Below are 57671 nucleotides of genomic sequence, written 5' to 3'. Positions count from 1 at the left end.
ATATTACCTACATGAGCCACAAAGTTTTTGAGGAACAGGTGGTTGTAGTCAGGATCTTTTTTACCGGCACCTCTTGGAGCAGGAGCGGTATTGTTATCGTACCGCAGGTTGATATGTTCCAGATCCGTTTTGGTGGCCAGCACTCTCCATGTATTTGGAGCAGTGCTGTCAGCAGGTGCGGGAGCGGAAGTATCTTTTGCGATATTCATGGTGACCATACCGCCTGCGTTCCTGATGGACAGTTCACTCACCTGTATGAGTGTGGAGTCCATATCGATGCTGGAATTGAGGAGCTGTAGCTTACCTATTTTCCAGCCGGTGCTCAGGCCACTACCCTGGTCAGCGTAGAGGAAGGAGCTATTTTCAATTTCTAATTTCTTGAGAATAAGGTGGAAGGGAGTGCTGGCGGTATCCCTGGCAGGCGGCGGCGCTGTTGCTGCCAGTACCTTGGGCCGGTAGTCCTGTTTGAAGTAACCTTTGAGTCCATCGATCTTCAACCCACGAACAGCATACAATCCCTGGTTCACAAGCAGATCATCAGGATCTACATGCAGCTCCTGGAAGGTGACAACAGCGTCCATACCTCCAGGGGCATCCAGATAGCGAAGCGATACATGTTTCAGGGTAACGTCTTTGATGAGGAACTGAAGCGTGGTTCCTGTGCCGGTGCTTACAGTGTCGGGGATCGAATCTTTGGTAACGAAGGCGTCTACAATGAACTGGTAGTTGAAGGAAGAGTCTCCGGGGTTACGGTATATATTGGCCGTGACGGAATCCCATTCAAGACCATTAATTCGCAGCTCATTGTTGAGAAATGCCAACAGATTGTAGCGGACCTTCAGATTTCCGGAGTAGAACAATTCCTGTTTGGAAGTATCTGCTACGTATACATTACGTAGTTCCAGGTACTGCCACCCGCGTACGCGGAGGTAGCCGATACGAACAGTTGTATGCAATTTTTTCCGGAGATATTGTTCTCCCTGCCGGCGGATGAGGTCCTGTACAGATTCCAGCTGCAATACAAGAACAGCCATTACCGGTATGATGAGCAGGATCACAATTCCCCATAAGAGCCAACGCCACCATGGGCGGCCGTGATGTTTTTCATCGTTAGTTGCGGGTGCTGTCATTTAATTGGATTACATAGAAAATACTGAGTTAAAACGCATTAGGCGGACCCTTGTTTAAACATAGAGTGTTAAACAAAATTTGTACCTACAGAAGGGGTTTAATTAAAAAAGCGCTTTTATCGACGATAAAAGCGCTTTTATGAGTATTTATAGGTGGAATTACCAATTGGGAATATTCCGCTGATTGAATTTCTGGATGTAGTAGACCAGGCGTTCCTTGTTTTTAGGATCCTGGTAAAACTCCCTTGTTAAAGTAGTATCGTGTGGAAGGATGAATTTCTTCATATTATATAGGGTCAGGTCATAGAAGTTGCCGGTGGCGAGGTTGATGACCTTTTTGTTTACAGCTGCGGGCGGGGTATTGCTGAATACCATGCCGCCGGTGGCCGTGTTGGGAGTAGCGGAGGTAATGGCGCGCACCTGGTATAAGCAGTAGTAGCCAACTTCTTCAACTTTTTGAAGGCCGTTGTCTCTCACGTATAGGTTAGTGCCGTCGCAGTACCCCCAGTATTTTTTTACTTTATGTTCTTTGCCGGCGCTGTCGATGGCAACCAGTTCCGTAGGGGCTGACATAAGGTAAACCTGGGCGGCGGCGGTTTTCCCTTTTATTACAACATTACCTGTTTGGGAGGGTTCGTTGTTGCGGAACTCTTCGAAGGATTTATAAATGCCTTTTTTATAGTTGTGAGTGTCGTAGATGGTGTGGCCTATCTGACCGAAGGCGCTATAATTGGCTCCAAGCAGTAGGAGTAATAAAATCTTTTTCATGATAAACAAAATTAATCAAAATGACGGTGCCACAGGCACCGTCATTTTGATTAATTGGTCTCATTTATTTAAAAAGAAAAGGCCGGGTAAAGACCCGGCCCGGCTGAAGGTTACAACAAAATCTAAACCTGCTTATGAGATTCTTTAAAACTAATGTGAGTTTGTATCAATCAGCAGGTTAAAAAAAAGATACGCACATTCACATCAAGATTATGTGTTTACACTGCCAGTGCTGGTAAAGAAGCATCTTTGCTTTCCAGGTGGGAAACTCCCATCAGGAACTCATCTACCTTACGTGCACACTCACGGCCTTCGCTGATCGCCCATACCACCAGTGACTGTCCACGGCGCATATCGCCTGCAGCAAACACCTTAGGTATAGAAGTCTGGAACGCCTTCTCCCCTGCTTTCACATTGCCTCTTTCATCTTTTTCAACACCCAGATCGTCCAGCAATCCGGTATGCTGTGGATGCAGGAAGCCCATTGCCAGGAAAGCCAGTTCGCAAGGAACTTCTCTTTCAGAACCAGGTACTTCTGTAAATCCACCAGGACGACCATCAGCGCCCAGGCTCCATTGTAGATCTACCAGTTTCAGACCTTTCAGGTTACCGTTACCATCACCTACAAATTCTTTGGTACCGATAGCCCAGTGGCGGTTTGCGCCTTCTTCATGAGAAGAGGTTGTTTTCAGCACCATTGGATAAGTAGGCCATGGCATATAAGGAGTACGTTCTCCGGGTGGCTTAGGCATAAGTTCCAGCTGGGTGATGCTTACAGCGCCATGACGGTTGGATGTACCTACACAGTCAGAGCCGGTATCACCACCACCAATCACTACTACGTTCTTGCCGGTAGCCATAATATCTTCACCGCTTACAGCGCGGTTGCTTACGCGTTTGTTCTGCTGTTTCAGGAAGTCCATAGCATAGTGCACACCTTTCAGCTGACGGCCAGGAATATTGAGGTCACGAGGGATGGTGGAACCACCAGCCAGCACGATCGCATTGTATTCACGGAGCAGGTCGTTCACGCTTACGTTCACACCTACGTTGGCATTACATTGGAAAGTGATGCCTTCTTCTTCCATTATTTTCACGCGGCGGTCAATCACCCATTTCTCCAGTTTGAAGTCAGGGATACCGTAGCGGAGCAGACCTCCGGGAACATCGTCTCTTTCGAACACGGTTACCAGGTGACCAGCGTAGTTCAGCTGAGCGGCAGCAGCCAGGCCGGCAGGACCGGAACCAATTACTGCTACTTTCTTGCCGGTACGTATACGAGGTGTTTTAGCCTGTACCAGTCCTTTATCGAAAGCGATTTCGATGATGTGGCGTTCGATTTCTTCGATTGCCACAGGAGGTTGATTGATACCCAATACACATGCACTTTCGCAAGGCGCAGGACAGATACGTCCTGTGAACTCAGGGAAGTTGTTAGTGCTGGTTAAGATTTCATATGCTTCTTTCCAGTCTTTGTGATAGACTGCATCGTTGAATTCAGGAATTACGTTACCCAGCGGGCAACCGCTGTGACAGAAAGGAACACCACAGTTCATGCAGCGCGCAGACTGTTCATTCAGCTTGGTATCTGAAAGTCTTTCTACGAATTCGTTATAGTTCTGGACTCTTTCCCGAGGAGCTTTCTTTCCAGGCAGCTCTCTTGTAAATTCCAGGAATCCTGTTGGTTTGCCCATTTTGGTTGTCGTTAGATTGTTAATGTTACTACTTCTCTACCTTCTCCTTTGCTTTGGAAGCTGTCACCACCGCTTTGTATTCTTTCGGGAATACTTTCACAAAGTGACGCAGCTGGTTTTCCCAATCTTTCAGGATGAACTTAGCCACAGTACTGTTTGTGTAAGCGTGGTGTTTGGTGATCAGGTCGTGCAGTGCGGTAGCGTCATCCTGATCCAGCGGATCGAGGTCGATCATCTCCTTGTTGCAACGGCCGGCGAAATTGCCTTTCACATCGTATACATAAGCAATACCACCACTCATACCAGCGCCGAAGTTACGGCCGGTCTCACCGAGGATGACAGCCTTACCACCGGTCATGTATTCGCAACCGTGGTCACCCACGCCTTCGGATACGATAGTAGCGCCTGAGTTACGTACACAGAAACGTTCACCTGCTTTACCACGGATGTAAGCTTCACCAGAGGTGGCGCCATAGAAGGCTACGTTACCAGCGATGATGTTTTCTTCCGCTTTGAAGCCTGCTTCTGCATTTGGATAAAGAACCAGTTTAGCACCGGACAGACCTTTACCGAAGTAGTCATTTGCCTCACCTTCCAGTTCCAGGGTTACACCTTTGGTGTTGAATGCCCCGAAGCTCTGGCCGGCAGAACCAACGAATTTAAAGTGGATCGTATCTTCTGGTAAACCTGGGCCCTGATAGCGTTTAGAGATCTCATTGCTCAGGATTGTACCTACGGAACGGTCAGTATTTTTAACATTAAACTGCTGGAATACCCTGGTCTTTTTGTCGAGGGCTGGCTGTGCAGCTTTCAGCAGCTGCCAGTCAATCACTTCGCTGATACCGTGATCCTGTTCTTCAGATTTGAACAGCGCTGTTGTTTTATCAGCTGGTTCTTTGTACAGGATCTGGGATACGTCCAGGTTTTTATATTTCCAGTGGGTGATGTTCTCACGTACCTGCAGGCAGTCAGACTGACCCACCATTTCATTTACGGTACGGAAGCCCAGTTCAGCCATGATTTCACGGAACTCTTCTACCAGGAATCTGAACAGGTTCACTACGTTTTCAGGATCGCCGTTAAAGCGTTTGCGCAGTTCAGGATCCTGTGTCGCCACCCCTACAGGGCAGGTGTTCAGGTGACATTTACGCATCATGATACAGCCTTCAGCCACCAGTGCAGCAGTTGCTACACCCCATTCTTCCGCACCCAGCAAGGTTGCGATAGCGATGTCGCGGCCTGTTTTGAGCTGACCATCCGCCTGTACGGTTACACGGCCACGCAGCTTGTTCTTCACCAATGTCTGGTGAGTTTCAGCCAGACCCAGTTCCCATGGCAGACCAGCGTGCTTGATAGAGCTGATCGGAGATGCACCGGTACCGCCGTCGAAACCTGCGATCAGGATCACATCTGCCTTTGCTTTGGCAACACCGGCAGCGATGGTACCAACACCTGCTTTAGACACCAGTTTTACGCTGATGCGGGCAGCACGGTTAGCATTTTTCAGGTCGAAGATCAGCTGAGCCAGATCCTCGATAGAGTAGATATCGTGGTGAGGAGGCGGAGAGATCAGGCCTACACCAGGTGTAGAGTGACGTACTTTCGCGATCCAGTCATCCACTTTATGGCCGGGCAGCTGGCCACCCTCTCCGGGTTTAGCACCCTGTGCCATTTTGATCTGTAATTCATCAGCATTGGTCAGGTAGTTGCTGGTCACACCGAAACGTGCACTGGCTACCTGCTTGATAGCAGAACGCATGCTGTCGCCGTTAGGCAACTTTTCGTAACGCAGTTCATCTTCACCACCTTCACCGGTATTGCTCTTGGCACCGATACGGTTCATAGCGATGGCCAGTGTAGAGTGAGCTTCATGAGAGATAGAGCCAAAGCTCATAGCTCCTGTAGCGAAGCGTTTGAAAATGCTTTCTGCAGATTCCACTTCATCAAGGGTGATAGACGGACGGTTACGTTTGAAGGCGAAAGTGCTACGCAGGGTAGCTGCTTTTTCGCTCTGGTCATTTACCGCTTTAGAATATTTCTTGAAGATGCTGTAGTCGCCCATACGGGTTGATAACTGCAGCAGGTGGATAGTGGTTGGGTTGAAGAGGTGGAACTCACCTTTTCTCTTCCACTGGTAGATACCCCCTACACCCAGGCGGGATACAGGGGTTTCTTTACGGCCGTAACCCATCCAGTGCTTAGCGAGGGTTTCGCGGGCGATCTCGTCGAGGCCCATACCCTGGATACGGGATACCGCACCGGTAAAGTATTTATCTACTACCTGACGGTTGATACCTAATATTTCGAATATCTGGGCACCCTGGTAAGATTGCAGGGTGGAGATACCCATTTTGGAGAAGACTTTGAGCAGACCGTCGCAGACAGCCTTTACATAGTTCTTCTTGAGTTTGTCAACATCGTATTCAGTTTCCAGTTTGCCGGTGAGCTTCAGATCACGGATCGTGCTCAGCGCCAGGTAAGGGTTGATTGCGGTCACCCCAAAACCAAGCAGGCAGGCAAAGTGGTGTACTTCCCACACATCGCCGGCTTCAACGATGATACCTACCTGACCACGGTATCCTTTGCGGATGAGGTGGTGGTGTACGGCAGATGCAGCGAGGATAGACGGGATAGCGGCGTGTTCAGAGTCGATCGCCCTGTCGGAGAGGATGATTACTTCATAACCATCTTCAACAGCATCTACAGCATAGCGACACAGACGTTGCAGACCTTTTTCCATAGAGCCGGCTTTACCGTCGGCACGGAAGTAAGTTTGCAGGGTCTTCGCCTGGAACAGACCGGTATCAATGCTACGGATCTTTTCCAGCTCGTAGTTGCTCAGGATGGGGTGACGCAGGGCCACACCATGACAGTGCAGGGGATTTTCGTCCAGCAGGTTGCCATTGTTACCTACATAGGTAGCCAGTGACATCACCAGTCTTTCGCGGATTGGATCGATAGGTGGGTTGGTCACCTGTGCGAACAGCTGTTTGAAGTAGCTGGTCAGGTGCTGTGGCTGATCGCTCAGCACAGCCAGGGGAGCATCCGTACCCATAGAGCCGATTGGCTCTTTACCATCCAGTGCCATTGGGGCGATGATGGTGTTCAGGTCTTCGGTAGTATAACCGAAGGCTTGCTGGTATTTAAAAATCTGTTCTGGTTCCAGGTGACTGAAAGTAACACGAGGTTCAGGCAGTTCTTCAAGACGGATTTTGTATTTGTTCAGCCATTCGCCGTAAGGTTGCTGAGAGCAGATGTTCTGTTTCAGTTCCTCATCGCCGATGATTCTGCCGGCTTCCATGTCCACGATGAACATTTTACCTGGTTGCAGACGGCCTTTTTCTTTAATATTTTTAGGATCTACGGGCAGTACGCCGGCTTCTGAAGCCATGATTACGCGATCGTCTTTGGTAACAACGAAGCGTGCAGGGCGCAGACCGTTACGGTCCAGGGTACCACCGATGATCTTACCGTCTGTAAAAGAGATACAGGCAGGACCATCCCATGGCTCCATCATAGAAGCGTGGTATTCATAAAATGCTTTTCTTACCGGATCCATATCCTCGTTGCCATCCCATGCTTCAGGAATGAGCATCATCATAACATGAGGGAGGGAGCGGCCGGTGAGCAGCAGCAGTTCTACAACGTTGTCAAGGCTGGCGGAGTCAGACTGACCTTCTTCGACGAAAGGCGACAGCATGTCCATTTCTTCCTGAGAGAAGTATTTGGATACAAAGTCCTTTTCGCCGGCGCGGAGCCAGTTGAGGTTACCTTTCAGGGTATTGATCTCACCATTGTGCGCGATGTAGCGGTAAGGGTGAGCGAGTCTCCAGCTTGGGAAAGTATTGGTAGCGAAACGGGAGTGGATCACTGCGAAAGCAGATACCATCTTCTCGTCGCTCAGGTCAGCGTAATAGTGACGTACCTGGTAGGTGGTCAGCTGGCCTTTATACACAATCGTTTTAGTAGAGAGGGAGGCAAAGTAAAACAGTGCTTTTTCCTTAGGAACGGTATTCCTAACTGTTTTAGACACATAATTACGGAGCACGAAGAGTTTACGTTCAAACTCGTCATTGTCGGCGATATGATGAGGACAGGCAATAAATACCTGTTCGATTTCAGGTTCTACTGAAAGGGCGCTTTCTCCGATGCCATCGGGGCGAACGGGAACTTTACGGTATCCTAGAATATCGAGGCCAAGTTTTTCCGCCGCCCGGGCCAGGATCTCGCGACATTCTTCTCTCCATCGTGGTTCTTTTGGAAAGAAAACCATACCTACACCATATTTACCAAATTCTGGCAGACTAATGCCTATCTTCAGACATTCGTCGTACAAAAACTCGTGCGGGAGCTGGATAAGGATCCCTGCCCCGTCACCGGTATTTTGTTCACAGCCACATGCACCGCGGTGTTCCATATTTTCCAACATGGTAAGCGCATCCCGGATGATCTGATGCGATTTACGGCCCTTAATGTGGACAGTAAAGCCTGTTCCGCATGCATCATGTTCAAAATCCGGGTGGTACAGTCCTTGCAATTGCTTCACTTCTTGCATTCGTTTAGATTTTTTGACCTTGGCACACACTTCACCCTTCTCAGGGCGCGGTGGAGGTACCGTAATTGTTTCGGGAACGGTATAAAGATACTAAAGGATGCCGGTATTTTTTATTAAAACCTTCTTATAACACTAAAAATTTAGAAAAGATTAAAAAAGTATAGGCATTTGTTAGAATATAATAAGAGTGAGTGGTAAAAGTGTACTTATTTTACCCTTAGAGGAGTAGATCGTGTTGGAAATTAGTTTAATGTATGCATGGGAAATCCGCACTGGTTGCTATAGCAACCAATAAAATGGGGTTATATAATTATTAAGTGGGTGATCCGGACTATACGATAGTCACATTGATTCCCATCTCTTCTACGGCTTTTACTATATGTGCTGAGATGCCACTATCGGTGATAATTTCATCGATATCTTCCAGACCACAAATTTTACCAAACCCTCTTCTACCGAATTTGGACGAATCGGCAATGACAATTGTTTTTTGTGCAGCAGCCACCATGCGCTGATTTAGCTGTGCTTCCATTAAATTTGTAGTTGTAAGCCCGAATTCAATGTCTATGCCTTCGAGGCCGAGGAACAGTTTACTGCAGGAGAAATCGGCGAGGATGCGTTCGGCATAGTTACCCGTTACAGAAGATGAACTGTTGCGGACTATGCCTCCCAGTTGCAATACTTCTATTTCCGGATAGCGTAGCAGTTCCTGTGCTACGTTGAGTGCGGGAGTGATGACGGTGAGATGGCCTTTGGGGTGAATATTCCTGGCCAGGGCCAGGGCGGTTGTGCCAGAAGAAATAATTATCGCATCATTATGTGCGATGAGGGTAGCCGCAGCTGCACCGATGAGATTCTTCTCATCCCGGCGCAGTTTTTCTTTTTCATTTACAGGCTTGTCATTGATATAAGGATTATTGACTGTTGCGCCGCCGTGCGAACGGAACAGTAAGGCCTTGTCTTCCAGTAACTTGAGGTCTTTCCGGATAGTTACTCCAGATACATCAAGCTCTTTGCACAGGTCTATTACATTTACATATCCTTTTTCCGCTAACCGGTCTAATATATATTTATGTCGCTCAGCGATATTTATCATTGACATATGCGCAAAAGATTTTGTTGCTTCAATTGGTTACAAAATTACTTTCATGTTGTTGAATTTAACACATGTAAACGGAAAAAAATATTATGAAAAAGTGCGCTTTTTGATGTATAAAAGCAGTTTTGGTGTATAGTATGTTGAAAACTAGTTAACAAAATATTATTTTCAACCACTGAATAGAAAGTCAAAACGAAAGTGGACTACCAGAAAGGGCGAAATAAAAAGAAAGATTTGAAAAGAGAATGTTATTAAATCCAATGAATAAGATGAGATCTTTACAAAAATTGTTGTTGGTAGTAGCCCTGTTGCCCGCTGTGATGGCTGCTGTACCTTTGCCGACGTTTTTAAAGGTAGGACATAGGGGAACAAGGGGAATGATGCCTGAAAATACAATTCCTGCCATGATCCATGCCATTGAAGATGGAGCGAATACCCTGGAGTTTGATGTGCATATTACAAAAGACGGACAAGTAGTGGTGTACCACGATGCCTCTTTTGACCCGGCATATACGACCCGGCCCGATGGTAGCGAGATTCAGCCCAGCGAAAGAGGAAAATATATTTTCTACCAGATGAATTATAGTGAGATCAGGGCTTTCAGAATAGGTGAAAAGCCCTATCCTAAGTTTCCACAACAGCAAAGAATGAGGACATATGCTCCATTGCTGTCTGAAATGATTGATTCTGTCGAAGCGTATAATGAAAAACACCACAAGCCGCCGGTATATTATTTACTGGAAATCAAATCTTCTGAAAAAACGGATGGCAAGGAACAACCAGCCCCGGAAGAATATGTGGAAAAACTGATGCAGGTAAAACAGCTGAAAAAACTAAAACACAGACTGCTGATCCAGTCTTTTGATATGCGTCCTTTGCAGGTGCTGCACAGGTTACATCCAAAAGTGACCCTGGGATTCCTGACCGGCGATAAGAATGTATCTTTTTACCAGCAGCTGGAAGGCTTGGGTTTTCTGCCTACGTTCTATAACCCACATTTTTCTTTGGTGACGAAGGAATTGCTGGATTATTGCCATAGTAAAGGTATGAAGGTAGTGCCCTGGACCGTGGAGGATCTGGAGGATATGAAAAGGTTGAAGGCGATGGGAGTAGATGGAATTATTACGGATTATCCGGATAGGATAAATAAGATATAACCAATTTATGAGGCGGTCTTCATTCGCTTAAATTTAAATGAACAAGGCGATCTTTTAGATCGCCTTGTTCATTTGATGAATGGAGTTTGTTTATCCTAATTAATACACATCTTTGCGGATGACAATCAGGAAATTATCAATATTATGACCAATATGAAAAAAACATTATCCGCCCTGGTGGTGGTACTCGCCAGTACCTTCGGCCAGAAAGATACTGTAATGGCACAGACCCAACCAGCAGTCGCCCGCCCTAAGTTGGTAGTTGGTATCGTCGTAGACCAGATGCGCTGGGACTACCTGTACCGTTATGCTGACCGCTACGGAACCGGTGGTTTCAAAAGACTGTTAGGTGAAGGATTTACATGTGAAAACGCATTCATTACCCACCTGCCCTCCTACACCGCTGTAGGGCACAGCACCATTTTCACCGGGTCCGTACCCGCTATCCATGGTATTACAGGCAATGGCTGGACCGACCAGGCCACCGGCAGAGAATTCTATTGTACCGAAGATTCCACCGTGACACCTGTGGGTACTACTACCGACGCCGGTAAAATGTCTCCACGCAGTCTGCTGGCTTCCACCATCACGGATGAACTGCGACAGGCAACTAACTTCCGCTCTAAAGTAGTAGGCGTATCCCTGAAAGACCGTGCTTCTATACTACCTGCCGGCCATATCGCAAACGGCGCTTTCTGGCTGGATGACAGTAATGCATCTTTTGTGACCAGCAGTTATTACATGAAAGAATTACCGGAATGGGTAAAACAGTTCAATGCTAAAAACGAACCGGCTGCACTGATGGCCAAACCATGGGAGACCCTCTACCCTATCAACACATATGTACAAAGTTCCGAGGACGATGTGACCTGGGAAAATACTTACAAAGGCGAAACCGCACCTAAGTTTCCACACGATCTGCCTGCTATTTATAAATTAAGCAAAGGTAGCCTGCGTTCCACACCAAATGGTAATACCCTCACACTGGATTTTGCAAAAGCCGCTGTGAACGGATATAACATGGGTAGCGGTCCGGTGACAGACTTCCTCACTATCAACTGTGCTTCTACTGATTATGTAGGTCACCAGTTTGGGCCTAACTCTATCGAGGTAGAAGATACTTATCTGCGCCTGGACAAAGATCTGTCAGCGTTCTTTACCTTCCTCGATCAGAAAGTTGGTAAGGGAAATTACCTGGTGTTCCTCACAGCAGATCACGGAGCATCTCACTCTGTAGGTTTCCTGAAAGAACATGATATTCCTTCTGGTCTGGTGAATGACAAAACAATCATCGCTGGTCTGAATACCGATCTGAAAGGAGTGTTTGGTGTAGATAGCCTGGTAGCGAATACCAATAACTACCATGTTGACTTTGATTTAAAAAGGATCAAAGCAGCGAAGCTGGATTATGATGTAGTGAAAAAAGAAGCAGTGTACTTCCTGCAGACAGTGCCGGGTATTCAGTTTGCCGCAGATCTGGACAACATTGGAAACAGCGCATTGCCTGAGCCAATTAAGCAAATGGCGGTGAATGGATATTATCCTAAACGCGATGGTGCGGTGATTATGATTCCTGATCCAGGATGGTATGAAGGTAGTCTGAAAGGTACGACGCATGGTACATGGGCGCCTTATGACACGCATATTCCAATGGTGTTTATGGGTTGGCATGTAAAGCATGGGTATACCAATGAGAAGACGAGTATGACTGATATAGCAGCGACGGTAGCGGCAATGTTGAAGATACAGATGCCGAGTGGTTGTGTGGGAAGAGCTGTGATGGAAGTTTATAAATAAATGGATAAGTAATTGAATCGCAAAAAAAATCCGCTGCCTCTGGCAGCGGATTTTTTTTGCATGGGCAGAAGGTGCCACCACTGGCGGCACCTTCTGCCTTTTATTATGGTTCAGGATCGAAGTAGAACCTCGCCTTCCCTTTTACTATTCTTATATACATTGGATCACTTGCCAGACTCTCATTCTGCAACCTATCCAGGGATGTCAGCACATAAGTATACTCCTTTCCTTTCTCATAAGTACTATCTACATACTGCGGATCTGAGCTCTGTGTTAGTATCGCCAGGATCTTCTCCGGATCATTCAGATTGATCACCCCGCGTCCTTCAAAACGATATAACACATATTGCGTAGTTCGATTGGTCGTATCTCCATCCACCCAATGCAAATGCAATCCATTCGACCTTTCAAAAGCATCTGCAAAATATGGGGACTCCGGTGCTCTGAAATCCAGCCATGGCATAGTAGGTCGTAACGCCGGATAATGATAGAAGTGATTCCGTAAACTATCTTCTATCCCTCTTGGATTACCGTTGAATGATTTGGCGCTATAATAAACATTTCCCTGTACCGTATTGAGGGTTCGGGACTCGGTAATCTGCACCGGTAATTCATTCGGGTTACTCCACGCCGCATTACTATTGATCCGGTACACCCCATGCCCGATATACAAATGACGGCCATAGGCATGCTGTGCCCACCAGTTCAGCAACAGCTCATAGTCTGCCACCCTGAAACCTCTTTCCCAATATAGTTGCGGCGCCACATAGTCTATCCATCCGTTCTTTAACCATTTCAGTACATCCGCATACAAGTCATCATAATTAGTAGTACCACTTGTGTAAGACCCATCCGGATCTTTGCTTTTATTTCTCCAGATGCCGAATGGACTAATCCCAAACTTCACCCATGCTTTCTCCTGCTTGATGGCAATGCTTACCATATGGATGATGGTGTCTACATTGTACCTGCGCCAATCGTCTTTTTCCATTCCCTGTCCATGCTGGCGGTACGAAGCATTGTCTGGAAATTCCTTGCCCGGTACACGGTATGGATAAAAGTAATCGTCAAAATGAATGGCATCTATATCATAACGGCGTACTACGTCGCGGATGATCTGGGTGACATATTCACGCACCTCTGGTATACCCGGGTCAAAGTACTTCTTGTTATCATAAGTGAGGAACCACTGTGGCCGCATCCTGGAAATGTGGTTCGGTGTTACATTGTTACGACTGGCATTGAATACCGCACGATACGGATTGAGCCAGGCATGGAATTCCATGCCCCTTTTATGCGTCTCTTCAATCATAAACTGAAGTGGATCATAATAAGGATTTGGCGCCTGCCCCTGTGTACCAGTCAGGTATTCCGACCAGGGTTCAAAGGGAGATGCATAAAAAGCATCTGCTACCGGGCGGATTTGTACCACCACGGCATTCATGCCATTACGCTGCTGTGTATTGAGAAGGTTGATAAATTCCTGTTTCTGTTGTTCAACAGGTAACCCTCTACGGGAAGGCCAATCAATATTTTCTACTGTTGCTATCCATACGGCTCTTAATTCCCGTTTGGGTGGCAGCTGTGCCTGGACCTGTTTAAAAAAGCCTGTCAGGAGGAAAGCAGCCACGAATAAGTGTTTCACCATTCTACAATACGTTAAGACCTGAAAAATTGCGAAAATAAGGAAACCTGATTACTCTCCAGCAAGGTGAGTGAAAACACCTAACTAGTTAGTAAGGAGTACTTTGCAGCACAAACGGTGCCGATCTTTCTAAGAAAGACAGATTATTAAAAAGATAAGGTCAGATGAGGACGAAATGATAACTAAACTTTTCTACCCAGATATTGTGAATAGTCAGGTAAGCGTACTTCATATTCCTGGTGCATGAGAGGGGATGTAAGCAGGAAGTCTGCAGAGGTACGATTGCTGGCCATAGGGATATTCCATACTACACCAAGGCGGAGCAGGGCTTTGATATCAGGATCATGTGGAAGTGCTTCCATGGGATCCCAGAAAAAGATCACGACATCGATTTTGCCTTCGGCGATCATAGAGCCTATTTGCTGGTCGCCACCTAGTGGGCCGGATAATAATTTTCGGACAGGAACGTCGAGGTTTTCTTCAATGAGCTTGCCTGTGGTGCCGGTAGCGTAAAGTTCATGACGGCAGAGTACGGTTTTGTTGTAGAGGGCCCATTCTATGAGCTCAGCTTTCTTGTGATCGTGTGCGATCAGTGCTATTCTTTTGCGTGCATGCAAGGTTTTGACAGTGGGCATACTCAATGATGGCGTTATTTCCCATAAAGTTAATATATAGAATAATGTGCCATGTATATTTTTAAAAAGATTTCTGGAACGTTGATAATTTGATATTTACCGATATGATTTTGTCTATATCCCTATTGAAAATAGTAATAGTTAAAAGGGCTGAATTCCCTCAGATTCTAGTTGAAAGTAGTTACCTTTGTTCTATCAAAAGTTTAGAATACCATGATTAAAACAGGAAATCCCATCATCAGCATATATACGGAAATGACGCCGAATCCGGAAACCATGAAATTTGTTGCTAACAAGCTCCTGTACCCAGGTAAGCATATCGACTTCCCGGATGAAGCAAGTGCAAAACCATCTCCATTAGCGGCCGAGCTGTTCAGCTTCCCGTTCATCAGAGGTGTGTTTATTATGGCGAACTTCATCACGCTGACAAAAACTCCTGAAACTGATTGGAATGATATTATCCCTACTATAAAAGCTTTTCTGAAAGAGTATCTTGAAGATAACCGCCCTGTTGTAAACGAAGACGAAATCGTTGACAAACCAGCAGCCGGAAACGAAGTAAGTGCAGATGATACTGATGTGGTAAAGCGTATTAAAGAATTGCTTGAAAACTACGTAAAGCCTGCAGTTGAAATGGATGGCGGTGCCATTCAGTTCAAAGACTACGAAGATGGAACGGTGAAACTGATGCTGCAAGGCTCATGTTCAGGTTGCCCTTCTTCCATGATCACACTGAAAGCCGGTATCGAAGGCATGATGAAGCGCATGATCCCGGAAGTGAAGGAAGTGGTAGCTGAAGCGGAATAAGCCATAGTTGAGAGAATGATAGTGTTAAAAATGAGCACAGTCTTTTTGACTGTGCTTTTTTATTTATCCTATTTGCCATTATCTTGCGACTGTTACAAAATCAGGCCTCATACTTATGAAATATCTTTTTATAGCTGCCAGTTTGCTGTTTGCAGCAGAAATTCATGCTCAGAATGCCCTGACAGTTCACTACAAGGTGCGCTATCATGGGGAAGAAATGAAAGACGCCGCCTCCACTTTATTTATTGATGGTAAAAAGACCCATGCGATAAAGGATACAGACGCTGCCGCAAAAGAACAACAATACATCGACTATACAGAGAACATAACCATGCAGGTGTTACGCCTGGAAGGCAGAGCTGTCACCTTCAAAAAGAAAATAGAAGATTACGAAAAGCCGGAGCTGTTGCCCGATACAGCAACCATAGCCGGTTACCTCTGTAAAAAAGCCAAAGTCATCATTCGCTCCAATACAGTGGAAGTATGGTATACTAATGCCCTGAATGTAAAGGGTTCACCGGCTTTAGGTGTTACACCTGGATTAGGACTGGTGCTGAGAACTGTGAGAAACGGAGAAATGGAGGTCGTGGCCACCGAGGTAAAGAAAAGCAAAATCAATCCGAAAGACCTGAACTGGCCAGACGCTACAGCAATGGGTACCCTGGTAGATCAGGCTACCTATTCCCGTGAAGTGATTGATAGTCGCTATACCACCATTCCGGTATTCAGTAAGGAACAGGTTTCCTTTGGATTTGACAAACCTAATCCCCCTGCGGACCAGCGCGATGTGACCTATCATTATGCCGGTGGTACCGTGGTCCTGAAAAAAGTAAAACTGCCTAAATATGAACCCGGTCGCCAGCTGTTTGCAGAACTGGCCCAGTATTCCAACGGGGATGCTTATGACCGTACCGGTTCGGTATTTATGATTCCTGTGGATAAACAGCGTTCTTTCCTGAATGGTCTGCAGAATGGCGTGAAGGACCTGCCAGTTTATAAGGAGAAATACCAGGGTGTAGTTGCTACTGACGATTACCAGCCTACCCTGGAACTGCTGCGCTTCTTTACCCCTTTCGGCATTCATCATTATAATGAAAGAAGCCAGATAGCTGGTTATAACTGGGCTGATTCTGCGGTGTTCCGCCAGGAGATCACAGAGCTGCAGTCAAGGATGGAAGGTGATGTCTGGTTAGGTGTTTTCATCGGTAACTATGACAAAGGCGGCCATATTGTAAGTCTGCGTCTGAAATACTTTAAAGGTGACGATGATGGAGGATTACAGACACCAGATTATTTACAGCCGATTTTCAACACTACTAACCTGATGGAAATGGCAGGACAGGAATATGGTACAATGTTCGACCATGATTCCCTGACAGTAAAAGTAAATATTCCGGAAGGTGTAAAGAACTTACAGCTCCGTTACATTACTACCGGTCATGGCGGCTGGGGCAACGGCGATGAATTCGTGCCTAAGCTGAATGAAATATTTGTAGATGGCAAGCGGGTATATCACTTTGTGCCATGGAGAACAGATTGCGGTACTTACCGGTTGCTGAATCCATCATCCGGCAATTTCTCAAACGGGTTATCATCTTCCGACCTTAGCAGGTCCAACTGGTGTCCGGGTAGCCTGACACCGGCAGTTTATATCCCTCTACCAGATCTGGCGCCGGGCGTACATGAATTTAAAGTAGCAATTCCATTAGGAAAGAGGGAAGGAACTGCTTTCAGCGCCTGGAATGTATCGGGTGTATTGATGGGAGAGAAAAAGTAACATGTAAAAAACGCTTCTTCGATGCTTCTATAAGCTAATACTGATTTTTCTAACAGTTTCACTACCCGATTTTTTTACGGAATAGGTACACTTATCTTTGCGGCATGAATGTGGATGTATTTTACCAGGCGCTGATAGAAGGGTTCAGGGCCATGAGCTGGCTGGAAATTCTGGCAGCGATATTTGGCGCCATTAGCGTGGTATGTAGTAAGCAGAACAGCATTTGGTTGTATCCAACAGGTCTGATCAGCACTGGTATTTATGCATACCTGTTATCCAGGGAGCAGTTTAAGCTCTATGCAGAGGCTACACTGAATGTCTATTATTTCATCATGAGTGTATATGGCTGGTACCATTGGGCCAGGAAGAAAGCTTCTGAACCGGAAGTTCCTATTGCCTGGGCATCCCGAAGGGATTGGGTCGTAACCGTGGCAATCACTTTTATTGGCTGGGCAGTGTTCTACTACCTGTTGAGTCATTTCTCAAACTCAGATGTACCGTTGATAGATGCCTTTGTATCAGCGACCGCCTGTGCTGGTATGTGGTTGCTGGCACAGCGGAAGATTGAAAACTGGATCTTACTGAACATATCTAACCTGGTAGCGGTCCCGTTATTATTTCATAAAAAACTAGTCGCAACAGCGGTATTGACCATCTTCCTGTTTATAGTAGCAGTGATGGGTTATTTTAGCTGGAAGAAGATATGGAAGAGCTATACAAAGTAGTGGTTATTGGTCCGGAGAGCACGGGCAAGAGTACGCTCAGTGAGTTTCTGGCGTCGCATTATGAAACGATGTGGGTGCCTGAGTATGCCCGTCAGTATATAGAAGAATTGCCTCGCCCATATGAGCAGTCTGACTTGCTGACCATTGCAAAGGGGCAGCTGGAACTGGAGGTAGAAAGAGCGAAGCTGGCAAACCGCCTGCTGATATGCGATACCGATCTGCATGTGATCAGAGTATGGAGCGAGCATAAATATGGTGAATGCGATCCATGGATACTTGCAGCTATTGCAGAAAGAAAATATGATCTGTATCTGCTCACCTATATTGATATTCCATGGGAAGATGATCCGCAAAGGGAATATCCGGACCCGGCTATGCGTGAACACTTTTATAATGTCTACAAAGAGATTGTGCAATCTTCTGGCGTACGCTGGGTAGAGATCCGCGGAACATTTGAAGAAAGGCAGGAAACGGCGGTGAAGGTGGTAAATCAGTTACTTGGAACTGATCAGTTCTGATATATCCGGATCGCCTGCGAGTAAACGCATTTGTACTAAAATTTTCTTTTGTCTGTACAGTGTGATCCTTGCCGGCGGTACCACTGTGTATCTGACAGGATTGGGCAGGCAGGCGGCGATCATAGCCGATTGCTCTCTGTTGAGACTTGCTGCTGTTTTATGATAATATTGCCGGGCAGCGGCTTCTACACCAAATACAGCATCGCCGGTCTGAGCTATGTTAAGGTAGACTTCCAGAATGCGTTCCTTGCCCCAGAGTTTTTCTATCATGAAGGTGAAATATACTTCCAACCCTTTTCTGAAATAGCCTCCCCCCTGCCATAAGAATACGTTTTTAGCTACCTGCTGGCTAATAGTGCTGGCTCCATGAATCTTCTTACTCTTCTGGTTATGCTTCATGGCTTTTTCGATTGACTTAAAGTCAAAGCCATTATGGTCAGGGAATAACTGGTCCTCACTGGACAGCACTGCCAGCTTGGTGAATTCAGATATCTCTGAATAGTCTACCCATGTTTTGTGAAACTTTGTATCGCTACCCCATGTGCCAAACCAACTTGAAATCATTGTAATAGTAATGGGGGGATTGACCCATTTTAAGGCAATGAGGTACACGAAATGAGCAATAAATAAGACAAGGATAATCCTCTTCAAGTGTCGCCATGTTCTCGGAACAATTCCTTTCAACTTCATCCACAAAATGATTTTGGAAATTGGGCGGAAAGATAGTAAGATTATTTAATGTCCATGTTAAGTATGGTCAGCTTTTTATACAGCTGGTGTGGTAATTGGTGGTATAATCGTAAATTTACGCTATGCTTTTAACTTTACACCCGGACAACCCGAATCCCCGTCATTTAAAGACGATCGTGGAATGTCTGAAAGATGGAGGCGTGATTATCTATCCGACCGATACGGTTTACGGCATGGGCTGTGACATCTCACAGCACAAAGCTATAGAACGCATTTGCCGCATCAAGCATATTAATCCTGCCAAGGCCCAGTTTTCGTTTATATGTTACGATCTCAGTCATTTGTCTGACTATGCACGAAGTGTAGATACACCCACCTTCAGAATGCTGAAGAAGGCATTGCCGGGACCATACACATTTATTCTGCCCGCCAGCAGGCAGGTGCCCAGAATGCTGAAGCAAAAGAAAGATACGGTTGGTATACGCGTGCCCGATAATAATATCAGCAGAGCAATCGTGAAGGAATTAGGTAATCCTATTCTGAGTACGTCGCTGCCGATTGAAGCTTACGTAGAAGAATATACTGATCCGGAGATCATCCATGAGAAGTTTGAAAACATTGTTGACATTGTTGTGGATGGTGGTCCTGGTGGTATGCAGTTTTCTACAGTGATCGATTGTACGGGGTCTGAACCTGAAATGATCAGGGAAGGGATAGGCAGTTTTGAAGAAATCGTCTAAAACATTTGAGTATGAAAATATGTAGTGTTTTTTTGCTGCTGTTTTTAGGATTTAATGTTGTAAAAGGGCAAAATAAGCTCTCTGTAGCCCCATTATATCCGCTTCAAAAAAAGATGACGCCGTCAATTACTTTTGTAAAACCCACTACAGCTGTGACTTTTACACCGAAAGCGACTCTTCCCCTGACTCCTCATTCCTATTATGATCAGTGCTTCGGATTTTTCTGCAAAAAGGAGTGGAATTTTGAGCAGCGTACAAAGGTGCCGTTGAAATTCAGGTTAGGAACCTACCAGGAAGCGCAACGCATTGAAGGTAAATAAAATGTGTGCTTTCTGCATGACTGAAAATCCTTTTTCATAGCGGGATAAGAGAAATTTTATTGACAAAAGCAAATAATTTACTTGCTTCAGGCAAGTAATAAAAAGGGGCTTTTCCCATTGGAAAAAGCCCCTTTTTATTGAGAAAAAGAACACTATTGTTTGATGCCCAGTTTCTTAGCGATATCTGCAGGCAGTGCTTTTTTGTTCAGCATGATGCAGGTCGTCTTATAAGCGAAGAAATTTTCAGAAGCATAGAAGTAGCCACTACCCGGATTGGTAGTACCCCATGAATTTTTCACGCGGAAGTATACTTTACCATTCTGGTCTTTTGCCATACCTACAATGTGCATACCATGGTCATCCTGCGTTTCGAAATTATCGAAAGCTTTCTGACGCAGTTCAGGAGTGATGGTTTTTTCTTTTACCGGTTCTTCAAATACTTTCTTTTTCTCTTCAGCGGTCATGTCGCTAAAGTCAGTTTCCGGAACTACAGCCAGGCCTTCAATGAAGTTGAAACCTTTTTCTGATACATCAGATGCCCATGCAATGGTGTAACCCGTCTGGATCGCATTTTCTGCGATAGCAGTAAATTCATTCAGGGGTACATTGTACACTCTTTCCCAATTCCAGTTGTCCGGTACTTCCAGTACGAACTGCTGGTAATAAGGATGGTGAGTAAAAGATGAAATCAGTACATAATCATCTGCATTCAAACCCAGTTCTTTTGCAAAGGATTGCGGCGTGTAAGATTTACCCTGGTAATCGAATTTTTCAGGAGCATCGCCCATGTATGCATTCAGTACACCATCAACGGCTTTCTTCCAGTTAGGATTGACAGTACCTTCATTAGCGCCGATGGTTTTGGTCATACCTTCCAGGATAGACACCATTTCAGCGTGGTTATATACTTTATCGCGGTTGCCGTCGTATACTGACTGTGGAACCAGTCCGTATTCGCGCAGGCAGAGCAGATCGTCCGGGAATCCACCACCCTCACCGAAGTTAGCTTTGCCATGCATACGCACGTAGTTTGCCGCCTTAAGAGGATACATTTTTCTTACCACAAACATTTCGCTCAGGTTTACACCTTTGCCTTTGCCATTGCGCAATGCTTCGGCCTGGAAGAAAGACAGACCGGAGAAGGACCAGCAGGTACCAGTACGCCCCTGGTTTTCTACATCACCTGCATCTAAGTTCCTGATTACGGTAAATTGGTATTTGCTGCCTTCTTTGTTAGTGGTTTGCGCCATGGCAGTCGTGGTGGAATAACACACGGCCAGGCCTAAGATCCATTTCTTCATTTTGGTTTGGTGTTTTGATTTGAAAACAAGGTTTCAAATGTAAGCCAATCCAATTATACTCGGAAAGAAAGTTAAGGTAAGCGGTTGTTAGTCCTGGGAGAGTTTGTATTGCTCACGGGATATTTCCCAGCGCCATAATTGCGTATCGGGGTTTTCGCCGGCAAAGGACATTCCTGATTTCTGGAGCACTTTTACAGAAGCGGTATATTCCTCCTCTGTATGGGCGACTACCCGGGTCACATAAGAGTGTCCAAAGGCGAAACGGATCAGGGCCTGTGTCAGCTCTGTACCAAACCCCTGTTCGCGGTAGGCAGTCGTGATTTCGTAGCCAATTTCTACCACGCCGTTAGCATCCGGGCGGCCTTTGAAGCCACCGGTACCAATCAGCCGTTTATCTTCCTGGTGAATCACCAGGTATAGAAACCAGCCAAGCATCGAGGGATCGTTGCGCAATTTGTCGTACGATACCAGTATAATTTCAGGGAACTCTGTCCAGAATAGAGGTATATCAATATCTAACAAATGGCCCAACGTTTCTTTTCCTTGTAATAACGCTTCGAAGTACTGTAATGTACAAGGCAATATTTGCAACCTTGAGGTCAGGATCATGGCCGAAAGCTAGTAAACGAATTTGGAAAACACAAGAGGGGTGTAAGTACTCAGTGCAGTGGCAACGCAGTGTCTTTTCTTATATATTACATGATGAACAAAGGCCGGACAATGATCAATTGTCCGGCCATATTGTAAATATATTTAACACTTTATTAGTAATTAGTGGGCTTCCAGCCAGTTGCGGCCAAGGCCTATTTCAGCTTCTACCGGAACCGCCAGTGGCAGTGCATTGCGCATACCATCCAGGATGATCGGCTGGATGATTTCAATTTCATCTTTATGAACATCAAAGACCAATTCATCATGTACCTGCAGGATCATTTTTGAACGCAGGTTTTGCTCCTTCATTGTTTTATGGATGGAGATCATGGCCAGCTTGATCATGTCGGCAGCAGTACCCTGAATAGGCATGTTGATGGCATTTCGTTCTGCATAACCTCTTACCACCGCGTTGGAGCTGTTGATGTCTTTCAGCCAGCGCTTACGGCCCAGCAGGGTTTCTACATAGCCATTCTGCTGTGCAAACTGTTTCTGTTTATCCATGTAGTGCTGGATCGCCTGGTACTGCGCGAAGTAGTTATCGATCAGCATTTTTGCTTCACTACGTGGAATACCCAGGTTCTCGGAAAGACCGAAGGCGCTCACACCGTAAATAATACCAAAGTTTACGCTCTTGGCATTGCGACGCATTTCAGAGGTTACCTCTTCCAGCGGAATGCCGTATACCTTGGCCGCAGTAGCCGCGTGGATATCTATACCCTGGCGGAAAGCGTCTATCATAGCCTGGTCTTCGCTGATGGCAGCAATGATGCGCAGTTCTATTTGGGAGTAATCCGCAGAGAGGAGGGTAAACTCTTCATTGCGGGGTACAAATGCTTTACGGATTTCCCTGCCCCTGTCAGTTCTGATCGGAATATTCTGCAGGTTCGGGTTGGTGCTGCTCAAACGGCCGGTCACTGCTACTGCCTGGTTATAGGAAGTGTGTATCCTGTTTGTGCGTTTATTAAGCATGGTTGGCAATGCATCTACATAGGTAGATTTCAGCTTACTCAGCTCACGGAATACGAGGATGTCGTCTACAATCTGGTGCTTGCTGGCCAGTTTTGCCAGTACATCCTCACCTGTAGCATATTGACCGGTACGGGTCTTTTTTGCTTTCGGATCAAGGGCCAGTTTTTCGAAGAGCACTTCACCCAGTTGTTTCGGAGAGGCAAGGTTGAAACGCACACCTGCCTGGGTGTATACGCTTTCTTCCGCTCTTCTGATTTCGGTATCCAGCTCGCGGGAGTAATCGATCAATGCCGGGATATCGATGGCGATACCTTCGAACTCCATATCGGTGAGGACTTTCACGAGTGGGTTTTCCACTTCATAAAATACCTTTTCTACGTTTTTAGCAGGTAGCAGTGGGGCGAACTTTTCTTTTAACTGCAGGGTAATGTCGGCATCTTCTGCTGCATAGTCCTTGATCTTATCGATCTCCACATCGCGCATGTTGCCCTGATTCTTACCTTTTTTGCCAATGAGGGTTTCGATAGAAACCGGTTCGTATTGCAGGTACTGGGCGCTGAGCAGGTCCATACTACGTCGGCCTTCCGGCTCTATTAGGTAGTGGGCAAGCATAGTATCAAATACAGGTGCTTTGATCTCTACACCATACCATTTGAGTACCAGCATATCGTATTTCAGGTTCTGGCCAATGAATACGATGTGAGTAGTTTCGAAGAGCGGACGGAATTCGTCTACAATGGCCTGTGCACCTGCTTTGTCAGCAGGCACGGGCACATACCAGGCTTCGCCGGCTGCAAATGAGAAGCTCATTCCTACCAGGTCTACTGCATTTGCATCGGTACCTGTCGTTTCGGTATCGAAGCATACTTCCTGTTTGGAGAGCAGTGTGGCCAGCAGTTCCGCTCTTTTTTCAGGTGTGTCCGCCAGGTGGTAGTTATGTGGTGTATTGTTGATATTCTTTTCAGCAACGAGGATACTTACGATCTGTTCAGGGGTATCTTCAGTGGTAGCTGCCGCAGAGGTAGCGGTAACGTTGCCGAATAGATCCAGTTGAACTTTACCGTTAGTAGTAACTTCACTACTGGAACCAAAGGTATCGCCGAGAATACGTTTGCCCAGGGTTTTGAATTCCAGTTCAATGAAGACTTCAGAGAGAGCTTCTTTGTTATGGTCTTTGATGCAGAAGTCTTCTTCGTGGAAGGTCACAGGCACATCGGTGATGATAGTGGCGAGTTGTTTGGAGAGGATGGCGCTATCCGCACCAGCTTTGATCTTTTCTCCCATTTTACCACCGATCTTGTCTGCATTGGCCAGTACATTTTCGATAGAATCGTACTGGGCTAACAGTTTCATGGCGGTCTTCTCTCCTACCCCCGGAATACCAGGAATATTGTCGACAGCATCACCCATGAGCCCCAGGATATCAATTACCTGGTGCACATCTTTGATCTGCCATTTTTCACACACTTCTTTAGGGCCAAGAATTTCTTCTTTGCTACCCATGTAAGGTGGTTTATAAATGAATACGTTTTCTTTTACGAGCTGGCCATAGTCTTTGTCCGGTGTCACCATGTATACGGTGTAACCCGCTTCAGCAGCCTGCCAGGCCAGGGTGCCGATTACGTCATCGGCTTCATAACCGTCTAATTCAACACAAGGGATATTGAAACCGGTGATAATACGTTTGATATCAGGAATAGCGTCAAGCAGATCTTCAGGTGCGTCTTCACGGTTCGCTTTGTAATCGACAAAGGAGGTATGTCTTTCGGTAGGGGCATGCGTATCGAATGCCACAGCCATGTGTGTAGGTTTTTCTTTATTGATCAGGTCTATCAACGTGGAAGTAAACCCAAACTGGGCATTGGTGTTACGACCAGCACTGGTGAGGCGAGGGTTCCGGATCAGGCCATAGTATGCGCGATATATGAGAGCCATGGCATCCAGTAAAAAAAGTTTCTTTTGCATCTGCCAAAAGTAACTATGAATTATGAAATATATCGCCTGAGTTAGGATCTTTGCTCTCAAAGAAACGCACATGAAAAAAATATACCATCTGTCGACCTGTAATACCTGTAAAAAGATTATAGATGCGGTAAAGGCAAAGGAGAATGGATTTGAGTTGCAGGATATAAAGACGGAGAAAATAACACCAGCGCAGCTGGAAGAAATGCATAAACTGGCGGGAAGCTATGAGGCGTTGTTTAGCAGGAGATCACAGAAATATCGTCCTATGGGATTGCATGAAAAAGAGCTGACGGAGAAAGATTATCATGATCTGATCCTGCAGGAATATTCTTTTTTGAAGAGACCTGTGAGTATCGTGGGGAAAGAGATCTTTATCGGGAATGATAAGAAGAATGTAGAAGGGCTGGAAGCGGCTGCAAAAAAATAATTTTTATAGTTTGTGAAGTGTTGCGACTTCTGGTTGCAACACTTCACAAACCCCTCAAAAATTCGCCTGAATTTTTGATCTTTATAAAGAGGTTACAAAATTTCTTACTACCTGTTTATATTGTTCCATATCTTCCTCATGCTCAAAAGACTTGAACGGGAATGTTTTGATATCCTCCAATGCTTTCTCCAACCTGAATTCAGATTGATTCACATTATAGAAGAACCCTTTTTTCATCAGGAACTTACCCAGATACTCCTGCTCAGACTGGCCGGGCGTAGGTACTAATATCGCTTTCTTATTCAGCTTTACAAGGTCCATGAGGGTGGTATAACCAGAACGGCTTAACACCATATCGGCACCCAACATTGCTTCATTCAATTCTTTTGCATTCAGGTGGTTCACCTGTTGAATACGTGGGGTGACCTGTTTCGTTTCAGGCGTACCTGGTTTACCACTTACGATCAGCGCACTGATAGGCAATGCAGCTACTTGTTCCAGTACCATTTTTTCAAGATTGGATCGCTGTGGTTCAGGTCCTGAAATCAGGACCAGCAGATCGTATTTTTTAGGTACATCTGGTCTGTTCTCAAAACGGCTGAGGCAACCTAAATAGGTAGTATTAGGAGGCAACACTTTCGGATGACCCAATATACCTGAAAGGTTGTTGGAACCGGCATAGTCCGGTATCCAGCAGGCGCCATACTTACGGATGTAGCTGTAATTTATCTTTTGCAGGATAGTCTCAATGATCCCGCCAAACGGGGTCTTGATCAACAACTGGTGAGAGATAATAACAGTAGGGATGTCGCGGTGATAAAGGCCGAAGCGGTTGTCGGAAATGACAGCGTCGATGTTGTGTTCCTTCACAACCTGTTGCAGCCATCGTTGCTCAAACTTGATAGACTTGATGATCTGAGGGATTTGCTGAATAATTTTCGGCCCAAAGAACCAGCCCTTTTGAGCATACTGGATGCGGTATCCGGGAAGCGGCAGGATAGTCAGCTGTGGGAACTCCTGGCTTAATAACGCAGCATGTTTCCCTTCGGCAGCAATAACTACATTACAGCCTGCGTTTAATAATTCGTGAATGATAGGGATATCCCGGGTTGCATGACCTAATCCCCAGTCCAGAGGGACTACCAGAACTGTTTTACGCGCAGATTTTGTAGGCAAATATTTGAAATTTTTACGAAATTAGCTTAATTTAGAAATGCGCACTGTTAAGAAAAGGTAAACTCTCGTACAGATTGGCATCTATAACATTTTTGAGGAAACAACATAGAGTATGAAATCAAATAAATGGCTGACTATCTTTCTTCTTTGCGCCACAATTAGTATAATCGGACAGAGCTGTAAAGTTTTAAAGAAAAACGACTGCGGATGTCCTACTATGAATAAAAAACGCATGCACTGATCTTTATTGAAAATAGCAGGATCGTTCCCGCGCATATTAAAGACCTTGTACATCCAGTTGTTGAGCACACCAAATCACTTACGCCTATTGAACACGCCTTTAAACAACATTTAGGGGAACAATCAATTTATTCTAATGAAACAGGTTGAAAGGGATTTATTGTTTGTCCTGCATGAAGACAGGTACAGCGAAAAACAAATTCAAAATGCTGTAAGACAGATTAACGAAATGCTATCCATGGTAGAAACAATGGACTATCTATGTAACGTAATGGAAGTGGCTGATTGTAACAGGAACAAAATTACCAGCAAGCGTCCAGTACTGCAAAAAGCATTATCAAGAAAAGAAGTCAAACCTTTTGAATTCATCATACATAAGAACTAAATACCAGACAGTTCAATTGTAGTGGCAGGCGGGTCGTCACTCTACACCCTGATGCCATCAGTCAGGCATTGCTACGTGTATCAGTAACATAACCGATTACTATCTTTATTCACGTTTGTCGTTAATTCACAATTGATTCGTAGGTTTGCGAGCAAACAAATTTCTATTGATGGCAGACTTCGCGCAACTTCACGATTACCTGATTCCCATCTCAAAAGCAGACCTGAACAATGAACTGGAATATGATGAGTACCAGATCGGTGCCATCTGTGATTGCTATGAAGATGGAAACATTCCTGATCTGGATGCGGCTGACATTATATTAGTAGGTGCTGCTGATGAACGCGGTTATGGTCCCGGCAAAAAAGGACCGGATGCTGCAGATGCCATCCGCCGTGAATTCTTCAACCTCTTCTACTGGCACAAAGAAGTGAAGATTGCCGATATCGGTAACCTGCGCCCTGGTATTGAGCTCACTGATACCTATGCCGGCCTGAAAACAGTAGTGGCCGAACTGGTTAACTCCCAAAAAACAGTAATTATCCTGGGCGGTTCCCACGACCTGACCTATGCACAATATAAGGCTTACGCAACGCAGAAATATGTGATAGAAGCCACTGTGGCCGATGCGTTGATAGACCTGAAAGAAGATTCAACAATCCCGGCAGACAGTTTCCTCATGGAAATGTTCACCGAACAACCCAATTACATCCGTCATTACAATCACCTCGGTTTTCAGAGTTTCTATGTGCATCCCCGGATGCTGGAAACACTGGATAAGCTCCGGTTCGATTGCTACCGCCTTGGCAAGGTGAGAGAAAATATGGACGAGATGGAACCGGTGTTGCGGAACACAGATATGCTGAGCCTGGATATCAATGTTATTAAAAACTCCGATGCTCCTGCTAATACTCTCTCCCCTAACGGGTTGGCTGGCGATGAGGCCTGTGTGCTCTCCCGCTATGCAGGTATGAGCGTTCGCCTGAGTTCCTTCGGCATTTATGGTTATCGTCCTGAAAAGGATAGAAACCAGCTGACGGCTAAACAAATTGGACAGATGATGTGGTATTTTATGGATGGCGTAGCTATCCGGAATAAAGAAGCCATGCTCCAGGACCGCGAAGCATTCTGGGAGTTTAATATTGTATGCGGGGACATTGAAACCGTATTCCTGAAAAGTAAAAAGACCGGGCGCTGGTGGATGCAGATGCCTGGGAAAGAATTCTTACCCTGTGCCTATAACGATTACCTGCTGGCGAGCAATAATGAGATCCCGGAGAGATGGTTGCGCCACCAGGAGCGGATGTAAACACCACGAACGGCAATGAAAATAATAGTAATTAAATCGTACCTATCATGCCGAACACTAAGGAAACCCGCGCCAGAATTAACCTGATCCAGAACCTGCAGGATATCGCCCTGATTACAATTGGGGTGCTGCTGGCCGCCATTGGCCTAAAGGGGTTTCTAATGCCAAACGAATTTCTGGATGGAGGCGTAACGGGTATTTCCCTGCTTATCAACCGACTAACCGGATGGAATATCTCCGTACTCCTGGTCATCATCAATATCCCTTTTATATTACTGGCTTACAAGCAGCTTTCTGTTGAATTTACCATCAAGGCTATGTGTGCCATTGTGGGCCTGGCCTGTGCGCTCGTATTTATCAAAGTACCAACTATCACCAGCGACCGCCTGCTGATCGCTATTTTCGGCGGGTTCTTCTTAGGTGCCGGAATCGGCTTGTCAGTAAGAGGTGGTGCCGTACTGGATGGTACGGAAGTACTGGCCCTTTACATCAACCGCAAGACAGTGATGTCCATGGGAGAAGTGATTATGTACTTCAACCTGGTCATCTTCAGTGTAGCGGCTATACTCATTAATATTGAAACCGCACTGTATGCGATACTGACTTACCTGGCTGCTTCCAAAACGGTAGACTATGTAATCTCCGGTTTTGAAGAATACATCGCCCTCACCATTATCTCCAATGAAAGTGAACTGGTGCGCAAAACATTGACACTGACCCTGAGGAAAGGCGTGACCGTATTCAAGGGACAAAGTGGTTTTGGCAAGCGTGGATCAGTGGATAAGGAGATTGATATTATCTACACCGTGGTTACCCGCCTGGAAGTGCACAAAATCATTGACGAAATAGAGAAAATAGATGAAAAAGCATTTATAGTGCAACACAACATTAATGATACAAAGGGAGGCATGATCAAGCGCCGGGCCACCCATCATTAATCAGGAGTGGATGCTCTTGAGCAGCTCTATCACTCTGTGTTTCAGGTATGCTGCTTTGTTGTCTGTGAGAATCATATCGTCGTCCAGACCAGCAAGGGTTAGCGGTCTTTTCTTTTCAGCACGGACTTCGATGTCTTTGAAATAGGCTTCTTTCTTTTCAGTCCATTGAGCCTGAGCGATTTCTAAAGTTTCGCGGCGGGGATTGTCCAGATTATTGTAGACCTGATTGTAAACGGCGGAGAGGAGGCTATCCATTTCCTGATAGTAGGCCAGTGCGCAGTTATAAGAGTTTCCACCCTGACTTAAACATTCCTGATAGCGTAATTCAATAGAGTCTACAGCTGTTTTTCTGGTTTGTCCAAATACGGTCAGCGTTATGCACAATGGCAGGCATAGTAAAAGTAATTTCATAAGATATGATTAGGTTTACAAATATAGCAAAAAATAATAATAACTATATTTTACCCTAAAACGCAAACAGGGAGGTCTTGCCCACGGCAAGACCTCCCTGTTTGCGGGAATATTAAAATGGCTTGTCCTTCGAACAAGCCATTTTAATATTTTTATATTACTACCAGCTCATACCAATCTTCCGGCTTGAAATACTGCTTAGCTAACACATGCAGTTCTTCCGCTGAAATCGTCTTGATAGTCCTGATATTATTATAGAAGTAATTCTCATCCAGGTCATTGAGGATCAGGTTCTTCCAGCGCTGTATAATCTGGAAAGCCCCATCCAGGTCACCCAGGATAGACCCGATCATAAAGTTCCGTACCAGCGCCATTTCCTCCTCATCCACCACTTCGTCCTGCATGATGCGCATCTCTTTATAAATCTCTTCAATCGTTGCTTCGCACACATCTCTGCCAGCTTCCGTATGGATATTGATAGCACTTGCCTGGCGGAAATTGTATACCTGCGAAGAAATACCATAGGTATAACCTTTCTCCTCACGGATATTGCTCATCAGGCGGGAACCAAAGTAACCGCCGAAGATGGTATTCAATACCATCATCTTCGGATAATCAGGATGGTAGCGATTAGGGAAATGACGTGCTATGCGTACAGCACCCTGTACCCCATTCTCATCATTGAAGATGCGGAATTTCTTTTCTTCCGCCGGCATGATGGAGATTTCCGGTTTGATGATCGTCGCTTCTCCATTCCATTTGGTGGTACCAAAGTATTGGTTCAGCTGAGGGATCAATTGATCGGGCAGTTTGCCAGCCACGAATATGCGGCAGTTATTGTAAGTGTAATGTTGCTGATAGAAAGCTCTCAATGTTTCTGTCTGCAATGCATCGTATGCCTCCATGCTGCTCACGCGGCCATAAGGATGGAATTCTCCAAACAGGTATTTGTCAATATGCCTGTTCGCTACGAAATCACATTTCTGCAGATTCACCGCCAGCCGTTGCTTCATGTTCTGCTGGAAAGTGGCCAGTTCTTCTTCAGAAAAAGCAGGATCCAATATCACTTCCTGTAGCGTAGGCAATAGTGCAGAAAAGCTTTTGGTCAGACAGTGGAGGGTGTAAGTACCAAATTCATGGTGGCAGCTCCTGTTCAGGTAAGCCCCATAGTAATCGATACTTTCATTTATTTGCAGTGCAGAATGCTTACCTGCTCCATTCTTCATCAGGAAGTTGGAAGCAGAAGCAATGAGGTTTTCTGATTCGTACCAGCTACCTGCGGGAAATACCATTTCCAGCTGCAAGGTTTCCTGTTCATCCGATTCAATAACGTATACAGGGATGCCATTATCCAGTGTGAATTTCTCATACGGTTTCAGTGCGACTTCAAAATCAACGGCATCTTTTATCTCAGGGGCGAGTTTACGATTTATCATTAATCTTAGTGAATATTAGCCTGCGTAATAGTAAATAGTATTTGAGTTCTTCTCGTCAAAGAGTATAGCTGCCTGTTTGTGCATTTGCTCGGCAGTTACCGCTTCGTAGTTGCTGAATTCCGCATTCATGAGTGAGGCATCGCCCATCAACTCATAGAAAGCGAGGTTATTCGCTCTGTTCAACAGTCCCATGTCTTCAAAAGCGAGCATGCTTTCCACGCGGTTTTTCACTTTTTGCAGTTCTCTTTCAGGGATGATTTCCTGTTGTACTTTATCCAGTTCTTCCTGTATCGCTTTTTCAGCATCTTTCATCTTCACTCCTTTTACCAGTTTGCCCTCGATGGTGAACAAACCTGCATCCAGCGTGCCGAAATGATAACAATCAATATTACTGAAGAGTTTTTTCTCTTTTACCAGTACCTGGTGCAGACGGGAAGAAGCGCCGCCACCCAGAATATCAGAGATCAGATCGATTGAGTAGTAGTCCTTGTCCATACGACCAGGCATATGGTAACATTTGTAAAGGGCATCCAGTGGTACATTGGCTTTTACTTCCAGTTTGTGCGCACCCTGTTGTGCCGGTTCCTGCGGTATATTACGTTGAATAGGCACTCCTGCAGGAATATCGCCGAACCATTTTTCTGCCAGCGCTTTTACCTGAGAGGTGGTCACTTTGCCGGCTACTACCAGAATGGCATTGACCGGACGGTAATATTTGAAGAAGAAGCTTTTTACATCTTCCAGCTTTGCATCTTCAATGTGTGCCAGTTCCTTTCCGATGGTCATCCATTTATAGGGATGCACAGTGTAAGCCAGGTCACGCATCTTGTGCCAGATGTCGCCGTAAGGTTTGTTGATGTAATGCTCCTTGAACTCTTCGCATACAACCTTGCGCTGAACATCCAGACTCTTTTCGCTGAATGCCAGGGAGAGCATACGGTCGCTTTCCAGCCAGAAAGCTGTTTCTATATTTTCTGCGGGAAGTTGAATGTAGTAGTTGGTCAGGTCACTGGTTGTGTAAGCGTTGTTTTCACCACCGGCCATCTGAAGTGGTTCATCATATTCCGGGATGTTGACAGAGCCGCCAAACATCAGGTGTTCGAATAAATGCGCAAATCCTGTCTTGTCAGCATCTTCATCGCGGGAGCCCACATCGTACATAACATTTAACACTGCCATTGGCGTGGTATGGTCTTCATGCACAATCACGCGCAGGCCATTGGCTAAAGTGAATTTATTATAATGGATCATAATTCCTATTTATGAGAACTGCAAGTTAAGGTATTAAAAATAAAGAGGAATGTCCATATTGATTTTGCCAAGGGCAGGCTAACCACTTATTTATCGAGGTAGATTTCCCGTTGTTTATAGTTGATGGTAATGGTGCGGAATTGTGACCAGATATAAGAGCCAATGGAACCGGCCACTTCTGTTAATCCACCTACGTCATTCACCTCCTTGCAGTAACTGCCGGAGACCTTTTCCATGCGTACAGTGCCAAAGGCCAGGTAAGGGATGATGGTATTGAGGTAAGTGAGTTGCTGGTACAGGTCTCCTACCTTGTCTGTACCGACGATGGGCAGCACCTCTCTCAGGTGGTATTTTTCAACGAAAGGCCAGTTGAACAGGATGCCGTAATCACCACCGGTAATGAAGTGGTAACGGCTGCCCAGGGAGCGGCCATCAGGCAGTTCTATCACGGCTTCTATGACAGGGGTATCAAAATTCAGCGTCATGGCCAGGCGCTTGCCTGGTACGCTCATCGGAGTTTTGCCCTGACGATATAGTAAGATCCGGGAGTTGGTGTAGTCGATCTGAACGATGAACATTTTGATCAGGTCTACGCCAATAATACCGTCGATATGAATAGGCGATCTTTTGAATTCCTGCAGCGGTTCTAAAAACACTTTTACCAGCGGTAATCGGGCCTTACCAAAATAGAGCAGATTGATAGTGGATGTGGGGACCCTGACTACAATATCGTCGGTGCCACTCAGTCCTCCATCTTCTTTGGTTTCGAGTTTCAGTTTTTTAGCTGTTTCATTACTCAGTGTGCTGGCTTCGGCGCCTGTATCGAATATAAAATACAGGCTATCCTCCAAACTACTCAGAGAAGCACTGATAATCAAAGAGTGATCATAGATCCGGAATGGCAGAATGGCTACCGGTTCTGCAGAGACAGGTGCTACCTGGGCGGCCGACAATAGCGGCAAAGCAATAAGTATGTAGAACAGTAGCTTTTTCACGTTACACATCAAACGAAAGATAATGCAAAGTATTATAAAATACTTTTGATGAGTACTTTTTTCAGCATGAGCTCATTGTTCCTGCTGATGAGTAACATAGGCCGGGTACCTACATTTTTTAGCTGTTCCCTCACGTCCTGTATGTTGTTAGTGAAGAGGTTATTGATCGCAATGATGATATCTCCGGGCTTTAAACCTGCCTTTTCTGCAGGAGATCCTTTGATAATATCGGTGATTTCAATTTTTCCATCAATCATATACATGACCAGCCCGGTATAGGAATAATCGAATGGTTCCTTAAAGTGTTTATTTGGCAGCAGGTAAATTTCCTTTTTGCCATAATTGAGATAAATATTAAAACGGCGAAGAAGATCATTGCCAATCATGCCCCCAAGAAAAGGATAAGCTGTGATATTCGTTTGATCGTCAAATACATAGACAGGTACGTTCCGAAAGTTGAAATTGCCGATTTTGAACTCCCCGATAGTGGTTACATCCATGGTCATTTTCCCACCAAGGCCCTGGGCCTCGGTTTGAATTACTTTTCGTTGTTTTTTCCGGGTGGAGAGTACGGTACTGTCGTTCACGAATTGTTTGGAAAACAATAGACACATACCCGCACCTGTATCGAAGTAATACCGGCTCTCGCGCTGGGTTTTGCCATTGCGGAGCTGACCGGTGACAATGGGAATCTGGGTGAGGGTAGGATGTAGTAATGACCCACCTTTAGGATAAGTGAATTTCCCATGGGTATAGAGTTGTATCTCTTCGGTATTGTAGTCAACCAGCACATTATAGCGGTTTAGCAGGCTATACCCAATGATACCGTCTATTTGCAAGCCATATACCTGGCTGATCAGCTCGTAGTTGTTGACGTGAAAATTGAGGCTGTCTACCTCCAAACCTGGCAGCAGCAACGTTTGGTCCATGGCGAAATCCACTCTTTTGGACCCTCCGACCCCACGCACAACTTTGTCAGATGGTGTGAGCTGAACACCTAAGCGGACACAGGTGCTGGTGTCCAGAGATATGCCTGCACTACCGGTATCAAGGATGAACTGGAGTGTATCGGAAAAACCTTTTATCTGTGCGAGTATCACCACTACGCCCCCATAGTATTGTCTGAATGGAAAGCGACAGATCAGCGTACCTTCTTCTTCCTGAGGCAGTTTTGATTGAGCGGTTGCGGCGTGGAATAGAGAAAGTGCTAATAAAATGATACAACAGTGCTTTGACAATGTTGCTTTTTGCATACGAGAGAATGACAGAATAACAGTTGTATAAATGTAGGATTAAAAAAGCCGATTACCACCTAAAAATCCACCAATGGCGGGATATTGTTTTTTGCTACCTTTGTTTATCATGGAACTGAAAGATCTATATAGGAAAGCATTAAATTTTGAGTGGCTTGCACCGGAAGAAGGGGTATATCTGTTTGAAAAAGCACCGCTTACGGAGCTGATGCACATCGCAAATGAGCTTCGTAAACAACAGGTTCCACACGGAAAAGTTACCTGGCAGATAGATCGAAACGTAAACACGACCAACGTGTGTACGGCTAACTGCAAATTCTGTAACTTTTATCGTATCCCAGGTCACGGAGACGCTTACATCACGTCAATTGAGGAGTACAAGGTAAAGATCGAGGAGACCCTGAAATTTGGCGGCGACCAGTTGCTGCTGCAGGGCGGACACCACCCGGATCTGGGTCTGGCATTTTACGTGGATACCTTTAAGCAGCTGAAACAGTTGTATCCTACCCTCAAGCTGCATGCCCTCGGGCCCCCTGAAGTGGCACACATCACAAAACTGGAAAAAAGTACACATATAGAAGTGCTGAGCGCACTGAAAGAAGCTGGTCTGGCCAGCTTACCAGGTGCCGGGGCTGAGATCCTGAACGACCGTGTGCGCAGGCTCATTTCCAAAGGGAAATGTGGTGCGCAGGAGTGGCTGGATGTAATGCGGGCGGCGCATAAGCTGAATATCGCATCCTCCGCTACCATGATGTTCGGACACGTGGAAACTATAATGGAACGTTTTGAACACCTGGCAGATATCAGACAGGTACAGAGCGAGAAACCGGAAGGCCATTATGGCTTCACCGCTTTCATTCCATGGACATTCCAGGATGTAGATACCCTGCTGTCCAGGATCAGAGGGGTACACAACATGACCACTTCCGAAGAATATATCCGTATGATCGCATTGAGCCGTATCATGCTGCCTAATATAAAGAATATCCAGGCTAGCTGGCTCACAGTAGGTAAACAGGTTGCTCAGATCTGTCTACACGCCGGTGCGAACGATTTCGGATCTATCATGATCGAGGAAAATGTGGTCAGTGCTGCCGGTGCTCCGCACAGGTTTACCTACAAATCCATGCAACAGGCGATCAAGGAAGCTGGCTTCGAGCCGCAGCTGAGAACCCAGTTGTACGAATTCAGGGAAATCCCGGCGGGAATCCAGGAACAGGTGATTAATTATTAATACTGATGTATATACGTATAGCGGCTTGCGACCAATCGTCGCAAGCCGCTATTATTTTTAGCAGGTCAATGTAACTCTCCTCTTTTTTTCCCGTCTAACCAACAGTTAAAAGGAGGAGATTATGAAAAGGCTAGGAGTATTGCTATTATGTATAGGGCTGTCCATCGCAGCCTGTACCAGTACCAAACTAACTTCGTCCTGGAAAACACCGGATGCCAGGCTGGATACCAGCAAAAAAATGATTGTGATAGCCCTTGTTCCACCCAGGGACAAAAAACTGCGCATTTTAATGGAAAATGAGCTGGTCAATGAACTACATAAAGAAGGCTTCAACGCAGTATCTTCATTTGCCAAATACGGCCCGGACGACGCCTTGTCGAAGACAGGAGACGAAAAGGCCGCCCTGCGCAAATTCAGAAATGGTGATGTGGACCAGGTGCTCACTATCGCTATGGTCGATAAGACAAAATCCAGCGGCTATGTGCCCTCCTACCCTTACGCCCCTTATTACCGGGGATGGTACGGCGGTATGTTTACCCCTGGTTATTATGTCACGAATGTGCGGTATGAATGGGATACGAATCTTTATGACCTGGGACAGAAAAAGCTGATCTACAATGCACAGTCAGAAGCGATAGATCCGCCCACTGCTTATAAGCAGGCATCACAGTTCGCCCGCCAGATAGTTCGTGATATGCAGCGGCAACAGTTGTTTGCAAAAAGTTAAGTTTATTATATTTGAGGTTTGGTCACTATACCCTGGACGGTATAGGGGCCAAACCTTAATTTTTTATGCTGGAGTTAGCCGTAGACGATCAGATTTTACTCAGGCAGTTACAACCTGAAAATGCACCGGTGCTTTATCGCACCATCGATACATCCCGTAAGGCGTTGCGCCGATTCCTGCCATGGGTGGATTACAATACCAATGAAGATCATTCCCTTCGTTTTATAGAGATGATGCTGCGCAAAGCAGAAGACCAGGAAGCCATTGCTTTTGGTATCTGGTATAATGGTCAGCTATGCGGAGTATTGGACTTACATTGCTGGGATCACCTGCTGCAAAAAGCCGAAATCGGCTATTGGCTGGCAGAACATTGTCGTGGCAAAGGTATTGTCTTAGCCTGCTGCAAGGTGCTCATCTCTTTTGCTTTCGAAAACCTGAAACTCAACAAAATAGAAATTCGCTTTGCACTGGAAAATGACCGCAGTGCCCGTATTCCTATCAAACTTGGATTTACGAAAGAGGGTATTTTGCGCCACAATGCCAAACTACATGGACATTTTGTAGACATGGTAGTTATGGGCATGCTGCGTAATGACTGGAAATACTGATTTAAGTAAGAGTCAGATATCACATATCAGCACGGCTTCTTTCAGAGACGAAAGTTTATCCGTTCTGGTAGGAATAAATTCCTGTGCTACAAAGCCTTTAAACCCTGTTTCATAAATTGCTTTCATGATAGCCGGGTAGTATAATTCCTGGCTGTCATTGATCTCATTTCTGCCGGGCGCGCCGCCAGTGTGATAATGACTGAAATAAGTATGGTTGTCGCGAATGGTGCGGATGATATCCCCTTCCATGAGCTGCATGTGGTAAATGTCATAGAGGAGGCTGAAACGTTCTGACCCTATCCTTTTGCTCAAAGCCACGCCCCAGTGTGTATGATCGCATTGATAATCAGGATGATCAACTTTGCTGTTCAGCAGCTCCATCACTATATTCACCTTCTTTTTTTCAGCATATGGTAATAAGCGATGCAACCCCATAGCGCAATTTTCAATACCCTGCTCATCATCCAGTCCCTCTCTGTTACCAGAAAAGCAGACTACAGAAGGGAAGCCGGCTTTGGCCGTTTCGTCTATCAGGTATTGGTAATAAGTAATGAGGGCATCGTGATGTTCTACACGGTTCCACCCTTTGGCGATATTCCATGCATCGCTCACAGATGCTACCATGGCACAGGTGAGGTCAAAGTGCTTTGCGGTTTCAAACTGATGGGGGTACAGGAGATCGATGGATTCAAGCCCTATTTCTTTAGCACCCTTGCAAAAGGTGTCCAGTGGAATGGATTCATAAGGCCAGGCACACACGGAATGACGGATACAACCTTTGAGCGGAGTGGACATATAACGATAGAATTTTTTATAAATATAACGTGGAACTACGCATTTTTGAAATGCGTACTACCAATCCGGGATGAAATTCGTAACTTTATACTAGTACCAAACCTTATAGAAGTACAGTTACGCCTGAGTTAGAAAAAATTACGAGTAATCCCAGAAAGAAGAAAAAATCAGCATTTTTTAAAGGATTGTATCACAAATCATTATTCCCAAAATAGCGCCCCGGCCATAGACTCCGTAATTACTATACCACCATCCGTAATTGAAATTGGTAAGCTATTTGATTATACTAATTTGTTCACAATTTAAAGCGGAGGTCAATATGGAAAAGAGATTTACTCCTGCCTTATGGATTTGTATACTGATGGACCTGATTGGCTGTGCCAGTTATGCAGTGCCCGTGTTAGGCGAAGTGAGTGATGTAATTTGGGCTCCCATTTCCGCTATCATATTCTACAGAATGTTTGGTGGCAGTATGGGTGCATTCGGAAGTGTGTTCAACTTTATGGAGGAGTTATTCCCTGGTCTGGACTTTATTCCGACGTTTACACTAAGCTGGTTAGTACGCAGGATTGCTAATGGTATAAGAGAGCGCAAATCCCCTGCGCCGAAATACAAAGTTGCATGATCCGATGCTACTGCCCCTATGGTCAAACGACAAAGTTATTAAGGTTGTAAGGTTATAAAGCTGATGGTACGAGGGGAGATGTTTCACCGTCACCTTTATTTCCTTTCAACCTTTCAAAAAATCTGGAGTCATTTTACATGTATAATACATAAAAAAAGGAGTGCATATCGCACTCCTTTTCTGTTTTATATTCCACCGCCCGGAGGAGGACCTCCCGGCATACCGCCACCCGGAGGACGCATAAAGCGCATTTCGCGTGGAGGGCCTTCACGATTATTATTATTGTTCGTACCGAACTTACGCAGGAAGTATGTAAAGCTGATCATAAAGTAACGTTGCAGTACCATGTTCTGTGTATCCTGGATGTAGTTCTCACCCGTAGTACGGCTGATGCTGATATTTTGTTTTAGCAGGTCGTAAGCATAAAATTTAAATTGTCCCTGTTTTTTCTTTCCCACAAACTTAGATACATATCCGTTCAGCAAAGTATAATCTACGTTGTAACCAGCAGCACGTCCGGCATTCAATGTGTATGTCATGTCACTACCCACCTGAAAACCTGCAGGCAGATTGATGTTGAAATCCAGAGAGAATGAATAGTTGAAATAGTTGGTATTGTTGCTTGGCAGGATGTCGTATCGTGCTGCAGCATACTGTACACTTCCAGATGTAGATACATCAAATAATTCTTTGAAGAAGTAGTTGAATGTAATGCCTTCGGTCAGACTGAAGTTTCTGGTATAGTATTTCTTTATGTCGCTGAAATCCTCATCTACACCAGTGAAGCTCGCATCTCTTTTGTAAGAAACGTTCGTACTTATGTTCAGAGAAGTGATGTGATTCTTGATGGGAATAGCATTCACCATACTACCACTCAATGAATACACACCGTTTGTATTGATCGGTTTAGTGTATTGCTTACCGGTAGAGTCATCTGTACGGTTCGCATTTACAATCTGGTTATTGGCGAATGTTGCATTTGCATTTACAAAAATACCACGGAATGAACTTCTGTTAAACGCGTTATAACCCGCCATCAGACTATGTGTGAACGTAGGCTTCAAATTAGGATTACCCTGCTGTACATACAGTGAATTGGTCAGATCTGGTAGTGGTTGCAACTGAGAAATAGTTGGTTGTGTTGTGCTGCCATTATAACGAAAACGGAACCTTCTACCCTGCTCAAAATTATAGTTGAAACTTGCAGAAGGAAAGTAGTTTACTGTATACTGAGAGATGTGTGTATTCCTGCTTACATTATCATTCACCAGACTATTAAACTTCACATTCATACCGAAGGTATAGTCATACTTGAACTTGTTCGTACGTATATTGATACCTGCCTGATTAGTAGAAAATGTATTTTCAAAAATGTTACTCAGGCTATCATTCAGCACATCATATTTTCCGGAAGCATTTGCATCGTAAGTCAGGTTTTTGGAAGAGCTGTAATTATTGCTATAAGTATAATCCAGTTCCAGGTATCTGTCTTTCATCAACGGTTCTGTGTACGTCAATGTTGCCTGATAATTTCTACCGATGTTATTCGCATTCGTCTTCCTGTCGTAACCGCTGGTATAAGCTGAAGTAGTATCAGTCGCTACATATTCATCCAGCGACTTATAATAGTTCTGACGATCGGTAGTGTTATATCCATACGTAAAGTTGGCGCTCAGCGTACGACCTGTTTTATGAAACTTCTGACGGTACAATGCAGAGCCTGAAAAGTTTGGAGAAGAAGCACCACTACGATTGGTATTGGAACCATCGATAGAGGTTACTTTATTGATATCCTGCTGTTGGTAGTAGCTGGTTGAATTAGTGCTACCATCAGTATAGGAGAATGTAGGTGTAAATATCACAGAGTGGAAAGAGTCAATTTCATACTCGATCCGCATGTTGAGACGGTTGTTCTTATTTTCAGTAAGAGAACCGGTAGTAGAGTTATAATAGTAAGAACTATCGGATGTAAAAGTTTGCTTTGTGTTCTGATTTTTAGTTTCAGTCTTTACATCGTTGATGAAGTAACTACCATTGATCTTTAATTTTGATCCAAAGTCCTGATTATAGTTGAATCCTGCATTCCAGTTTGTGGTGATGCCTGTGGTACTGTTACCACCCAGGTTGCTGATGGTAGATTGAGCAGCTCCCCTGCCACCGCCGCCACTACGGCCGTTACTACCTCCACTGCCATTGTTGCTGCTGGAGAAGTTGAATACATCCTGCATGGTAAAGCCCATGTTATTGACGTTGTTACCACTACCCAGGAAAGAAAGCTGACGGTTATCGCGGAAGGCGTTAGCATTGGCATTGATAGCAAAACGATCATCAGTACCATAGCCGGCGGATGCCTTTCCGAATACTCCTTTTTTCTTGTCTTTTTTAATTGTGATATTGATGGCTTTTTCAGTATTACCATCATCGATACCTGTAAACTGTGCCTGATCTGATTTACGGTCTATCACCTGAATTTTATCGATCACTTCAGCAGGCAGGTTTTTGGTGGCGAGTTTTGGATCATCGCCAAAGAATGGTTTACCATCTACCAATACTCTCTTTACCGTTTCACCCTGTGCTGTGATCACTCCATCTTTATCCACAGTAACACCGGGCAGTTTTTTAAGCAGGTCTTCCACCACTGCGTTTTCACGGGTTTTGAAAGCATCTGCATTGAATTCAAGGGTATCTTTTTTTACCACAACAGGAGGTACTTCCTGTATGATCTCTACTTCACCCAGGGTGATACCTTTGCCCAGAAGATGAATGGTGCCCATATCCACTACAGGTTGTGCGGCCGATACAGTAATGCTTTTGAAGATTGGTTTGTAACCCAGGTAAGTAATGTATACCCGGTAGCCACCGGCAGAAAGACCGGTAAAGCTGAATCCACCTTTTTTGTCAGTAAATGCAGTAGCTGCGAGAGAAGAATCTTTGCCATTCAGCAATGCTACGGTAGCATCAGCCAAAGGGTGAGATGCGGTTGAGTCAGTCAGTTGGCCTTTAACCTGACCTGATTGCGCTTTGGATATAAGCGCAATCAGGATCAGGCACAAAGTCATAAGGGGGATCCTTTTCATGAGGAGGATGTAAGTTAAAGTAGTAGTCTTTTAATTCCTGTTTTGTCTGTCACGGAATTTATCTCTGGCCTCCTGACGCATTTTGTGCATTTCTTCTTCACTCACTTTCTCCGCATTACCAGGCAGGGAAACTTTTTCAGGAGGTATTGGTTTAAAGTCTACTTTCTTTGCTGTAAAGGAACGGTTGTCGCTTTCAGCAGCCAGTACAACGCCATTGGGTTCAGGTAACAGGCCATTTACAGGGCTGTAGCTGAAAGGCAGGTCAGTTGTATACCATACAGTATAAGTTTCATCCCTTACGGTCACGGTAGCTTTTTTGCAATTGTAACCAGCGATTTTCTTAGTCTTATCACCCGGTTTTACATCTTTTGCCGGACGGAAGTCTTCTTCTGCAAAGTAGGTTTTAGTAGAGTCATCTGGTTTGGTAAATGTTTGCAGGTATTTATGGCTCTGTAGGTCAACGAATCCGCCACCCATCATACCAAATCCACCACGGAAACGGCCACCACCGAATCCTGGAGGGGGGCCTTGTTCACCACCTTCACCAGGAGGAGGAGGACCCTGACGATCCATGCCCCCGCCAAAGTTAGGACGTTCTGTTTCCAGCTTACCGTGGCCGGCTGCGAAAAAGAAATGTTGCTTTATAGTGATTACTTGTCCTTCTTCATCGCCGCCATCGCCGCCTCTTGGAGGCATTTTTTGACTCAATTCATAATCGATCACACCGCTGTTCTTTTCCTGTGCCTGTGCTGTGAAGCCAGTGAAGGCTATCAGGGCGGCACCAAAGAGGGTTTTTGATAAATGGTTCATGTGTTTGTTTTTTTGCTGTCACAAAAGTCAATATTCGGCACGCATTTTCAGGTTAAATAGCTTTATTTATTGTTAATTACTGTTAATGACAGAACATAATATGGGCGCAATGGTTAAGGTTCCTTATTTATTGTTAATTACTGTTAATGGGATAGCTATGATAATCCTATAATCAAATAGCTTTGCATGATAAATTCATTGATATAATGCGCCAGCGGATCCGAAACATTCTGATACTCATGTGTATATGCATTCTAGGCATCTACATGTTCCAGGGATACTGGTTATATAACTCCTATCACGTACAGTTAGATCAGTTCAGTAAAGATATTAACGAATCATTGCGTACAGCTGTTTACAACAAACAGTTTGCCGACGTACGCCGGTACTTCAGGCGCTTTAACAGAGAGCATGGAGACAGCATGAGAGGCCCTGGTGGCGATATCCCTCCTCCAGGTCCGGAAGAAGGTGAAGGGCGCGAAGGGCGCATGCACTTAATTGTCGATGCGAATGATCATGCCGGTCCTCATCAGAATCCCAACCGTGTGTATGCCGATACCTTAGCCAGACAAATTTCCGATTTCCTGCTCCTGAACAATATTACCAGCGATAGTGTCAAACTGATAAAGCTGGACTCCATCTTTAGCGCAGAACTCCACGGCCGTCAGATCAAAACTGATTTCCGCCTGGATACTTTTCATATCAACTTTGAAGGTTTTGCCAGGGAAAGTTTCCGCGATAGTCTGCGCAGAAGGGGTCCACAAAAGACAAGTAAGATACCGTTCAACCCTGCAAGCAACCTTTTTGTTCAGGCAGTGTTTAAATCACCCATGCAATACATCCTGGCCAAGATGGTCTGGACCCTGGCAGGTTCCTTTGTTTTGCTGGTGCTGACGACGATCTGCTTTATCTACATGTTGCGTACCATCCTGAAACAAAAGAAACTCTCAGAGGTAAAGAATGATTTCATCAACAATATGACGCATGAGCTGAAAACGCCTATCGCTACTGTATATGCAGCTGTGGAAGCCATGCAGAATTTCAATGCCCTCAACGATCAGCGCAAAACGCAAACTTACCTCGACATCTCCAAGCAGGAGTTGCAAAGGTTGTCTGACCTGGTTGAAAAAGTATTACACATCGCATCGGAAGAAAGAGAAGAAATAGAGCTGTACAAAGAAGAAACGGACATCAACGAAATCATGGATACGATCATTACTAACCATCAGCTCAAAACCAACAGATCCGTGCAATTCAGGTATGATAACCTGATCGGTGAGCGGCTGGTAAATGTAGACCGTACCCACCTGTCAAATGCGATCAATAACCTTGTGGACAACGCCATCAAGTACTCAGGAGAATTACCCGTGGTAAACATCCGTAGTTCAATAGAAAACGGTAACTTGATCATTCGGGTAAAAGATAATGGCATAGGTATTCCTAAAACATACCAGGAAAGTATTTTTGATACTTTCTTCCGGGTACCGACCGGCAACCTGCACAATGTAAAGGGATTCGGACTGGGCCTCAGTTATGTCAGGAAAATAGTAGAGCTGCACGATGGTAGTATCACTGTACACAGTGAACCGGACAAAGGCAGCGAATTTATCATCCAGATACCTGTCTGAGATTAAATCTGTAACTATGGCTAAAGTATTATTGATAGAAGACGAATGGCAACTGGGACAAATCGTAAAAGATAGTCTGGAAATGCGTGGCTTTGAAATGCTCTACGCGTCTGACGGAAAGGAAGGACTGGATTTGTACCAGCAGCACAAACCAGATGTGGTCGTGCTGGATATCATGATGCCAAACATGGACGGCTTCACTGTTACTACAGAAATCAGGAAACAGGACAAAGTGACCCCGATTATCTTTCTCACGGCTAAATCCCAGACTGCGGATGTGGTAAAAGGATTCGAACTGGGAGGCAATGACTATCTGAAAAAGCCATTCAGTATGGATGAGCTGATTGTAAGGATCAAAGCTTTGCTGCAGCGGTTCAATGATCAGCCGGCAGCACAGGAGGCTTCTGGTTCCGATGTAATCCAGATTGGCCAGTACCACTTCAACTACACCAAGCAAACCCTGACCCGCAATCACGAAACGGCTTTCCTCTCCCACCGGGAAGCCGAGATACTGCGGCGCCTGTCAGAAAATTTGAACCAGGTAATAGAAAGGAAGAGTATACTGCTGGATTTGTGGGGCGACGACAGCTTTTTCAACGCCCGTAGCATGGATGTTTTCATCACCAAATTGCGCCGCTACCTCAAAGACGACCCCAGGGTACAAATTGTCAACATCCGGGGTGTGGGTTATAAATTAATTTTCTGAGTATATCATTATCTTTGCTGTCTTATGGATCACATAGAACAGCAAATAGCTGCCTACAAACAGGAAATCCAGGCATTCGAACCGGCCACAGCTGCCGACCTGGAAGCATTCCGTATCAAATTCCTTGGTACCAAAGGGATTGTAAAAGCTATATCCGGAGAAATGGCGAACGTACCCAAAGAGCAGAAAAGAGAATTCGGTTTACTGCTCAACGGGTTTAAGCAATTCGTAGAAGAGCGCTATGCGCAATTTGAACACCTGAAAGATGGTGCCGGTGCTGCCGCTACCGATGCGGACTTTACCCTGCCTGCGGAACCTCACCGCCTGGGTACCCGTCATCCTATCAGCATAGTAAGAAATAACATCATCAGCATATTTGAACGCCTGGGTTTTGCGATTGCAGAAGGGCCTGAAATAGAAGATGACTGGCATAACTTTACCGCACTGAACCTGCCGGAAAATCACCCGGCGAGGGATATGCAGGATACTTTCTACATCAGCAAGGCACCGGACTGGTTGCTGCGCACTCATACTTCTTCCGTACAGGTAAGGGCAATGGAAAAAGGTGAGCTGCCTATCCGTATCATCTGTCCCGGACGTGTATACCGCAATGAAACTATTTCTGCCCGTGCACACTGCTTCTTCCACCAGGTAGAAGGATTGTACATTGATGAAAACGTTTCTTTCGCCGATCTGAAACAAACGCTCTATCACTTCGTAAAAGAGCTGTTTGGCGAAGATATCCGTATCCGCTTCCGTCCTTCCTACTTCCCGTTCACTGAGCCAAGTGCAGAAATGGATATTTCCTGCCACATCTGTGGTGGTAAGGGTTGTAACGTATGTAAGCATACCGGTTGGGTAGAAATCCTGGGTTGTGGTATGGTGCATCCAAAGGTGTTGGAGAATTGTGGTATCGATCCTGAAAAATACACTGGTTTTGCCTTCGGTATGGGTATAGAACGCATTACCATGCTGAAATACCAGATTAAGGATCTACGGTTGTTCTCAGAAAATGATGTTCGATTCCTGGAACAATTTGAAGGAGCTGTCTAGCAACAAGCATATTTGAATATATTTACAAACAGGAGAAAAGCGCGCAATTGAATTATCCATACGCCTTTTCTCCTGTTTTTCTTTTTTTACCCCCAAAAGACGAAGATGATCCACCTGGAACAAATGCAAACGATCGCTGTATGCGGTGCTGGCACAATGGGCGCCGGCATAGCACAGTTAGCCGCTGCAAGCGGTTTTAACACAGTATTGTTCGATGTACAACCAGCTATGCTGGACAAAGCCAGACAACAGATCAGTAGTCAATTATCCACCCTGGAGCAGAAAGGAAAACTGGAGGAAGGAATGGCCGTCCAGATCATGCAACGCCTGCATTTTACGGCACATACCGGCGATGTAAAGGCAGATGTGATCATAGAGGCCATTGTGGAAAAAACCGATATTAAAACAGCGCTATTTCGGGAATTAGCGGCTGTGAATAATGAGTACACGATCTTCGCTTCGAACACTTCTTCACTCTCCATATCATCCATTGCAGCGGCGGTGCCTCATCCCGAACGGGTAGCTGGCATGCACTTTTTTAATCCCGCACCGGTTATGAAACTGGTGGAGATTGTGAGTGGCGAAAAAACAACGGATAGTGTTGCACAACTGTTGCATGCATTAGCAGCTAAAATGGGTAAAACACCGGTACAAGTCAGGGATACTCCCGGTTTTATTGTAAACAGGGTTGCCCGGCATTATTATTTAGAAGCCATGCAGGTTGCAACGGAAGGAATTGCTCAATACAAAACAATAGATCGCCTGCTGGAAAGTGCAGGCTTCAGAATGGGCCCTTTTACCCTGATGGACCTGATTGGCAACGATGTAAACCTGGCCGTGACGCAATCATTGTACGATGCATTTGCAAAGGCTCCCCGCTTTACGCCGAGTCCATTGCAGATAGCCTGTGTGCAGGCAGGTGATTTAGGAAAGAAAACCGGGAAAGGGTTTTATAATTATCTTTAGACAAACGGAACAAGATTACATGATATTAGTAACAGGAGGAACCGGATTTTTAGGCAGTCATTTATTACGAAAACTGGTGAAAACAGGCGTACCTGTAAGGGCATTATACCGCAAGGAAATTCCTGAACAGCTCAAAGACATTGCAGACAAAATCACCTGGATCAAAGGTGATGTACTGGATGTAGTCGCACTGGAAGAAGCCATGGAAGGTGTTGAAAAAGTCTATCACTGTGCAGGTGTGGTATCATTCCGTCCGGAAGCGCGTGAGCAGATAATGAAAGTGAACATAGATGGTACTGCCAATGTGGTGAACCTGGCGCTGGATGCTGGCGTGAAAAAACTGGTGCATGTGAGTTCCGTAGCGGCCCTGGGTCGTGCAAAGACCGGGCAGATGATCGATGAAAATACTGAATGGCAGGATAGTCATCACAACTCACAATATGCCGTAAGTAAGTATAGGGCAGAAATGGAAGTATGGAGAGGTATTGCAGAAGGATTACCTGCTGCCATCGTGAATCCATCTATTATTCTGGGACCAGATTTCTGGGAAGATGGTTCCGGTCTGCTCATCAAAAGTGCCTGGAAAGAATTCCCTTATTATACAGAAGGAATCACTGGTTTCACAGATGTGGAAGATGTAGCTGAAGTGATGATACGCCTTATGGAAAGCAATGTAAGCGGTCAGCGTTTTGTAATCTCTGCAGACAACTGGCGATATGTAGACCTGTTTACAGAAATGGCGATCCACCTGGGCAAGAAGCCGCCGCATAAACTGGTGAAACCATGGCAGGCAGAGATAGTATGGCGCATAGAAACATTGAAAAGTAAGATCACCGGGAAAAAGGCCGTGTTAACAAAAGAAACTGCGCATACAGCACAACTGAAAGTATACTACAACAACGGGAAGATAAAGGAAGTATTGCCGGACTTTGCGTTTACACCACTGAAAGAAACGGTGGCCCGTATGAGTAAAGCTTACCTGGAAAAAATGCAGTCCTCATCTCAGCAATAATGCAGCCATTGCTGCTGCAACTACAATGCGCTGCTCCTCTTTCAAATTATTCAGGTCTAACCATACCCGGGGATTATTACCGGGTATGACGGCCGCCACTACCTTCTTCCGGTACACAAATTCGTACCGGATATTTTCATAAGAATTTACGATACCAAAATGGTTATTAGCGGTGACTTTGAACTCTCCCAGTGAAGAGCGGAGTATGCCTGCCTGTTTGTTGTCGTTCAGGTCCAGGTAAGTCATATTCCGGAGGATCATTTCCCAGTTACCCAAAGAAGAATCGGCAACCTGGATGACGATATAAGTAAGTTTATTGTTAGCCTCAACATGTTCCAGTAAGGATGGCAACGAACGATCTGAGAAAGCGATGCGAGGGGTAAATAGCGCCTGAATATACGCCTTACTCCCTTTGTTGCAGGTATCACATAGAAGCTGAAAGTTGAAGGCGTCAATTGGGTTCTTTATGAAGGAGAAGGAAGTGGGTTGATCAATACCGTTTTTACGGTCGCCCGTGGTATACTTATCGAAAGAAATTGTTTTGGCAGTAAACCAGCCGTCTTTGATAGTGACAGGGATTTCGGTAAGCCCTTTCTGGGCTACTGCAGTCAGGGTTGAAAACAGGAGAAGCAATGTTCGGAAAAGCATGTTCCAAATGTATAAAAAAATAGCTTCTGCTACCCTGCAGAAGCTATTTTACAAAAGCGTTTATTTAGACATTAATTTCTCCCAGATTTCAGGGATACGTTTGATCCATGCCAGTTCCTTCATCTTCACGCGTGCATCTTCTACCGGAGAACCAAAGTACGTTTTCCCTCCTTCCAGTGAAGCTGGTACACCACTTTGTGCCAGCACCACAGCTCCCTTACCGATCACCAGATCTTTGGATACACCTACCTGACCCCAGAGGATCACATTGTCTTCAATATGAGCTTTACCACCGATTCCTACCTGTGCAGCAAAGAGACAGTTACGACCAATCACGGTACCATGACCGATATGAATCATATTGTCAAACTTAGTACCGCGACCAATGATAGTATCACCACTTACACCCTTGTCAATGGTACAGCCAGCGCCGATTTCCACATCGTCTTCAATGATCACGCGACCGCAGCTTTCCATCTTATCATACATCACTTCCCTGTCTGCTCTTTTCTTAAAGTAGAATGCATCTGCGCCAATCACGGTGCCTGCATGAATGATTACGTTGTTGCCAATTACTGTATGATCGTAGATGGTAACGTTGGGATGAATAAGACAGTTCTCTCCGATAGTAACGTGATTTCCGATGAACACATTTGGCTGGATGATAGTGTCCTTCCCTATTTTCGCGGAATCGCTGATGGGTTTGGTCGCTGGTTCAAAAGGACGGAACCTTTTCACAATTTTAACATAAGCACTGAACGGATCTGGTAATACAAGCAATGTTTTACCGGGAGGACAGTCAACTTTTTTATTGATGATAATAATTGTTGCTGCGGAACGCAGACACTTATCATAGTACTTTTCAAAGTCTACAAATGAAATATCACCCGGAGTAACCTTATGTATTTCGTTAATGCCGGTTGCCATTTGCTGATCGTTGCCTTCCAGCTCTGCGCCTATGTATGCAGCGATTTCGGTTACCGGTATTGGAGCATTGAACTTCATATATTCTGCTGTTTAGTGCAACAAAGGTAGGTGAGAATCGGGATATTATCGTTTGTGTAAATTGGGTTTGATAACCGGCACAAAAAATCTTTCAGCTGCACTTTTTGACTGTTGTTATCCACACTTTTTTTAGTGGTGTGAATAAAAAAGTTTGCATTTTTTTTCTTTTGTGATAAAATTCTTTTTAATATTGTGTAGGGAATTTTTGTTCCCTGTACTTACTAACCCATTCACATAACAAGAAAGTCTGATTGTAAAAAACGGTCAGACTTTTTTTATGCCCGCTCAAACCCTTTATTCATCAATATTTCAGCCGATCGTTCTATCACAATTATGTGATAATTTATCATAGCATGGTTATTCCATTTTTTGGAAAAAATTCCAATCTCAGGATACACATTCAACGTAAAGCAATAAGAATGAAGTCAATAAGATTTAGATGGCACTACTGAATAGCTGTGATTGTGGTTGTCTGCGCCATAAACGAGCATCAAATGCCATACAGATGTTACGAATAAAAGGACGTCCCTTTTCTGTTACAAAAACCTTTCTTGGTTTTACTGCAACCAACCCATCCCTTTCAAGTTCCTGCAGTCTTTGCAAACCTTCTACAATCGCATCACACTGCACATCGGCCTTGTTCCAGGTAGTTTCAAAATTGCACATCAGTGCCTGAATATGTCGACGAAGTAACAGGTCTTCAGTACTAAGAATATGCCCTCTTACTACCGGAAAGTCATCGTTGTTTACCCTTTCCATCCAGCGATCGATCGTCTTCTCGTTTTGTGTATAAGCATACCAGCTATCGCCGATAGATGATGCACCTAAGCCTATCATCAGTGAAGTATGGTGATCTGTATAACCCATAAAGTTGCGGTGAAGGGTACCCTCCTGCGCTGAGCGGTACAGGGAATCATGTGGACGGGCAAAGTGATCCATTCCTATTTCTGTATACCCATTTTCAGCAAACATCGTTTTGCCCAATTCATATAGCGCGCGTTTTTCTTCATCCTTAGGCAGGTCTGCTTCAGAATACTTGCGCTGACCATTTCCCTTGATCCAGGGTACGTGTGCATAGCTATAGAACGAGATCCTGTCCGGACCCAGATTAATAATCTTATTAATGGTATCCTGTACACTTGCCATCGTTTGTAAAGGCAAACCATACACCAGGTCATAGTTAATGGAGGTAAATCCAATCTCCCTTGCCTCGTTGGTAACCCGTTCAACCGTTTCAAAAGGTTGTATACGGTTGATGATATCCTGCACCTTTGGATCAAAATCCTGGATGCCCAGACTCATACGTCTGAACCCTAAATTGTACAGGGTTTGCATATGTGCCACAGTGGTATTATTGGGATGCCCTTCAAAACTCAGAGACGCATCAGAGATCAGGTCAGCATATTCATAAATACCACTGATGAGTTGCGCCAGGTTGTCGGCACTGAAGAAAGTAGGGGTACCTCCTCCAAGGTGAATTTCGCGTATTCTCGGGCGTTTTTCAAACAGTTTGAGGTAGAGGCCCCACTCCCGTAAGATAGCGTCCATATAGGGCTTTTCTACCCCATGATTGATGGTTATATGCTTGTTGCATCCACAGTAAGTGCACAACTTTTCGCAATAAGGAAGGTGTATGTAAATGCTGATACCCTCGGTTGAGTTGGTCGCCTTAAAAGACTCCTGCAGGGATTGTTTCCATCTTGTAGCATCAAAGGTTGATTCATCCCAGTAGGGAACGGTAGGATAACTGGTGTACCGTGGAGCAGCGGTATTATATTTCTGAATGAGAGTCATTGTAGTCAAGGTTTAATACAGTGTAAAGTAACCCGCTCTTCCTGAGGAGAAAGTACCGGGCTGATATACGGAATGCCCAGGTTCAGGCCACGCATGATCAGCAAGATGGCCATAATGCCTGCTATTACGGGTATGAAACGTCTGATACGGTTACGGAAGCGCAGACTGATCAGCTCTGTGAACCAGCTTACCGCTATCATCGCCGGTAAGGTACCCGTTCCAAAAGCAGTCATAAACAGTGCTCCCTGCCAGGTTGCACCTGTTGCGATCGCGCCTGCTATGGCGAAGTAAACCAACCCACAGGGCAGTAAGCCGTTGAAAAAACCGATTGCATAAAGTGTACTGAAACGACGTTGGCGAAGTAAGTTGCCAAGGATTGATTTAATTCTTTTAGTATAAAATCCTCCTATTGCAGGGAGACGGAATGACTTCCATCCATACTGAAAAAAAATGACCAGCAGCAATAACCCTCCTACTGTAATAGAAAGCCATTGCTGCAGGCCACCGAGATAAAATTGTCTGCCCAGCCATCCGAAAAAGATGCCAAGGCCTGTATAAGCGCTCACTCGTCCTGCATTGTACAGTAATATGCCTCCCAGCCTGCGCGTGCCTTCCAGGTGCTGAACCGGCAACGTAAGCGCTATCGGCCCACACATACCTATGCAGTGAAAACTGCCTATAAAACCCAGCGAAAGCGCATAAAGAAATGTCAGGAACATAGTGTGCTGTTTAAATTAGTTCACCGATATATTCTCTTCCTGGACGTAGTGTTTGCCCTTGGCATCCCATTCCATTTGAACCTGATAATCGCCCTTTTTCAGTTTCTGTTTGCTGATGCTCATAGTACCTTCTACACCAGCGCGGAGCGGAACTGTTACATCCTGACGGGAATCCGCAGCTTTGTAGAAAAGGATCTTACCACTCAGTGGAGTTCCCTGCATTTCTGGAGGGAAAGTCACATCTATATGATCGCCGGCCTGATCGATCTTCACCGGTGCCGACAGCAGTGCTGCTTCTTTACGTCCGTCTATCACCTGTTGGTATTTCAGCTCTTCCGCATAATAGTCATTGTTCACCATTTCCACATGTGCATGCATACTCTTGGTAACCAATGTGAGTATACCGGCGGCAAAAAGAACGAATACAACGATGATGCTATGTCCCCAGTTCATGATGATTAGTTTATAAAAGTTATTGGATCGGTCCCAGGAAAGTAGTTTTGATGGAACCGGTTTTCTTGTCGCCTGCATATAATGCTACATGCAGTACAGTTTTTCTTTTCCTGATCGCACTTTTGGGTAATACGATAAAGAAGGTGCCTTCTCCCTGTGATTCCGATTTTACTTTGATCACAGAAGCGCCAATTGATTGTATACGACCTGCTATATCTTCCAGTCTCAACGTCAGCGGAATATCCGCTGTCGTTTTGTTGATCAGTTTTATATTGTACAGGTTGGATACGCTGTCCTCTCCTCTCTCCTGGTATAACATACCTCCAGCACGGATGATATCGCCGCCTACCGGTTGTCTGCTTACCAGCATAAAAGTGATGGCGGTAAGAATCAGTACCAGGATACTGCTGTACACTTTCATACGGGCGGTGATCGTCAGCGGTTTTTTGTTGGCAATACCATCTTCTGATGCGTAACGGATCAGGTTCAAAGGTCTGTTCACTTTCGCCATCATGAAATTACAAGCATCGATACAGGCGGTACAGCCTACGCATTCCAGCTGGGTGCCGTTACGGATATCTATACCTGTGGGGCACACCTTTACACATTGTGCACAGTCGATACAATCCCCGAAGGCAGCATCCTTTTGTTTCTTAAAATGGCTTCTGGGTTCTCCTCTTGAGTAATCATAAGCTACGATCACGGAATTCTTGTCCAGCAATGCGCCTTGTAAACGGCCATACGGACAGACAATAGTACATACCTGCTCCCTGAAAAAAGAAAAAACTCCATAAAAAATGCCTGCAAAAATGAGTATGGCCGTAAGACCACCAATATGTTCAGTTACAGGTCCCGTAATAATGCGCGAAAGGTTGTCTAAGCCTATAATGTAAGCCAGAAAGGTGTTGGCGATCACGAATGAAAGCGTATAAAATAACACGTGTTTACTGGTCTTTTTGAATATCTTGTCTGTAGTCCAGGGGGCTTGATTCAGTACCCGCTGTGCAGCCGCATCACCTTCTACCCAGTATTCTATCTTTCGGAATAGCATTTCCATAAAGATAGTCTGGGGGCATGCCCAACCGCAAAAAAGGCGGCCAAAGGCCATCGTAAAGATGACTATAAAGAGAATAAAGGCAACCATTGCCAACCCGAAGATGAAGAAATCCTGGGGCCAGAAAAGAGCGCCGAAGAGGATAAAACGGCCTTCTACTACGTTAATCAAAAAAAGGGGCCGGCCGTTTATCTGAATAAACGGTCCGGCAAAAAACGCAATGAAATAGAGATAGCTAAGAATACTTCTCGCATTATAAAGTTTACCCTTAGGTCTCTGTGCATAAATCCAATTGCGTTTCCCTTGTTTATCCACAGTCGCCAAACTGTCTCGAAACGTTGTATCCATTGTGAACGCGTTAAAATGTGGGCCGGGACTGATTTCCGTTTAACCGGTCAGTCCGGCCCGTGAAAGATTATTTTTCCAGATTACCCTGTGGCTCCTTCGGATTAGGAGGGTTAGTGCCATGGATACTCTTTACATAGCTTGCTAACTGTGCCAGCTGTCCGGGAGAGAAGTCATCTTTCCATGACTTCATCCCTTTTTCAGGAATACCATATTTGATAGTCGTGAATACCTTGTTGATCGTTCCACCATGTATCCAGTAGTCATCCGTGAGGTTGGGTCCTACCACACCCTGACCCTGAGGGCCATGGCAGGGAGCACAATTGCTCGCGAAAAGTTTGGCCGCAGCAGCCAGATCTGCAGGATCGGTCAGTTGTTTCACAGTATTTTCATCCACGTTGTTCGCCGCATTTTTCAGATAGGCAGCTTTTGCCTCATCCGCTTTCGCATTGGCAATGGCCAGCTCTTCTATCTGTGATGGTGCTGAGTGAGCAACCTGGAATCGCCAGAGGTATATTACGGCAAATGCAATACTGATGTAGAAACCGTATCTCCACCATGGAGGTGTTGGATTGTTCAGCTCATGGATACCATCGTAATCGTGGCCCATGTCTGCTTCAGCTTCAGAGTTAGCATCCAGACTCTTGGTGTCATTCAGCTTTTCCAGCCAGTGGATACTTTTTTTGCCTTCAGCTACTGTTTTTTCAGCTTTCTCAGCTCTTACTTTACGCCTGCTCTTAATACCCACCAGGATACGAAGCGCATACAGCAGAGCAATGATAACGAGGAGTTCAAGGCCGATTACAGAGATCAGCAGGTAAAAGGATGTTGTGGACAGACCGCTGATAATGTTTGTTGTGGCTGTTGTTGTCACTGCTTCCTGTGCCATAGCGCCAGAAGCTGAAAAGAGGCAGCCTACCAGTAAGCCTCCGATCAGGAGTGCTTTACTGTTTTTCAGTCGCTCCTTATAGATGTCAATAGCACCAATAACAGCACTACCCAATATTACAATAGCGATGAACAGGCCTACGATCACGGTAAGGAGTACGATAGCTACAGGGTGGCCCAGTTCTGACGGACCATCTGGCTTGTAGGAGGTGTATTCTTCCGCAGCCGCAGGTAAGCTGGCCAGCAGTGAGAACAACAGTGTTGTATTAAAAAGTCTTTTCTTCATTGTTGGTCAGGTTTCAGCTTTCGTCTAATGGGATATTACTGATGTGGTCCACCATATTTTTTGGTGCTTTGAATGCCCAGATGGCCGCTACTATAAAGAACAGCGAAAAGAGGACCAGCGATATCATCGGGTAAATGGTTACACCGGTGATGGATTGCAGATAGTTTATGAACTTCATGATAAATCAGTTTATTTCGTTTTGATATCCTTACCCATCCTTTGCAGATAAGCAATTAACGCTACGATTTCACGGTCTTTACCAACATGCAGTTTTTCTTTTTCCAGAGAACCGGCAATTTCGTTTGCTTGTTTTTCCAGATCTGCGGTTGCCTGATTTTCATATCCTGGCGCGTACGGTACACCGAGTTTACGCATTACATTGATCATGGCTGGTGTCCTGGTCTTATCCAGTCTGTCTTCAAATAACCATGGGTATCGTGGCATGATAGAACCTGGAGACATAGAGGTTGGATCCAGCATGTGATTGTAATGCCATGAGTCAGGATACTTGCCACCTATTCTGGCCAGATCCGGACCGGTACGTTTTGAACCCCATTGGAACGGGTGATCGTACACAAATTCACCTGCTTTGGAATATTCACCATAACGGGCTACCTCATCCCGGAAAGGACGGATCATCTGGGAGTGACAGGTATAACAACCTTCGCGGATGTAAATGTCACGGCCATGCAGTTCAAGCGGAGTATAAGGTTTTACGCTGGAGATAGTAGGAATGTTGCTCCTTACCAGGAAGGTAGGCACCAGTTCCAGTAAACCACCAATCGCAACTACGATCAGACTGAATATTGCCATTTGAATTGGACGACGTTCGATCCAGTTGTGCCAGTGAGCTTTACCATATACCTCTATCACTTTTGGCAGTGCAGGTGCTTCTGCAGCTTCGTCTGCTACAAACGTACCACGGCTGATAGTCTTCGCCAGGTTCACGATCATCAGTATCACACCAGAGATGTAGAATACACCACCTACAGCACGCAATGCATACATTGGAACAACCGTGTGAACTGTTTCAAGGAATTGATATTTCAACTGTCCTTCAGCAGTAAACTCTTTCCACATCATGCTCTGAGTGAAAGCAGCCCAATACATTGGGATCACATAGAAAATGATACCCAGGGTACCCAGCCAGAAGTGAGTATTTGCCCATTTGCGGTTGTACAGTTCAGTGCTGAAAATACGTGGTAGCATCCAGTACAGGATACCGAAGGTCAGGAAGCCATTCCAACCCAGTGCACCTACGTGTACGTGAGCGATAGTCCAGTCGGTATAGTGGCTGATAGCATTTACGTTTTTCAGGGAGAGCATCGGACCTTCGAATGTAGACATACCATAACAGGTCAGTGCTACCACAAAGAATTTCAGTATAGCATCTTCCCTTACTTTATCCCAGGCACCACGCAGCGTGAGCAGACCATTCAGCATACCACCCCATGATGGAGCGATCAGCATGATGGAGAATACAGTACCCAGTGACTGTGCCCATTCAGGAAGAGCAGTATATAACAGGTGGTGAGGACCAGCCCAGATGTAAATAAAGATCAGCGCCCAGAAGTGGATGATAGACCAGCGATAGGAATACACAGGTCTGTTCGCAGCTTTAGGCACAAAGTAGTACATGAGGCCCAGGTAAGGAGTGGTCAGGAAGAACGCAACTGCGTTGTGACCATACCACCATTGCACCAGTGCATCCTGCACACCGGCATACCAGGAGTAACTCTTCATGAAGCTCAGTGGCAACTCGAATGAGTTGATGATGTGCAGCATGGCAATAGCTACCCATGTACCAATGTAGAACCAGATGGCTACATACAGGTGGGCTTCTCTCCTTTTCAGAATCGTACCCAGCATGTTCGCTCCAAATACAACCCAGATAAGTGTGATAGCAATATCCAGTGGCCATTCCAGCTCGGCATATTCCTTACCGGTAGTATAACCCATGAACAGCGAAAGGGCTCCACAGGCAATAATTGTCTGCCAGCCCCAGAAGTGAATTTTGCTCAGCAGGTCGCTGTACATGCGTGCCTTACACAAGCGTTGAAGTGAATAGTACACACCCATGAAAATACCGTTACCTACGAAAGCGAAGATGACAGCATTGGTGTGAACGGGCCGGATACGGCCAAAGGTCGTCGGTGCAAAGTCCAGGTTAATTCCCGGGAGTACCAGTGCCAGCGCGGCCCAAAGACCTGCCAGCATACCAATAAGCCCCCAGCCGATACTGGCATATGCAAACCATTTCACGGTACGGTTGTCGTACGCAAATTTTTCAAGAGACATATTTGTGCGATTACGGATGACGAGTTGATCGTAGAAAAAAATTAAACTTCCTGTTGCTGATTACTTATTGCTTACAATTAGGTGGAGTGGCAGTGCTGTTGTTGTTACAAGGTGGTGCTGGTGGTGTAGATCCGCTGGCGTGTTCGGTTGGCTTGTGCTCAAAAAGAATTCGA

Annotated in this window: 51 protein-coding genes (2 of these 51 running past the window's edge); 21 read left to right on the top strand and 30 right to left on the bottom strand. The window is 45.3% G+C overall.

The genetic code is table 11. From position 1 onward, the window contains the following. From SIO70_RS05015 to SIO70_RS04995, 5 genes are all read right to left on the bottom strand, one after another. Positions 1–1130 carry the beginning of a translocation/assembly module TamB domain-containing protein gene (locus SIO70_RS05015; RefSeq protein WP_320579873.1) on the bottom strand. The gene continues 3943 nt to the left of window position 1, outside the view, so only the first 1130 of its 5073 coding nucleotides appear in the window; its start codon is at positions 1128–1130; the stop codon falls past the left edge of the window. A gap of 159 nt (positions 1131–1289) precedes the next feature. Beyond that, positions 1290–1898, bottom strand: coding sequence for a hypothetical protein (locus SIO70_RS05010; protein WP_320579872.1), 609 nt, complete (start codon positions 1896–1898; stop codon positions 1290–1292). A 218-nt stretch (positions 1899–2116) separates the two neighbouring features. Next, a complete protein-coding gene (locus SIO70_RS05005) occupies positions 2117–3592 on the bottom strand; it encodes a glutamate synthase subunit beta (RefSeq protein WP_320579871.1) in 1476 nt (491 codons plus the stop codon). Positions 3593–3620: 28 nt separating this feature from the next. Continuing rightward, the gene (gene gltB, locus SIO70_RS05000; RefSeq protein ID WP_320579870.1) at positions 3621–8147 is read right to left on the bottom strand and encodes a glutamate synthase large subunit; all 4527 of its coding nucleotides are present in this window, start codon (positions 8145–8147) and stop codon (positions 3621–3623) included. Positions 8148–8478: 331 nt separating this feature from the next. Continuing rightward, positions 8479–9249: a DeoR/GlpR family DNA-binding transcription regulator gene (locus SIO70_RS04995; protein ID WP_083721900.1), complete on the bottom strand. Its 771-nt coding sequence runs from the start codon at positions 9247–9249 to the stop codon at positions 8479–8481. 266 nt (positions 9250–9515) lie between these two features. On the opposite strand from SIO70_RS04995, the gene SIO70_RS04990 reads away from it, so the two are divergent. Together SIO70_RS04990 and pafA are read left to right on the top strand one after the other, a co-directional pair. Further along, positions 9516–10403 carry a glycerophosphodiester phosphodiesterase family protein gene (locus tag SIO70_RS04990; RefSeq protein ID WP_320579869.1) on the top strand — a complete coding sequence of 296 codons (888 nt, stop codon included), beginning with the start codon at positions 9516–9518 and terminating at the stop codon, positions 10401–10403. Positions 10404–10556: 153 nt separating this feature from the next. Further along, a complete protein-coding gene (gene pafA, locus SIO70_RS04985) occupies positions 10557–12200 on the top strand; it encodes an alkaline phosphatase PafA (protein ID WP_320579868.1) in 1644 nt (547 codons plus the stop codon). 103 nt (positions 12201–12303) lie between these two features. On the opposite strand, the gene SIO70_RS04980 is transcribed toward pafA, so the two are convergent. Both SIO70_RS04980 and SIO70_RS04975 read right to left on the bottom strand, forming a co-directional pair. Further along, a complete protein-coding gene (locus SIO70_RS04980) occupies positions 12304–13848 on the bottom strand; it encodes a glycoside hydrolase family 10 protein (RefSeq protein WP_320579867.1) in 1545 nt (514 codons plus the stop codon). 179 nt (positions 13849–14027) lie between these two features. Continuing rightward, positions 14028–14480, bottom strand: coding sequence for a methylglyoxal synthase (locus SIO70_RS04975; RefSeq protein ID WP_072358941.1), 453 nt, complete (start codon positions 14478–14480; stop codon positions 14028–14030). Positions 14481–14693: 213 nt separating this feature from the next. On the opposite strand from SIO70_RS04975, the gene SIO70_RS04970 reads away from it, so the two are divergent. The 4 genes from SIO70_RS04970 (at position 14694) to SIO70_RS04955 (ending at position 18307) form a co-directional block, all read left to right on the top strand. Next, positions 14694–15287 (top strand): NifU family protein, encoded by a 594-nt coding sequence (locus tag SIO70_RS04970; protein WP_320579866.1) that lies wholly within the window; start codon positions 14694–14696, stop codon positions 15285–15287. A gap of 115 nt (positions 15288–15402) precedes the next feature. Continuing rightward, the gene (locus SIO70_RS04965; protein ID WP_320579865.1) at positions 15403–17064 is read left to right on the top strand and encodes a PNGase F N-terminal domain-containing protein; all 1662 of its coding nucleotides are present in this window, start codon (positions 15403–15405) and stop codon (positions 17062–17064) included. 104 nt (positions 17065–17168) lie between these two features. Beyond that, a complete protein-coding gene (pnuC, locus tag SIO70_RS04960) occupies positions 17169–17789 on the top strand; it encodes a nicotinamide riboside transporter PnuC (protein WP_320579864.1) in 621 nt (206 codons plus the stop codon). Beyond that, positions 17768–18307: an ATP-binding protein gene (locus SIO70_RS04955; RefSeq protein WP_320579863.1), complete on the top strand. Its 540-nt coding sequence runs from the start codon at positions 17768–17770 to the stop codon at positions 18305–18307. Before pnuC ends, SIO70_RS04955 begins: the two co-directional genes overlap by 22 nt. On the opposite strand, the gene mtgA is transcribed toward SIO70_RS04955, so the two are convergent. After that, positions 18284–18997 carry a monofunctional biosynthetic peptidoglycan transglycosylase gene (mtgA, locus tag SIO70_RS04950; RefSeq protein ID WP_320579862.1) on the bottom strand — a complete coding sequence of 238 codons (714 nt, stop codon included), beginning with the start codon at positions 18995–18997 and terminating at the stop codon, positions 18284–18286. The genes SIO70_RS04955 and mtgA overlap by 24 nt on opposite strands. A 122-nt stretch (positions 18998–19119) precedes the next feature. On the opposite strand from mtgA, the gene SIO70_RS04945 reads away from it, so the two are divergent. Both SIO70_RS04945 and SIO70_RS04940 read left to right on the top strand, forming a co-directional pair. Beyond that, positions 19120–19737 (top strand): L-threonylcarbamoyladenylate synthase, encoded by a 618-nt coding sequence (locus SIO70_RS04945; RefSeq protein ID WP_083721907.1) that lies wholly within the window; start codon positions 19120–19122, stop codon positions 19735–19737. An 11-nt stretch (positions 19738–19748) separates the two neighbouring features. After that, positions 19749–20057, top strand: coding sequence for a hypothetical protein (locus SIO70_RS04940; protein ID WP_320579861.1), 309 nt, complete (start codon positions 19749–19751; stop codon positions 20055–20057). 152 nt (positions 20058–20209) lie between these two features. On the opposite strand, the gene SIO70_RS04935 is transcribed toward SIO70_RS04940, so the two are convergent. The 3 genes from SIO70_RS04935 to polA all read right to left on the bottom strand — a co-directional run bounded on the left by SIO70_RS04935 (position 20210) and on the right by polA (position 24946). Beyond that, positions 20210–21358 carry an aminopeptidase C gene (locus tag SIO70_RS04935; RefSeq protein WP_320579860.1) on the bottom strand — a complete coding sequence of 383 codons (1149 nt, stop codon included), beginning with the start codon at positions 21356–21358 and terminating at the stop codon, positions 20210–20212. 87 nt (positions 21359–21445) lie between these two features. Further along, positions 21446–21967, bottom strand: a complete 522-nt coding sequence (locus tag SIO70_RS04930; RefSeq protein WP_320579859.1) for a GNAT family N-acetyltransferase — start codon at positions 21965–21967, stop codon at positions 21446–21448. A 162-nt stretch (positions 21968–22129) separates the two neighbouring features. After that, entirely contained in the window at positions 22130–24946 is a 2817-nt protein-coding gene (polA, locus tag SIO70_RS04925) for a DNA polymerase I (RefSeq protein WP_320579858.1), read from the bottom strand. A gap of 70 nt (positions 24947–25016) precedes the next feature. Here polA and SIO70_RS04920 point away from each other — a divergent pair, with 70 nt between their 5' ends. Next, on the top strand, positions 25017–25373 hold the full coding sequence (locus tag SIO70_RS04920; RefSeq protein ID WP_083721912.1) for an arsenate reductase family protein: 357 nt from the start codon (positions 25017–25019) through the stop codon (positions 25371–25373). Positions 25374–25454: 81 nt separating this feature from the next. Here SIO70_RS04920 and SIO70_RS04915 read toward each other — a convergent pair whose 3' ends face one another. Continuing rightward, positions 25455–26549: a glycosyltransferase gene (locus SIO70_RS04915; RefSeq protein WP_320579857.1), complete on the bottom strand. Its 1095-nt coding sequence runs from the start codon at positions 26547–26549 to the stop codon at positions 25455–25457. Positions 26550–26925: 376 nt separating this feature from the next. On the opposite strand from SIO70_RS04915, the gene SIO70_RS04910 reads away from it, so the two are divergent. From SIO70_RS04910 to SIO70_RS04900, 3 genes are all read left to right on the top strand, one after another. Further along, complete coding sequence (locus tag SIO70_RS04910) at positions 26926–27174, top strand: hypothetical protein (protein ID WP_320579856.1); 249 nt, start codon at positions 26926–26928, stop codon at positions 27172–27174. 169 nt (positions 27175–27343) lie between these two features. Beyond that, complete coding sequence (locus SIO70_RS04905) at positions 27344–28483, top strand: formimidoylglutamase (RefSeq protein WP_320579855.1); 1140 nt, start codon at positions 27344–27346, stop codon at positions 28481–28483. Between the two features lie 47 nt (positions 28484–28530). After that, complete coding sequence (locus tag SIO70_RS04900; RefSeq protein WP_320579854.1) at positions 28531–29421, top strand: YitT family protein; 891 nt, start codon at positions 28531–28533, stop codon at positions 29419–29421. On the opposite strand, the gene SIO70_RS04895 is transcribed toward SIO70_RS04900, so the two are convergent. From SIO70_RS04895 to SIO70_RS04875, 5 genes are all read right to left on the bottom strand, one after another. Further along, entirely contained in the window at positions 29422–29832 is a 411-nt protein-coding gene (locus SIO70_RS04895) for a lysozyme inhibitor LprI family protein (RefSeq protein WP_320579853.1), read from the bottom strand. Between the two features lie 152 nt (positions 29833–29984). After that, positions 29985–31268: a pitrilysin family protein gene (locus SIO70_RS04890; protein WP_320579852.1), complete on the bottom strand. Its 1284-nt coding sequence runs from the start codon at positions 31266–31268 to the stop codon at positions 29985–29987. 15 nt (positions 31269–31283) lie between these two features. Further along, positions 31284–32519, bottom strand: a complete 1236-nt coding sequence (locus SIO70_RS04885) for a pitrilysin family protein (RefSeq protein WP_320579851.1) — start codon at positions 32517–32519, stop codon at positions 31284–31286. A gap of 86 nt (positions 32520–32605) precedes the next feature. Next, the gene (locus SIO70_RS04880; RefSeq protein ID WP_320579850.1) at positions 32606–33514 is read right to left on the bottom strand and encodes an aspartyl protease family protein; all 909 of its coding nucleotides are present in this window, start codon (positions 33512–33514) and stop codon (positions 32606–32608) included. Positions 33515–33546: 32 nt separating this feature from the next. Continuing rightward, a complete protein-coding gene (locus SIO70_RS04875; protein ID WP_320579849.1) occupies positions 33547–34767 on the bottom strand; it encodes an aspartyl protease family protein in 1221 nt (406 codons plus the stop codon). A 109-nt stretch (positions 34768–34876) separates the two neighbouring features. On the opposite strand from SIO70_RS04875, the gene mqnC reads away from it, so the two are divergent. From mqnC to SIO70_RS04860, 3 genes are all read left to right on the top strand, one after another. Continuing rightward, positions 34877–36001 carry a cyclic dehypoxanthinyl futalosine synthase gene (mqnC, locus tag SIO70_RS04870; RefSeq protein WP_320579848.1) on the top strand — a complete coding sequence of 375 codons (1125 nt, stop codon included), beginning with the start codon at positions 34877–34879 and terminating at the stop codon, positions 35999–36001. 121 nt (positions 36002–36122) lie between these two features. Further along, on the top strand, positions 36123–36728 hold the full coding sequence (locus tag SIO70_RS04865) for a hypothetical protein (protein WP_320579847.1): 606 nt from the start codon (positions 36123–36125) through the stop codon (positions 36726–36728). Positions 36729–36793: 65 nt separating this feature from the next. After that, positions 36794–37336, top strand: coding sequence for a GNAT family protein (locus tag SIO70_RS04860; RefSeq protein WP_320579846.1), 543 nt, complete (start codon positions 36794–36796; stop codon positions 37334–37336). A gap of 12 nt (positions 37337–37348) precedes the next feature. On the opposite strand, the gene SIO70_RS04855 is transcribed toward SIO70_RS04860, so the two are convergent. Then, a complete protein-coding gene (locus tag SIO70_RS04855; RefSeq protein ID WP_320579845.1) occupies positions 37349–38131 on the bottom strand; it encodes a hydroxypyruvate isomerase family protein in 783 nt (260 codons plus the stop codon). A gap of 319 nt (positions 38132–38450) precedes the next feature. Here SIO70_RS04855 and SIO70_RS04850 point away from each other — a divergent pair, with 319 nt between their 5' ends. Next, entirely contained in the window at positions 38451–38756 is a 306-nt protein-coding gene (locus tag SIO70_RS04850; RefSeq protein ID WP_320579844.1) for a hypothetical protein, read from the top strand. Positions 38757–38941: 185 nt separating this feature from the next. On the opposite strand, the gene SIO70_RS04845 is transcribed toward SIO70_RS04850, so the two are convergent. Beyond that, positions 38942–41833 carry an outer membrane beta-barrel family protein gene (locus tag SIO70_RS04845; RefSeq protein ID WP_320579843.1) on the bottom strand — a complete coding sequence of 964 codons (2892 nt, stop codon included), beginning with the start codon at positions 41831–41833 and terminating at the stop codon, positions 38942–38944. Between the two features lie 30 nt (positions 41834–41863). Beyond that, the gene (locus SIO70_RS04840; RefSeq protein WP_320579842.1) at positions 41864–42643 is read right to left on the bottom strand and encodes a GLPGLI family protein; all 780 of its coding nucleotides are present in this window, start codon (positions 42641–42643) and stop codon (positions 41864–41866) included. Between the two features lie 239 nt (positions 42644–42882). On the opposite strand from SIO70_RS04840, the gene SIO70_RS04835 reads away from it, so the two are divergent. From SIO70_RS04835 to SIO70_RS04815, 5 genes are all read left to right on the top strand, one after another. Next, positions 42883–44271 carry a HAMP domain-containing sensor histidine kinase gene (locus tag SIO70_RS04835; RefSeq protein ID WP_320579841.1) on the top strand — a complete coding sequence of 463 codons (1389 nt, stop codon included), beginning with the start codon at positions 42883–42885 and terminating at the stop codon, positions 44269–44271. A 16-nt stretch (positions 44272–44287) separates the two neighbouring features. Next, a complete protein-coding gene (locus tag SIO70_RS04830; protein WP_320579840.1) occupies positions 44288–44977 on the top strand; it encodes a response regulator transcription factor in 690 nt (229 codons plus the stop codon). Positions 44978–45001: 24 nt separating this feature from the next. Further along, complete coding sequence (gene pheS / locus SIO70_RS04825; RefSeq protein WP_083721931.1) at positions 45002–46030, top strand: phenylalanine--tRNA ligase subunit alpha; 1029 nt, start codon at positions 45002–45004, stop codon at positions 46028–46030. Positions 46031–46135: 105 nt separating this feature from the next. Next, on the top strand, positions 46136–46996 hold the full coding sequence (locus SIO70_RS04820; RefSeq protein WP_320579839.1) for a 3-hydroxyacyl-CoA dehydrogenase NAD-binding domain-containing protein: 861 nt from the start codon (positions 46136–46138) through the stop codon (positions 46994–46996). Positions 46997–47015: 19 nt separating this feature from the next. Beyond that, positions 47016–48008 (top strand): SDR family NAD(P)-dependent oxidoreductase, encoded by a 993-nt coding sequence (locus SIO70_RS04815; RefSeq protein ID WP_320579838.1) that lies wholly within the window; start codon positions 47016–47018, stop codon positions 48006–48008. On the opposite strand, the gene SIO70_RS04810 is transcribed toward SIO70_RS04815, so the two are convergent. From SIO70_RS04810 to ccoS, 10 genes are all read right to left on the bottom strand, one after another. Then, the gene (locus SIO70_RS04810; protein WP_320579837.1) at positions 47994–48656 is read right to left on the bottom strand and encodes a hypothetical protein; all 663 of its coding nucleotides are present in this window, start codon (positions 48654–48656) and stop codon (positions 47994–47996) included. The two genes, SIO70_RS04815 and SIO70_RS04810, sit on opposite strands and share 15 nt — an antisense overlap. 60 nt (positions 48657–48716) lie before the next feature. Next, a complete protein-coding gene (locus SIO70_RS04805) occupies positions 48717–49661 on the bottom strand; it encodes a UDP-3-O-(3-hydroxymyristoyl)glucosamine N-acyltransferase (RefSeq protein ID WP_320579836.1) in 945 nt (314 codons plus the stop codon). A 435-nt stretch (positions 49662–50096) separates the two neighbouring features. After that, positions 50097–51455 (bottom strand): oxygen-independent coproporphyrinogen III oxidase, encoded by a 1359-nt coding sequence (gene hemN, locus SIO70_RS04800; protein WP_320579835.1) that lies wholly within the window; start codon positions 51453–51455, stop codon positions 50097–50099. 5 nt (positions 51456–51460) lie between these two features. Continuing rightward, positions 51461–52174, bottom strand: a complete 714-nt coding sequence (locus tag SIO70_RS04795) for a sulfite exporter TauE/SafE family protein (RefSeq protein ID WP_320579834.1) — start codon at positions 52172–52174, stop codon at positions 51461–51463. Positions 52175–52189: 15 nt separating this feature from the next. Next, positions 52190–52627 (bottom strand): FixH family protein, encoded by a 438-nt coding sequence (locus tag SIO70_RS04790; protein WP_320579833.1) that lies wholly within the window; start codon positions 52625–52627, stop codon positions 52190–52192. Positions 52628–52646: 19 nt separating this feature from the next. Further along, a complete protein-coding gene (gene ccoG / locus SIO70_RS04785) occupies positions 52647–54029 on the bottom strand; it encodes a cytochrome c oxidase accessory protein CcoG (protein ID WP_320579832.1) in 1383 nt (460 codons plus the stop codon). 67 nt (positions 54030–54096) lie between these two features. Then, on the bottom strand, positions 54097–55200 hold the full coding sequence (locus tag SIO70_RS04780) for a cbb3-type cytochrome c oxidase N-terminal domain-containing protein (RefSeq protein ID WP_320579831.1): 1104 nt from the start codon (positions 55198–55200) through the stop codon (positions 54097–54099). A 13-nt stretch (positions 55201–55213) separates the two neighbouring features. Beyond that, positions 55214–55378, bottom strand: a complete 165-nt coding sequence (locus SIO70_RS04775; RefSeq protein ID WP_320579830.1) for a CcoQ/FixQ family Cbb3-type cytochrome c oxidase assembly chaperone — start codon at positions 55376–55378, stop codon at positions 55214–55216. An 11-nt stretch (positions 55379–55389) separates the two neighbouring features. After that, positions 55390–57498 carry a cytochrome-c oxidase, cbb3-type subunit I gene (gene ccoN, locus SIO70_RS04770; protein ID WP_320579829.1) on the bottom strand — a complete coding sequence of 703 codons (2109 nt, stop codon included), beginning with the start codon at positions 57496–57498 and terminating at the stop codon, positions 55390–55392. 64 nt (positions 57499–57562) lie between these two features. Beyond that, positions 57563–57671, bottom strand: the 3' end of a protein-coding gene (gene ccoS, locus SIO70_RS04765) for a cbb3-type cytochrome oxidase assembly protein CcoS (RefSeq protein ID WP_320579828.1). 116 nt of this gene lie beyond the right edge of the window; 109 of the gene's 225 nt are visible here — the last part of the coding sequence; its start codon lies off the right edge, out of view — the gene reads right to left on this strand; its stop codon occupies positions 57563–57565.

Source organism: Chitinophaga sancti (assembly GCF_034087045.1).
Classification (GTDB): Bacteria; Bacteroidota; Bacteroidia; order Chitinophagales; family Chitinophagaceae; genus Chitinophaga; species Chitinophaga sancti_B.
Note: the sequence above shows the minus strand (reverse complement) of the source record. Positions and strands in the feature narration are given on the sequence as shown.

Coding starts and splice junctions, on each gene's coding strand:
- pnuC (WP_320579864.1), top strand. CDS start 17,169: ATGAATGTGGATGTATTTTACCAGGCGCTGATAGAAGGGTTCAGGGCC.
- SIO70_RS04790 (WP_320579833.1), bottom strand. CDS start 52,627: ATGAACTGGGGACATAGCATCATCGTTGTATTCGTTCTTTTTGCCGCC.
- SIO70_RS04980 (WP_320579867.1), bottom strand. CDS start 13,848: ATGGTGAAACACTTATTCGTGGCTGCTTTCCTCCTGACAGGCTTTTTT.
- SIO70_RS04885 (WP_320579851.1), bottom strand. CDS start 32,519: ATGATCCATTATAATAAATTCACTTTAGCCAATGGCCTGCGCGTGATT.
- SIO70_RS04900 (WP_320579854.1), top strand. CDS start 28,531: ATGCCGAACACTAAGGAAACCCGCGCCAGAATTAACCTGATCCAGAAC.
- SIO70_RS04855 (WP_320579845.1), bottom strand. CDS start 38,131: ATGTCCACTCCGCTCAAAGGTTGTATCCGTCATTCCGTGTGTGCCTGG.
- SIO70_RS04860 (WP_320579846.1), top strand. CDS start 36,794: ATGCTGGAGTTAGCCGTAGACGATCAGATTTTACTCAGGCAGTTACAA.
- SIO70_RS04975 (WP_072358941.1), bottom strand. CDS start 14,480: ATGCCCACTGTCAAAACCTTGCATGCACGCAAAAGAATAGCACTGATC.
- SIO70_RS05010 (WP_320579872.1), bottom strand. CDS start 1,898: ATGAAAAAGATTTTATTACTCCTACTGCTTGGAGCCAATTATAGCGCC.
- polA (WP_320579858.1), bottom strand. CDS start 24,946: ATGCAAAAGAAACTTTTTTTACTGGATGCCATGGCTCTCATATATCGC.
- SIO70_RS04970 (WP_320579866.1), top strand. CDS start 14,694: ATGATTAAAACAGGAAATCCCATCATCAGCATATATACGGAAATGACG.
- hemN (WP_320579835.1), bottom strand. CDS start 51,455: ATGACTCTCATTCAGAAATATAATACCGCTGCTCCACGGTACACCAGT.
- SIO70_RS04805 (WP_320579836.1), bottom strand. CDS start 49,661: ATGAAGTTCAATGCTCCAATACCGGTAACCGAAATCGCTGCATACATA.
- SIO70_RS04930 (WP_320579859.1), bottom strand. CDS start 21,967: ATGATCCTGACCTCAAGGTTGCAAATATTGCCTTGTACATTACAGTAC.
- ccoG (WP_320579832.1), bottom strand. CDS start 54,029: ATGGATACAACGTTTCGAGACAGTTTGGCGACTGTGGATAAACAAGGG.
- SIO70_RS04780 (WP_320579831.1), bottom strand. CDS start 55,200: ATGAAGAAAAGACTTTTTAATACAACACTGTTGTTCTCACTGCTGGCC.
- pheS (WP_083721931.1), top strand. CDS start 45,002: ATGGATCACATAGAACAGCAAATAGCTGCCTACAAACAGGAAATCCAG.
- SIO70_RS04965 (WP_320579865.1), top strand. CDS start 15,403: ATGAAATATCTTTTTATAGCTGCCAGTTTGCTGTTTGCAGCAGAAATT.
- SIO70_RS04830 (WP_320579840.1), top strand. CDS start 44,288: ATGGCTAAAGTATTATTGATAGAAGACGAATGGCAACTGGGACAAATC.
- SIO70_RS04775 (WP_320579830.1), bottom strand. CDS start 55,378: ATGAAGTTCATAAACTATCTGCAATCCATCACCGGTGTAACCATTTAC.
- SIO70_RS04920 (WP_083721912.1), top strand. CDS start 25,017: ATGAAAAAAATATACCATCTGTCGACCTGTAATACCTGTAAAAAGATT.
- pafA (WP_320579868.1), top strand. CDS start 10,557: ATGAAAAAAACATTATCCGCCCTGGTGGTGGTACTCGCCAGTACCTTC.
- SIO70_RS04890 (WP_320579852.1), bottom strand. CDS start 31,268: ATGATAAATCGTAAACTCGCCCCTGAGATAAAAGATGCCGTTGATTTT.
- mtgA (WP_320579862.1), bottom strand. CDS start 18,997: ATGAAGTTGAAAGGAATTGTTCCGAGAACATGGCGACACTTGAAGAGG.
- SIO70_RS04835 (WP_320579841.1), top strand. CDS start 42,883: ATGTGTATATGCATTCTAGGCATCTACATGTTCCAGGGATACTGGTTA.
- SIO70_RS04990 (WP_320579869.1), top strand. CDS start 9,516: ATGAGATCTTTACAAAAATTGTTGTTGGTAGTAGCCCTGTTGCCCGCT.
- SIO70_RS04895 (WP_320579853.1), bottom strand. CDS start 29,832: ATGAAATTACTTTTACTATGCCTGCCATTGTGCATAACGCTGACCGTA.
- SIO70_RS04940 (WP_320579861.1), top strand. CDS start 19,749: ATGAAAATATGTAGTGTTTTTTTGCTGCTGTTTTTAGGATTTAATGTT.
- ccoN (WP_320579829.1), bottom strand. CDS start 57,498: ATGTCTCTTGAAAAATTTGCGTACGACAACCGTACCGTGAAATGGTTT.
- SIO70_RS04795 (WP_320579834.1), bottom strand. CDS start 52,174: ATGTTCCTGACATTTCTTTATGCGCTTTCGCTGGGTTTTATAGGCAGT.
- SIO70_RS04875 (WP_320579849.1), bottom strand. CDS start 34,767: ATGCAAAAAGCAACATTGTCAAAGCACTGTTGTATCATTTTATTAGCA.
- SIO70_RS04815 (WP_320579838.1), top strand. CDS start 47,016: ATGATATTAGTAACAGGAGGAACCGGATTTTTAGGCAGTCATTTATTA.
- SIO70_RS04955 (WP_320579863.1), top strand. CDS start 17,768: ATGGAAGAGCTATACAAAGTAGTGGTTATTGGTCCGGAGAGCACGGGC.
- SIO70_RS04905 (WP_320579855.1), top strand. CDS start 27,344: ATGGCAGACTTCGCGCAACTTCACGATTACCTGATTCCCATCTCAAAA.
- SIO70_RS04840 (WP_320579842.1), bottom strand. CDS start 42,643: ATGAACCATTTATCAAAAACCCTCTTTGGTGCCGCCCTGATAGCCTTC.
- mqnC (WP_320579848.1), top strand. CDS start 34,877: ATGGAACTGAAAGATCTATATAGGAAAGCATTAAATTTTGAGTGGCTT.
- SIO70_RS04935 (WP_320579860.1), bottom strand. CDS start 21,358: ATGAAGAAATGGATCTTAGGCCTGGCCGTGTGTTATTCCACCACGACT.
- SIO70_RS05005 (WP_320579871.1), bottom strand. CDS start 3,592: ATGGGCAAACCAACAGGATTCCTGGAATTTACAAGAGAGCTGCCTGGA.
- SIO70_RS04910 (WP_320579856.1), top strand. CDS start 26,926: ATGAAACAGGTTGAAAGGGATTTATTGTTTGTCCTGCATGAAGACAGG.
- SIO70_RS04810 (WP_320579837.1), bottom strand. CDS start 48,656: ATGCTTTTCCGAACATTGCTTCTCCTGTTTTCAACCCTGACTGCAGTA.
- SIO70_RS04995 (WP_083721900.1), bottom strand. CDS start 9,249: ATGTCAATGATAAATATCGCTGAGCGACATAAATATATATTAGACCGG.
- SIO70_RS04945 (WP_083721907.1), top strand. CDS start 19,120: ATGCTTTTAACTTTACACCCGGACAACCCGAATCCCCGTCATTTAAAG.
- SIO70_RS04845 (WP_320579843.1), bottom strand. CDS start 41,833: ATGAAAAGGATCCCCCTTATGACTTTGTGCCTGATCCTGATTGCGCTT.
- gltB (WP_320579870.1), bottom strand. CDS start 8,147: ATGCAAGAAGTGAAGCAATTGCAAGGACTGTACCACCCGGATTTTGAA.
- SIO70_RS04865 (WP_320579847.1), top strand. CDS start 36,123: ATGAAAAGGCTAGGAGTATTGCTATTATGTATAGGGCTGTCCATCGCA.
- SIO70_RS04820 (WP_320579839.1), top strand. CDS start 46,136: ATGATCCACCTGGAACAAATGCAAACGATCGCTGTATGCGGTGCTGGC.
- SIO70_RS04850 (WP_320579844.1), top strand. CDS start 38,451: ATGGAAAAGAGATTTACTCCTGCCTTATGGATTTGTATACTGATGGAC.